This is a genomic window from Pseudomonas fluorescens (assembly GCF_000967965.1).
Lineage (GTDB): Bacteria > Pseudomonadota > Gammaproteobacteria > Pseudomonadales > Pseudomonadaceae > Aquipseudomonas > Aquipseudomonas grandcourensis.
Genome location: NZ_LACC01000009.1, coordinates 115,344 through 162,784, shown reverse-complemented (window position 1 = coordinate 162,784; position 47,441 = coordinate 115,344). Strand labels below are relative to the sequence as shown.

The 47,441-nt window shown below is 59.2% G+C and carries 44 protein-coding genes, 1 tRNA gene and 4 pseudogenes (1 of these 49 only partly in view); 29 read left to right on the top strand and 20 right to left on the bottom strand.

Annotation, left to right across the window (positions count from 1 at the left end; translation table 11 throughout):
• A pseudogene (locus VC35_RS06495) lies at window positions 1-228 on the bottom strand (urocanate hydratase); the annotation flags it as partial.
• 391 nt (window positions 229-619) lie between these two features.
• Window positions 620-1,372, bottom strand: coding sequence for a histidine utilization repressor (hutC, locus tag VC35_RS06490; RefSeq protein ID WP_046038586.1), 753 nt, complete (start codon window positions 1,370-1,372; stop codon window positions 620-622).
• 529 nt (window positions 1,373-1,901) lie between these two features.
• On the opposite strand from hutC, the gene VC35_RS06485 reads away from it, so the two are divergent.
• Window positions 1,902-2,261: a RidA family protein gene (locus VC35_RS06485; RefSeq protein WP_046038584.1), complete on the top strand. Its 360-nt coding sequence runs from the start codon at window positions 1,902-1,904 to the stop codon at window positions 2,259-2,261.
• Between the two features lie 53 nt (window positions 2,262-2,314).
• Entirely contained in the window at window positions 2,315-3,286 is a 972-nt protein-coding gene (locus tag VC35_RS06480; RefSeq protein ID WP_046038582.1) for a threo-3-hydroxy-L-aspartate ammonia-lyase, read from the top strand.
• A 175-nt stretch (window positions 3,287-3,461) separates the two neighbouring features.
• Here VC35_RS06480 and VC35_RS06475 read toward each other — a convergent pair whose 3' ends face one another.
• The 3 genes from VC35_RS06475 to VC35_RS06465 are packed head-to-tail and all read right to left on the bottom strand — an operon-like array spanning window position 3,462 to window position 5,353.
• Window positions 3,462-3,854, bottom strand: a complete 393-nt coding sequence (locus VC35_RS06475) for a DoxX family protein (RefSeq protein WP_046038580.1) — start codon at window positions 3,852-3,854, stop codon at window positions 3,462-3,464.
• A 9-nt stretch (window positions 3,855-3,863) separates the two neighbouring features.
• Window positions 3,864-4,349: a YybH family protein gene (locus tag VC35_RS06470; protein WP_046038578.1), complete on the bottom strand. Its 486-nt coding sequence runs from the start codon at window positions 4,347-4,349 to the stop codon at window positions 3,864-3,866.
• 17 nt (window positions 4,350-4,366) lie between these two features.
• Entirely contained in the window at window positions 4,367-5,353 is a 987-nt protein-coding gene (locus tag VC35_RS06465) for a zinc-binding alcohol dehydrogenase family protein (protein WP_046038577.1), read from the bottom strand.
• 136 nt (window positions 5,354-5,489) lie between these two features.
• On the opposite strand from VC35_RS06465, the gene VC35_RS06460 reads away from it, so the two are divergent.
• A complete protein-coding gene (locus VC35_RS06460) occupies window positions 5,490-6,377 on the top strand; it encodes a LysR family transcriptional regulator (protein ID WP_046038576.1) in 888 nt (295 codons plus the stop codon).
• A 22-nt stretch (window positions 6,378-6,399) separates the two neighbouring features.
• Here the strand turns inward: VC35_RS06460 and VC35_RS29475 are convergent.
• The 3 genes and pseudogenes from VC35_RS29475 to VC35_RS06450 form a co-directional block, all read right to left on the bottom strand.
• Window positions 6,400-6,522 (bottom strand): annotated as a pseudogene (locus VC35_RS29475) (IS30 family transposase); the annotation flags it as partial.
• A 131-nt stretch (window positions 6,523-6,653) separates the two neighbouring features.
• On the bottom strand, window positions 6,654-7,547 hold the full coding sequence (puuE, locus tag VC35_RS06455; protein ID WP_046038573.1) for an allantoinase PuuE: 894 nt from the start codon (window positions 7,545-7,547) through the stop codon (window positions 6,654-6,656).
• A complete protein-coding gene (locus tag VC35_RS06450) occupies window positions 7,547-8,419 on the bottom strand; it encodes a GNAT family N-acetyltransferase (protein ID WP_046038571.1) in 873 nt (290 codons plus the stop codon). Before VC35_RS06450 ends, puuE begins: the two co-directional genes overlap by 1 nt.
• A gap of 243 nt (window positions 8,420-8,662) precedes the next feature.
• Here VC35_RS06450 and VC35_RS28685 point away from each other — a divergent pair.
• Window positions 8,663-8,929, top strand: a pseudogene (locus VC35_RS28685) (transposase); the annotation flags it as partial.
• A 102-nt stretch (window positions 8,930-9,031) separates the two neighbouring features.
• Here the strand turns inward: VC35_RS28685 and VC35_RS06440 are convergent.
• From VC35_RS06440 to VC35_RS06430, 4 genes are all read right to left on the bottom strand, one after another.
• Window positions 9,032-10,771 (bottom strand): dipeptidase, encoded by a 1,740-nt coding sequence (locus tag VC35_RS06440; protein WP_046038568.1) that lies wholly within the window; start codon window positions 10,769-10,771, stop codon window positions 9,032-9,034.
• A 160-nt stretch (window positions 10,772-10,931) separates the two neighbouring features.
• Window positions 10,932-11,231, bottom strand: coding sequence for a hypothetical protein (locus tag VC35_RS29930; protein WP_080925276.1), 300 nt, complete (start codon window positions 11,229-11,231; stop codon window positions 10,932-10,934).
• A 167-nt stretch (window positions 11,232-11,398) separates the two neighbouring features.
• Window positions 11,399-12,613: a sodium/glutamate symporter gene (gltS, locus tag VC35_RS06435; RefSeq protein ID WP_046038567.1), complete on the bottom strand. Its 1,215-nt coding sequence runs from the start codon at window positions 12,611-12,613 to the stop codon at window positions 11,399-11,401.
• Between the two features lie 224 nt (window positions 12,614-12,837).
• A complete protein-coding gene (locus VC35_RS06430) occupies window positions 12,838-13,398 on the bottom strand; it encodes a lipid-binding SYLF domain-containing protein (protein ID WP_046038566.1) in 561 nt (186 codons plus the stop codon).
• Window positions 13,399-14,334: 936 nt separating this feature from the next.
• Between VC35_RS06430 and nirB the strand changes: the two genes are divergently transcribed.
• The 4 genes from nirB to VC35_RS06410 all read left to right on the top strand — a co-directional run bounded on the left by nirB (window position 14,335) and on the right by VC35_RS06410 (window position 18,491).
• The gene (gene nirB / locus VC35_RS06425) at window positions 14,335-16,896 is read left to right on the top strand and encodes a nitrite reductase large subunit NirB (RefSeq protein WP_046038596.1); all 2,562 of its coding nucleotides are present in this window, start codon (window positions 14,335-14,337) and stop codon (window positions 16,894-16,896) included.
• Window positions 16,896-17,282 (top strand): nitrite reductase small subunit NirD, encoded by a 387-nt coding sequence (nirD, locus tag VC35_RS06420; protein ID WP_046038565.1) that lies wholly within the window; start codon window positions 16,896-16,898, stop codon window positions 17,280-17,282. The genes nirB and nirD overlap by 1 nt, the downstream gene beginning before the upstream one ends.
• 101 nt (window positions 17,283-17,383) lie before the next feature.
• Complete coding sequence (locus VC35_RS06415; RefSeq protein ID WP_046038564.1) at window positions 17,384-17,824, top strand: CBS domain-containing protein; 441 nt, start codon at window positions 17,384-17,386, stop codon at window positions 17,822-17,824.
• 145 nt (window positions 17,825-17,969) lie between these two features.
• A complete protein-coding gene (locus VC35_RS06410) occupies window positions 17,970-18,491 on the top strand; it encodes a DUF3016 domain-containing protein (protein WP_046038563.1) in 522 nt (173 codons plus the stop codon).
• A 409-nt stretch (window positions 18,492-18,900) separates the two neighbouring features.
• Here VC35_RS06410 and VC35_RS06405 read toward each other — a convergent pair whose 3' ends face one another.
• Window positions 18,901-19,119, bottom strand: coding sequence for a cold-shock protein (locus VC35_RS06405; RefSeq protein WP_046038562.1), 219 nt, complete (start codon window positions 19,117-19,119; stop codon window positions 18,901-18,903).
• 205 nt (window positions 19,120-19,324) lie between these two features.
• Here VC35_RS06405 and VC35_RS06400 point away from each other — a divergent pair, with 205 nt between their 5' ends.
• Window positions 19,325-22,081 carry an autotransporter family protein gene (locus tag VC35_RS06400; protein WP_046038561.1) on the top strand — a complete coding sequence of 919 codons (2,757 nt, stop codon included), beginning with the start codon at window positions 19,325-19,327 and terminating at the stop codon, window positions 22,079-22,081.
• Between the two features lie 265 nt (window positions 22,082-22,346).
• Here the strand turns inward: VC35_RS06400 and VC35_RS06395 are convergent, their stop codons facing one another.
• Complete coding sequence (locus VC35_RS06395) at window positions 22,347-23,249, bottom strand: LysR substrate-binding domain-containing protein (RefSeq protein WP_046038560.1); 903 nt, start codon at window positions 23,247-23,249, stop codon at window positions 22,347-22,349.
• Window positions 23,250-23,359: 110 nt separating this feature from the next.
• Here VC35_RS06395 and VC35_RS06390 point away from each other — a divergent pair, with 110 nt between their 5' ends.
• The 6 genes from VC35_RS06390 (at window position 23,360) to VC35_RS06370 (ending at window position 28,400) form a co-directional block, all read left to right on the top strand.
• On the top strand, window positions 23,360-24,226 hold the full coding sequence (locus VC35_RS06390) for a pirin family protein (RefSeq protein ID WP_046038559.1): 867 nt from the start codon (window positions 23,360-23,362) through the stop codon (window positions 24,224-24,226).
• Between the two features lie 76 nt (window positions 24,227-24,302).
• Complete coding sequence (locus VC35_RS06385) at window positions 24,303-24,983, top strand: hydrolase (RefSeq protein WP_046038558.1); 681 nt, start codon at window positions 24,303-24,305, stop codon at window positions 24,981-24,983.
• A 76-nt stretch (window positions 24,984-25,059) separates the two neighbouring features.
• Window positions 25,060-25,686: an isochorismate family cysteine hydrolase YcaC gene (gene ycaC, locus VC35_RS06380; RefSeq protein ID WP_046038557.1), complete on the top strand. Its 627-nt coding sequence runs from the start codon at window positions 25,060-25,062 to the stop codon at window positions 25,684-25,686.
• A 155-nt stretch (window positions 25,687-25,841) separates the two neighbouring features.
• Window positions 25,842-26,780, top strand: coding sequence for a pirin family protein (locus VC35_RS06375; RefSeq protein ID WP_046038556.1), 939 nt, complete (start codon window positions 25,842-25,844; stop codon window positions 26,778-26,780).
• 31 nt (window positions 26,781-26,811) lie between these two features.
• Window positions 26,812-26,973 (top strand): hypothetical protein, encoded by a 162-nt coding sequence (locus VC35_RS29470; protein ID WP_185754748.1) that lies wholly within the window; start codon window positions 26,812-26,814, stop codon window positions 26,971-26,973.
• A 5-nt stretch (window positions 26,974-26,978) separates the two neighbouring features.
• On the top strand, window positions 26,979-28,400 hold the full coding sequence (locus VC35_RS06370) for an OprD family outer membrane porin (protein WP_046038555.1): 1,422 nt from the start codon (window positions 26,979-26,981) through the stop codon (window positions 28,398-28,400).
• Window positions 28,401-28,546: 146 nt separating this feature from the next.
• On the opposite strand, the gene VC35_RS06365 is transcribed toward VC35_RS06370, so the two are convergent.
• Window positions 28,547-28,634: transfer RNA gene (locus tag VC35_RS06365), tRNA-Ser, on the bottom strand.
• A 123-nt stretch (window positions 28,635-28,757) separates the two neighbouring features.
• Between VC35_RS06365 and VC35_RS06360 the strand changes: the two genes are divergently transcribed.
• Window positions 28,758-29,429 (top strand): Bax inhibitor-1/YccA family protein, encoded by a 672-nt coding sequence (locus VC35_RS06360; protein WP_046038554.1) that lies wholly within the window; start codon window positions 28,758-28,760, stop codon window positions 29,427-29,429.
• A 59-nt stretch (window positions 29,430-29,488) separates the two neighbouring features.
• On the opposite strand, the gene VC35_RS06355 is transcribed toward VC35_RS06360, so the two are convergent.
• Window positions 29,489-29,818 carry a YceK/YidQ family lipoprotein gene (locus VC35_RS06355; protein WP_046038552.1) on the bottom strand — a complete coding sequence of 110 codons (330 nt, stop codon included), beginning with the start codon at window positions 29,816-29,818 and terminating at the stop codon, window positions 29,489-29,491.
• 56 nt (window positions 29,819-29,874) lie between these two features.
• Window positions 29,875-30,312 carry an Lrp/AsnC family transcriptional regulator gene (locus VC35_RS06350; protein ID WP_046038550.1) on the bottom strand — a complete coding sequence of 146 codons (438 nt, stop codon included), beginning with the start codon at window positions 30,310-30,312 and terminating at the stop codon, window positions 29,875-29,877.
• 136 nt (window positions 30,313-30,448) lie between these two features.
• Between VC35_RS06350 and VC35_RS06345 the strand changes: the two genes are divergently transcribed.
• Window positions 30,449-31,342 (top strand): DMT family transporter, encoded by an 894-nt coding sequence (locus VC35_RS06345; RefSeq protein WP_046038548.1) that lies wholly within the window; start codon window positions 30,449-30,451, stop codon window positions 31,340-31,342.
• A 15-nt stretch (window positions 31,343-31,357) separates the two neighbouring features.
• On the opposite strand, the gene VC35_RS06340 is transcribed toward VC35_RS06345, so the two are convergent.
• The gene (locus VC35_RS06340) at window positions 31,358-32,398 is read right to left on the bottom strand and encodes an FUSC family protein (RefSeq protein ID WP_046038547.1); all 1,041 of its coding nucleotides are present in this window, start codon (window positions 32,396-32,398) and stop codon (window positions 31,358-31,360) included.
• A 44-nt stretch (window positions 32,399-32,442) separates the two neighbouring features.
• Complete coding sequence (locus VC35_RS06335) at window positions 32,443-34,068, bottom strand: NADP-dependent glyceraldehyde-3-phosphate dehydrogenase (protein ID WP_046038546.1); 1,626 nt, start codon at window positions 34,066-34,068, stop codon at window positions 32,443-32,445.
• A gap of 265 nt (window positions 34,069-34,333) precedes the next feature.
• On the opposite strand from VC35_RS06335, the gene VC35_RS06330 reads away from it, so the two are divergent.
• The 3 genes from VC35_RS06330 (at window position 34,334) to VC35_RS06320 (ending at window position 37,420) form a co-directional block, all read left to right on the top strand.
• Entirely contained in the window at window positions 34,334-34,720 is a 387-nt protein-coding gene (locus VC35_RS06330) for a c-type cytochrome (protein ID WP_046038545.1), read from the top strand.
• 22 nt (window positions 34,721-34,742) lie between these two features.
• Window positions 34,743-36,137: a D-arabinono-1,4-lactone oxidase gene (locus VC35_RS06325; protein WP_046038544.1), complete on the top strand. Its 1,395-nt coding sequence runs from the start codon at window positions 34,743-34,745 to the stop codon at window positions 36,135-36,137.
• 74 nt (window positions 36,138-36,211) lie between these two features.
• A complete protein-coding gene (locus VC35_RS06320; protein WP_185754750.1) occupies window positions 36,212-37,420 on the top strand; it encodes a DSD1 family PLP-dependent enzyme in 1,209 nt (402 codons plus the stop codon).
• Between the two features lie 105 nt (window positions 37,421-37,525).
• On the opposite strand, the pseudogene VC35_RS06315 reads toward VC35_RS06320, so the two are convergent.
• A pseudogene (locus VC35_RS06315) lies at window positions 37,526-38,471 on the bottom strand (SphA family protein).
• Window positions 38,472-38,679: 208 nt separating this feature from the next.
• On the opposite strand from VC35_RS06315, the gene VC35_RS06310 reads away from it, so the two are divergent.
• From VC35_RS06310 to VC35_RS06270, 9 genes are all read left to right on the top strand, one after another.
• On the top strand, window positions 38,680-39,720 hold the full coding sequence (locus VC35_RS06310; RefSeq protein ID WP_046038542.1) for an AraC family transcriptional regulator: 1,041 nt from the start codon (window positions 38,680-38,682) through the stop codon (window positions 39,718-39,720).
• Between the two features lie 110 nt (window positions 39,721-39,830).
• Window positions 39,831-40,718, top strand: coding sequence for a Dyp-type peroxidase (locus tag VC35_RS06305; RefSeq protein WP_046038541.1), 888 nt, complete (start codon window positions 39,831-39,833; stop codon window positions 40,716-40,718).
• A 16-nt stretch (window positions 40,719-40,734) separates the two neighbouring features.
• On the top strand, window positions 40,735-41,703 hold the full coding sequence (locus VC35_RS06300) for a Gfo/Idh/MocA family protein (protein ID WP_046038540.1): 969 nt from the start codon (window positions 40,735-40,737) through the stop codon (window positions 41,701-41,703).
• Between the two features lie 221 nt (window positions 41,704-41,924).
• The gene (locus VC35_RS06295) at window positions 41,925-42,677 is read left to right on the top strand and encodes a GntR family transcriptional regulator (RefSeq protein WP_046038539.1); all 753 of its coding nucleotides are present in this window, start codon (window positions 41,925-41,927) and stop codon (window positions 42,675-42,677) included.
• A complete protein-coding gene (locus tag VC35_RS06290; protein WP_046038537.1) occupies window positions 42,674-44,404 on the top strand; it encodes a fumarate reductase/succinate dehydrogenase flavoprotein subunit in 1,731 nt (576 codons plus the stop codon). Before VC35_RS06295 ends, VC35_RS06290 begins: the two co-directional genes overlap by 4 nt.
• A gap of 26 nt (window positions 44,405-44,430) precedes the next feature.
• Window positions 44,431-44,676 carry a 4Fe-4S dicluster domain-containing protein gene (locus tag VC35_RS06285; RefSeq protein ID WP_008050632.1) on the top strand — a complete coding sequence of 82 codons (246 nt, stop codon included), beginning with the start codon at window positions 44,431-44,433 and terminating at the stop codon, window positions 44,674-44,676.
• A gap of 169 nt (window positions 44,677-44,845) precedes the next feature.
• Complete coding sequence (locus VC35_RS06280) at window positions 44,846-46,252, top strand: ABC transporter substrate-binding protein (RefSeq protein WP_185754747.1); 1,407 nt, start codon at window positions 44,846-44,848, stop codon at window positions 46,250-46,252.
• 136 nt (window positions 46,253-46,388) lie between these two features.
• Window positions 46,389-47,171, top strand: coding sequence for an ABC transporter permease (locus tag VC35_RS06275; protein WP_046038535.1), 783 nt, complete (start codon window positions 46,389-46,391; stop codon window positions 47,169-47,171).
• Window positions 47,171-47,441 carry the start of an ABC transporter ATP-binding protein gene (locus tag VC35_RS06270; protein ID WP_046038533.1) on the top strand. 578 nt of this gene lie beyond the right edge of the window, so the window shows 271 of its 849 coding nt (coding positions 1-271); it begins with the start codon at window positions 47,171-47,173; the stop codon falls past the right edge of the window. Before VC35_RS06275 ends, VC35_RS06270 begins: the two co-directional genes overlap by 1 nt.

Here is a 47,441-nt window from a genome sequence, read left to right as displayed (position 1 = left end):
CAGGTTGGTCAGGCTTTCGACGATCTTGTCGTAGCACTCCCAGTTACGTGCCGCACGACCGATGCCACCGTAAACCACCAGTTCCTTAGGGTTCTCGGCGACTTCCGGGTCGAGGTTGTTCATCAGCATGCGCAGCGGCGCTTCGGTCAGCCAGCTCTTGGCGGTCAGCTTGTTACCGCGGGCAGAGCGGATTTCGACATCACGCAGGCGAGTGGTCTTGGTGGTCATGGTTATCTCCTCATTCAGTGGTGAACGGGGTGGTAGTCACGCTTACGATGTCTGTATGCGCTTATACCAGCCTGTATGTACAAGTGAATGCAAGTGAAGGGCCAAATGCGCCTGATGAAAGCCGAATGAAAATTAGAAAGTAAATAAAATAGTTTTAAATCAAATAGTTAATATTTATACGAAATTTCTGAGCGGGGCGGGATGGACGAAAATGTTGTTGCAGCTTTTCGATAGGTAGTCACGGCAGCTGCGCGTTATGTAACACTTTTACGCGCTCGGCTTGAGGAGTGTCACCATTCTGCCAATTGGGTCGGCACGGGTAACAGCTTCAGAGGGATGGCTAGGGGGAGATGTCTATCGAGCGGCAGGCGGGGGCCGCTCGACCTGTGAGTCAGTTGCCGAACTTGCCTTCGAGGCGATAGCGCGAACCTGGGTAAACCAGGCGTGCGCAACCCACTTGACCCATTGCCGCCCATGTACGACGGCGAATCAGCAGGCACGGTTCATAGCGATTGATTTGCAGAAGCTTGCACTCGGCAGATTTGGCGTGAATCGACTCGACCACGTGCTCGCCTTCGGTCAGCGGGGCCAGTTGAATCAGATAGGCGTAAGGCGTGACCTTGGTAAAGTCCTGCTGCAGATAGGCGGGTGCGACCTCGGCATTGACGAAGCGCTCTTCGATCTGCACCGGCACATCATTTTCGTGATGCACGACAACCGAATGGAACAAGCGCTTGACCCCCTCGAGGGGAAAGGGCATCGAAGCTCGCGCCCGTTCAGGCATCTCTTCAAGCACGACCACTTCACAGCGATGCTCATGACCTCGGGCCGCAATCTCTTCCGCAATGTTGTGGATCTCGAAGAGCGCCGCATGGCCTTTTGGTTCGGCTACAAAAGTGCCTACACCCTGCATGCGCACCAGCGAACCCTCAATGGTCAGTTCTCGCAGCGCCCGGTTGATGGTCATGCGACTCACACCGAGCAAATTCAGCAGTTCACTTTCAGAGGGCAGTTTGGAATTGGGCAGCCACGCACCGGAGCGAATCTTCTGCATGATGATTTGCTTGACCCGTGCATAAAGCGGGGAGGGGCTTTCGAGCGAAAAGGGCTCGAGGGATGCATTATCCTCAATAGGTTTGGACACAATAATTCCCAATATAAAAATGAATTGCTCCGATAGGCCTGGAGCGAAGTTTACTCTGCAGCCAAGGATACGCCTATGCATGCAATGCATCGACGGGGTAAGGGGGCGCTGTTCTGAACAACCACTTGAGAGCGGCCTGCCGCCAATACTGGAAACCCGGAAGTCCAACCAGATTGAGGCGGGGTGATGGGCAATTAACTCAAGATGTACGCGGCTCCTGAGCAAGCGCTGTTAGCCCGGTCGTAACATGGGTTCAGTTGAACGTGAGGGGCCGCTTCTGGCCGAGAGCTGCCTGTCGCGAAGGGCAGCTACCCAAAGCAGTCATTCGTCGTCGACTGCCATCCCCAAGCTGACAATGGAAATCGAGGTCTCATAGGGTTATCGCCCGGACCAGCAGAGCCGAACTATGCGGGATACCAGCGGTCAGTCCGTGGCGCGCTCGCGTAGCCGTCCCCCCAGCCCGGCAAGCGATTTTTTTCAAGACATAACGTCCAGCTTCTGGACATATTGATAATTTGACAGTCGCTCTATCAGTCCTCCCGCGGGGCACTATGCTCACCTCTGCATCGTCGGCGGGTTTGTGATGAATTCGGGACAGTTGCCTGTCAATGCCCAAGGGCAGGCGTTGGCAGACAAGAGTTTCGAGGAACAGAACCGCCAGGTCCTGGCCAATCTTGAGCATTGTCTGACTCGGGCGGGTGTGGGCAAAGACAGCCTGGTGCAAATACGCGTCTATGTCACCGACATTGATCAATGGCCAGCTTTCAATCGTCTCTACGAGCAATGGTTAGGTGATCACCGGCCCGCCCGAGCCGTTGCAGGAGTGTCTCAATTGCATTTTGGCTCAGCCGTCGAGGTGGAAGCCATGGCACTTGCGGCGACTGCCTGAGCGTATTAATTGCGCACACTTCTGAAAATTTTCATATCAAAAGCGAGGGCCCTATGACCACGACGCAACTGACGCTCCCTACCTATCAAGACGTCCTTGACGCCGCCGAACGTATCCAGGGCCACGCTCATCGCACCCCGGTGCTGACCTCACGTACGTTGAACGGACAACTGGGTGCCGAGGTGTTCTTCAAGTGCGAGAACTATCAGCGCATGGGCGCTTTCAAGTTCCGCGGTGCTTTTAATGCATTGGCCCGTTTCGACGAGCGCCAGCGTAAAGCCGGCGTGGTGGCGTTTTCTTCCGGCAATCACGCCCAGGGCATCGCCTTGTCTGCACGTATCCTGGGTATTCCCGCGACCATCGTGATGCCCCATGACGCTCCGGCCTCGAAAATGGCAGCGACACGCGAATACGGAGCCAGTGTGGTGCTCTATGATCGTTACAGCGAGGACCGCGAAGCCATTGGTCGAAAACTGGCTGAGGAGCATGGTTACACCTTGATTCCATCCTATGACCACCCGGATGTCATCGCGGGACAAGGGACGGCGACCATGGAGTTATTGCAAGAGACCGGCCCGCTGGACGCACTGTTCGTTTGCCTCGGTGGCGGCGGACTGTTGGCGGGCGGTGCCTTGGCAACCCGTGCACTGTCGCCTGACTGCAAACTTTACGGTGTAGAGCCGCAGGCGGGGAATGACGGTCAACAGTCGTTTCGCAGGGGAGAAATTGTACATATCGACACACCAGATACCTTGGCCGACGGCGCCCAGACCCAGCATCTGGGGCACTATACATTTCCAATCATTTGCCGCGACGTTGATGACATCCTGACTGTCACAGACGTACAGCTGGTCGAGGGTATGCGTTTTTTTGCCGAGCGTATGAAGATGGTCGTGGAGCCTACCGGATGCCTGGGGTTGGCCGCAGTACGTGAGATGGGCAAGGTGCTGGAGGGTAAACGCGTCGGTGTGATCGTGAGCGGAGGTAATATTGACTTGGATCGGTATGCCCGGTTGCTGGCGTAATTTTTAGCGCTGACGCTAGTCGATCTCTTCGGGGCGGAGCCGAAGAGATCCTGTGCGATCTGTGGCTTCTTTTAGCGACCGCTGCGATTGCTGCCTTTCACGAAGGGCTGAAACCGACCCGTATCTGCCGGTGGTTTCCCACCGGCATTTTCTATTTCGCCTTATGACAGCTGAGTCAGACTGAAACCCTACGAGCGTCGAGACTAAACGCGCCGGGTCCCGCGACTGCCAACAGCACAAATCCACCAGCCATTGCGACGTTCTTGAGGAACATCACCATCTGGATTTGGTCGCTGAACTGGCTGTGGAAAATCGCGCCCGTCGCCAGACTGAAGATAGCCAGCGACGCAGCGGTAACGCGGGTTCTGAAGCCGCCAACGATTAACAGCCCGGCACTAATCTCGAACAGGATCGTGGGCCACAACAATGCGCCGGGCACATGCATGATCTCCATGTAGCCGCGTATGGCATTAGCTTCGCCGATCTTGGACAGGCCGGACAAGATGAAAATCAGCGCCATCAACGTTCTGGCCGCGGCCATCACATAAGACTCGATCTTGGTATTCATGTCGGACTCTCACGGCAACCTGGGTGGATTGGTGGTCGAGAAGATGTAGCGCGCAAAGCGCCATTGACCATCGGTTTCTCGATGCATCAGGAAGATTTCCTGGTTGCCTTCGGCGCTGGCCTGCCGGTCGCCGGACAGCAGCTTGGCCGTTCCGTTAGAGCGCGTACGCGCAAACGCCCAGTCGCGTGACAGCGGTCGGATCTCATCGATGGTAAAACGTATGTCGAGCTTGATCGTGTTGAAGACCTGGCGATACGCCGCACGCACTGCGTCACGGCCTACGGCCGGCGGGCTGTGCTGTGGCATGAACACGGCATCGTCTCCATACAAGGTCATGACACTGTCGACGTCGGATGCGTTCAGTGCGGCTTCATAATGGTTGATTTGCTGGGTGACGGCAGTCTTCACCGCATTCTCGGAGGCGGGCTTGGCGGCCTGAACCGTCATGGGTAGTAGAAACGCGCCGAGAACCAGTGCGATCAATGCGGTACGCATGGCAGTACTCCTTAATGTCAGAGCAAGACGACGAGCTTGCCAAGTGCGCGATCGCTTTCCATCAAGCGGTGCGCGTGGCGGACCTCGTCGAAGGCGAAGGTTCGGGTATGGATGGAAGGCATCCGCTTGGCTGCGAGTTCCTTTGCGAGCCACGGCAACGGCGTGTCCTGCAATGGCAAGGCCGGTGTTCCCAATAAGCCGCTCGGGAAGAAGTTCAGTCGCGTTCCGCCAGGCAGGTCCTGTATCAGGTGGAATTGCTCCACTACCGGCGGGCCGCCGAGCAGGCCGATGACGCTCACCGCACCGAACGGTCGCAACGTCTTGATCGTGTCGCGCAGTGTTGTGGCACCGACGACTTCAAGTGCGGCATCCACGCCTTGAGGAGCGACTTCGCGAATACGCTGCGCGATGTCACCGCTGTCGATGACGACCTCGTCGGCCCCTATTTCGTACAAGCGTTGGGTGTTCGCAGAGCTGCGCGTTGTGGCGATCACTATTAATCCGCGGGCCTTGGCATAGGTGATGGCGGCCTGGCCTACTGATGAAGTGCCTCCCCGTACCAGCAGAGTCTGGCCATGTTGAATGGCTAAACTCTTGTCAAGCGCCCCCCAAGCGGTGAGATACGCCTCCGGCAGAGTGGCAAGTTCTTCCCACGAGAGAGACGTGTCGTCCAGTGAGATCACGTTGTTGCGCAGTACCGTAACCTGCTCGGCATAGCTGCCATTGCGGCTGAACTGCATGCCGCCCATGGCCGTGGCCACGCGCTGGCCGGTGCGCAAGACACCGGCGGGGTCATGGATGACTTCGCCCACGGCCTCGATGCCGGGCACGCGTGGTGTGGTGATGTCACCCATTTTGCCTGCGCGCAGGTAAGTTTCTGCGCGGTTGAGGCCAAACGCACGGACGCGGATCTGCACTTCGTCCGGAGCTGGCTCGGGTGACGGGATATCTCGCAGTTGCAGGACTTCTGGGCCGCCCGGTTGTTCAATCACATAAGCTTTCATGGTCGTTTTCTCAGGTACGTGGCTGGTTGGTTGAAACGTTGTTTTCAAGCAAGTGAGTGCACTATCCACTACTCGTATATGGAAGATAATCCACGCTAGAGATAAGCTTTATCTCAAAAATGAGAGGAACGCTGTAATGGACTTCAACGCCGTCCGGATGTTTGTCAGCGTGGCGCAGACCGGTAGCCTCTCGGCCGCAGCTGAGCGCCTGGACATTCCGCTACCTACCTTGAGTCGACGCATTCGCGAGCTTGAACAGCAGTTGAAGGTGCAACTGCTCGAACGTTCTGTACGTGGCACCAAACTCACTGATTCGGGGACGCGATTGTACGAACATGCGAGCCGTGGCATTGAGGCTTTGATTGAAGGCGAACAGGCCGTGATCAGTGATCAGGCGCATTTAAAAGGGCGCTTGCGGCTGTCATTGCCGCCGTCGTTTGAACCGTGGTGGGAGGTACTGTCGGCTTTCCAGCGCCGCTATTCGCAGATCCAGATCAGCGTCTACACCACCGAGCGCCGCATCGATCTCATCGAAGATGGTGTCGATGTGGCGCTGCGCGTAGGCATGATCGCGCACGAGACTATGGTCGCCCGCCGCATGCTGACCTATCGTCACATTCTCGTGGCCAGTCCGGCATTGATTGAGCGACTAGGTGCACTTAGCAGCGTCGAGGCTTTGTACGGTTATCCATGTGCGGTCTGGAGCCAGGGTGCCAATGCGACATGGCAGTTGGGGGGAGTGGTATTCAAACCTGAGGCGATGCTGTCCACCAACGACTATGCGCACCTGCGCAGCCGGGCGTTGATCGGTGATGTGGTAACGGAGCTTCCGCCATTTTTGGCGGCGGGTGCCATCCGGGAAGGGAAGTTACTTGCGCTACTTCCCGAACATCCACTACCGGAACAGCAAATCAACTTGCTCTACCCATCACATCGTCACCCGTCTGCCATTGTGCGGGCGTACCTGGACTTCTCGCAGGAGTACATGGGATATCTCGCAGAGGTGTCGTCTACTTCCGAGTAAAGGGCCGCTTTTGGTTGTGGATTCAACCGGTCGATGCAACAGATTGGCTAAATCGTTCAGCGGGCGTTTCGTAGTTTAGTGTTTTCCGAGGGCGGCTATTTAGCTGCCTTGCCACTTCATTGAGCGTGGCTTGCGAGTGAACAGAGTGGCTATCACTTGCGCAGTGGGGTAGATGTTCGGGTTGTCGTTCACCTTAGCCGAGACGAGCGCGGAAAGGGGTAGTGATTGGAGGGTGATACGCCAGCGTGGCTCAGGCCGTTGCGAACCACTTGCCACTCACGCGGGGAATTGGGCTATCCAGTGCCTGGCAATCTCTTCGCGCCGGCAGATCCACACCGCGTCGTGGCCTTGCACGTAATCGAGAAAGCGCGCCAGCGCCATCGCACGACCGGGATGGCCACTGATCCGCCCATGCAGGCCGACGCTCATCATCTTCGGGTGTTGCGCGCCCTCCTGCCACAGCAGGTCGAAAGCATCCTTGAGCAACCGGAAGAAGTCTTCACCGCAGGCGAAACCATTGGGCAGCAGGTAGCGGGCGTCGTTGTTGACCAGTGTGTAAGGGATCACCAGGTGGGCGGGCGAGCCTGGGAGCCAATAGGGCAGATCATCGTTGTAGGCGTCCGAGCTATAGAGAAACCCGCCTTCCTCACGCAACAGGCGGCGGGTGTTCTGGCTGACCCTTCCTGTGTACCAACCCACGGGGCGTTTGCCGCAGATCCGCTCGATCACATCGAGGGTGAGGCGGATATGGCGCCGCTCCTGGTCTTCAGGCATGTCGCGATAATCCAGCCAACGGTAGCCATGCCCGGCAATCTCATGCCCGGCAGCGCAGAGCGCATGGCCAATCGCCGGGGTGAGTTCCAGTGCCCGGCCGACGGCGAAGGCGGTCAGCGGCATGCCGCGGGCGCTGAACAGCTCCAGAATGCGCCACACACCTGCGCGCGATCCATATTCGTACATGCCCTCGACGCTCAAGTCCGGTTCCCCCCCACGCGGCGGACGGCCAGGAAGTTCGTGAAGCCAGGCTTCCGACTGGGCATCGCCATTGAGGATGCATGACTCCGCGCCTTCTTCGATGTTGAGTACGAACTGGACCGCGACGCGTGCCTCACCGGGCCATCGCGGGTGGGGTGGGCAGCCACCATATCCGATGAGGTCGCGAGCGGCCATCAGCCCAACTCGAAGGTCGTGACGCCGAACACACGTTCGTGCGCGATTGCCGGAGGAGGGCCGAGGTACATGCGTGCGCAGCCGAAAACCTCGACCATGCCCTGTTGGTGCACGAGCGCCATCGCGGCGGGGTTATTCTGCGGGGCATCGAGAAACAGCGGGCCACCCTCGGCAAATTCCGCCAGGCGCGCGTAGATGGCATTGGCTGCCAGGGCGTCATCGGCGAACAAGGGGCCGATCTTGTAGCCTTCCCGGCAGCGCCTTACTACGCCATAGCCGCTTAGCCTGCCCTCGCGCCGGCAACCCACGGCGAGCGCGTCGGCCTGGGCTATCCACCCGCTCAGGAAGCTTGTGCGCGCGGCGGGGAAACAGGTGCGGTCGTAAGCGACAACCTGATCGAACGGGAAGGAGGCCAACGGGACTATGTCCTGGCCGTCTACCTGCGAGGTCGTCGGGCGGGCGGTGGGATTGGCACGAAAACGCATGTTGCGATGGGAGAAGACGAAACCACCTTTGGCGTAGTAGTCCTGCATTGCGAAGACGCCGTCCATGCCGATGCTCGCGCCTGGGCGCAGGCGGGCGAGGAGTCGCTCGCGGCGTGCGTGCCAGAGGGTATTGCCCTGACCTTGACCGCGATATTCAGGCCGGACGATGAAAAAACCCATGAAACCGAATTCGCCATTGTAGGAGGTGATGGCACCGCCACCGATCATTTCGCCGTCCTGGTACGCCGCGATGAAGGCGGCAGGGTCCGTAGCCCAGAACAGCTCGGCATCGTGAAGGCCGGGATTCCAACCTTCACGGGCAGCCCAGTCGACGAGCTCGTCCAGCTCGGGACGGGTCATGTTGCGTATGACCAGCTGATTCGACACCGCGAAGTTCTCCTCAGTCGCTAATCGAGCGTGTGGTCCATCCCACTCAGAACCCTTTCGGTATAGCTTCAACCTGAGTATTGATCCAGGTCGTCACGCCATTGTCGCGCATTGCGAGCTGAGTGGTCCCGCGGATCGACTGCCTGTCATCCGAGAGCAGAAGATCGCACGTGCCCAGAACAAGACGATGGGCACGTTGATGGTCAGGCTGCACGTCAGTGATATCGGCTGGGTGCAGGACCGCTGGGGATGGACCTACGAGTGGCAAAGTCAGGACAAAAAGACAGCCGCCGAAGCCTGAGCAAGCGAGGCGACCCCGAGGCTCGCCGACTTCTGCACAATGCCGCCATGTCGGCCAGTCGTACGTCTGTTTGGAAAGGGTTTTACGAAGAACAAAGGGCTCGGGGCTTCAGCACCACACAGGCCCTGGTCATCCTGGCTAGGAAGCTGGCTCGGATTGTATTCGCCCTGCTGAAAGGGCAGAGCGAATACCAACCAAAAGCCGGTTGAGGACTTTTCCTCAACCATAGAATCTCCTACAAGGGCCGGCATGTGATTTGGGAGTGGGAGTGAAAGCAAAGGACCCGCCAGGGCGGCGGGTCCGAAGGGGGATCACAGTTTCGGCAATTGCCCGATGCGGCCCATCATTTCGGTCACGATCTGCAAGTCCAGCAGGAACTGCTCGGTGGTCTTGAACTCGTTGTCGTTGTGGCCGGTGTATTTGACGTCCGGCATGGCCAGGCCGAATTGCACGCCGTTGGGCAGTTCATGCACGGAGGTGGCGCCGGCGGAGGTGCCGAACTTGTGTTCCATGCCGAGGTTTTCGCTGGCCACCGCGAGCAGGGCCTTGACCCATTCACCCTCGGGGTTGCGGTACATCGGTTCGGCAATCGACAGGTCGAAGGCTGGTGCGATGCGGGTCTTCTTGCTCCAGGCGTCCAGTTTTACGGCGATTTCGGATTTGAGCACCTCTGGCGACTTGCCCTTCGGCACGCGCAGGTTGACCGCAAGCTTGAAGGCTTTGTCGTCCATCCCGACATAGGTCAGGGAGGTGGTCAGCGGACCCATGAATTCATCGGCAAAACCGACCCCCAACTTGCCACCCAGGTAGTCCAGCCCCCAGTTGTCGGCGGCGTAGCGGGCGGCGTCCGTGATCTGGTTGTGCTTGAGCGCGACCTTGCCGTCGAGGCCATTGAGGAAGTCGAGCATCCTGGCCACCGGGTTGACGCCGGACTCGGGCTCGGAGGAGTGGGCGGACACACCGGTGACCGTCAGTTTGACGTCCTTGCCGTCGACCTTGGCGGCGACCTCGAAGTTGCCGCCGTTACGCTTGGCATATTCGGTGCCGGCCTTTTGCAGGCTGGCGGCCAGTTCGGCGGGCTTGTCGGTCACCAGGGTCGCGACCGATGTCGACGGAATCTGGTTGGTGGCCAGGCCGCCGGTCATCGAGGTGATTTCCGCGCCCTTGCCCTGCGCTGCGCGCTTGGCGAAGCTGGCCATGACCGTGCCGTAGCCTTTCTCGGCGATCACCACCGGGTAGCCGCCATCCAGTGCCAGGTTGTAGTTGGGGGTGGGGTTGCGTTCGAAGTAGTAGGGGATGGCGTCGCCCGTGGTCTCTTCGGTGGTGTCCACCAGCAGTTTGAAGTTGCGGGCCAGCGGCAGCTTCTCTTCCTTGATGATCTTCATGGCGTAGAGCGCCACCACGATGCCGTTCTTGTCATCCTCGGTGCCCCGGCCATACATGCGATCGCCGATCAGGGTGACCTTGAACGGATCGAGGCGGGTGCCGTCCTGCAGTACCCAGTTTTCCGGCGTCACCGGCACCACATCGGCATGGGCGTGGATGCCCACGACTTCATCGCCGCTGCCTTCCAGGGAGATCTCGTAGACGCGGTTGTCGATGTTGCGAAAGTTCAGGTTGAACGCCTGGGCCAGGCCCTTGATCTTCTCGGCAATCTTGATGAATTCGGGATTGTAGTGCTGGGCTACCCCGTCCACGTTCACGGTGGGAATGGCCACCAGCTCCTTCAAGGTTTCGGTGGCCGCGCTGCCGTATTTCACCCGGGCATAGAGGCCAAGCAAACGATGGATTTCGTTTTGCTGTTCAGCGCTAAGCGTCTTGTTGTCGAGGAACGCGCTGATGGCCGAGCCGAGGTCGTCGGTCTTGGCGATATCGCTCTTGGCCAGGCTTCCCAGGAACTGCCTGAAATCCTTGACCGACGCATCGCTGAAGGTCTTGAGGATGATCGCGTTCTGTTGCGGGGTGATGTTGGCGTGGGCAGCGGTGGTGAACGACGAAAGGCTGGCGAGCATGAGGGTGGTCGCAGCCAGATGCTTGAGGGAAAAATCCATTGCTGGGGGCATTCCTTTGCAGGCGGTTTGTAAGAAATATCTGATCGGTCGATCAGAAACATTTCAAAACTAACACCGCGAGCGTGTGAAACGGGAGCCCCTGAAGTGGGATCTGTCGCACAAAAATGCAAAAGCGGCGCAGAAATGAAAAACCGCTCTATCAATGCTTACATTCCGCCATCACCACGTGGCAGGTATTCGGCGTGCCGCCGGAACGGCCCGCATAACGGATGCAATTATCCATGGATTTCTGGCGAGCCATGTCCAAGGTGTCCGCCCAGGCGAGGCCACCTTCGCCGACAGTGGGGAGGGCTTTTGCGTAGCAGGTTGAACCAGTGTTTGGGGCTGAATATCGAGCCGTGGTGGCTTTGCCTGAACATCCCGCTGTCAGTGCCAGGTCGATGGCGAGCAGGGATAGCAGGATCCATGACGAGCATTGGCGCACAGTGTGTCCCGTCATCCCGGTTCCCCTGTAGCAAGAGGCGCATTTGAGATCGTACCTGGCCGGATCAGGGCCGGGGTACACTCTTACTCTGAGCCTATCCTTGCGGCATCGATCCTGCTGCTCCTTTCGTCCGCTTTCCTGAGTTCGGTGTGTCTGGCCGTCCAAGAGTCCAGTTGAGGTCGCTACAGACCACTGAACATGCTGATGATCACGGCATTGACCAGGTCAATGAAAAAGCCGCACACCAGCGGCACGATCAGGAAGGCCTGGTGCGCCGCACCGTACTTTTGCGTCACGGTCGACATGTTGACGATGGCCGTTGCCGTGGAACCGAGGGCAATCCCGCCGAATCCGGAAGCAATCACGCTGGCTTCGTAATTGCGGCCCATACAGCGGAAGACCACAAAATACGTATAGGCGACCGTCAGCAGGATTTGCAGGGTCATTGCGCACAGAATGAACATCAACGCGCCGTTGAGCTGCCATAGCTGAAGCCCCATCAGGGCCATGGTCAAGAACATGCCCAGGCAGATATCGGAGATCAGCGACAGGCCCAGGCTGGCACCGCTCCAGGTTTTCAGTCGCTGATCACCTACAAAGGCCAGAACGAGGTGGTGAATGACGATGCCCGCGAACAGGCAGCTGACAAACTTGGGCAGGGTGACGCCGGCATCGACCAGCACCAGATTGAGCCCGTAACCGGCCATCAGGGTCAGGTTGAGCCACATCCAGGCCCAGAGCACGTCGTAGTAGTCCAGCGCCTTGCTCGGTTGTTGCTCGAGAATGCCGACTTCCAGCTCCGCATCCCTGGACGGCGTCAGTTGATAACGGCGTATCAACTGGTTGGCGATAGGGCCGCCGATGACGCAAGCGGCAATCAGGCCGACGGTGTTGCTGGCGATGCCCAGTTCGTGGGCGTTGCTGATGCCCAGTTTTTCGACGAAGAGTGGTGCCCAGGCCAGGGTGGTGCCCACGCCACCCGTGAGGGAAATGGAACCGACCATCAAGCCCGCCTTGGGATCAAGCCCAAACGCCTGGGCCACACCCATGCCCAGCGAGTTCTGCAACAGGATGAACACGGCGGCGAGCAACAGCAGGATCAGCAGCGGGCGCCCCCCCTTGAGCAGTTGGCGCATGTCCGATTTCAAGCCAATGCCGGCAAAGAAATAGAGCAGCAGGGTGTCGCGAACTTGCAGGTCGAATTCGATCTGGATCTTCAGGCCGAAGTACAGCAAGGACGTCACCGCCGCACAGACGAAGCCGCCGACCACCGATTCCGGGATACAGTATTGACGCAGAAAGGTGTTGTGCTGGACGAGGGTCTTGCCGAGGAAAAGCAGGAGGATGGCGAGTGTAAAACTCACGAGGCCGTGAACCTGGAAGATCTGTGAAGTCATTTAAGGCCTACCTAAAAACTGGAAAATCATTATCAGGATTCGCTCGTTCAATGTTTAGACCTGTATCAATGAACGGTCGAAACAGCCTTGCTCGTCCAGATGGCTTCCCAATCATCAGGTGCGTCTGTGCGCCAGGAGTGAGGACAGCCTAGCCTAAACGGGTAAACTCATCCGGGTTGGCATAGGCCGCCATCACGCTCCCGATGGCCAGTCAGACGCAGACTTCAGCGCTTGATCAGCGAAATCTTCGTACCCTCGATACTGATCCCCGCCATTAATCCTTGCTGGTCGAAGATGAACGCGTAGGCGTCGTCTTTCAGTGTCGAGCTGGACAGGTTCTTCGCAACCCCTTCATCCACCACGACAACCGTTGGTCCCACACCGATTTCCCAGCCCTTGGTTTCAGCGACATATTTCACGGCTTTATCGGTCATCAGAAAAACCGCATAGCCGTACGACTGGGCGCCGGCCTGCAGCCCCCATGAACCGCTGACGGAGTTGTAGTAGTTCTCGACTTTCGAGCCTTTCATCAGTACGCCTTCGCCGTAGCTACCGCCGAACACGAGACCGGCCTTGATGATGTTCGGGAATACCAGTACGGCTTTGGCTTGGTGCGAGATGGTTTCGGAAAAAGGATGGGTCTTGTAGAGCATCTGCAACGCTTGTCGTGCGTCGGCATTCAGATCCTCGGCGGTGGCTGCTCCGGCATTGTTCAGGAAACCAGCCGATGCCAATGTTGCAATCGCGAAGAAGAACGAGAGGAAGAACCGCATTGATTGAGTCATTTGCGTACTCCGCTGAGGGAGCAGGGGGATGAGAGCAGCGGCAAGTACCTGCGTCATGCAGGAACCGAACCCACTGAGGTTATCCGGCGCGCCCTGAAATGTGTGAATTGCAGGCAGCGCTCCTGAATGAAGTCGGCTCTGGGCCACTGATCGTTTACGCTGACATCAGCTGTTATGACCACTGCGTAATGGCCAGGTTCGCTGTCAGTTCTGCTTCTGGCCGCCAGTTTCACCTTGCGAAGGGTTGAAATCGCTTCGTCACGCGCTCAATGCAGGCAGCAAAAGGCCCGCGCAATGGCGGGCCTTCTGTTTGGGGTCAAATCCTTTTGTGCTTTCAATCTGCGCTCCATCTTGTGAGCGTTTCGTGAAAAACATGTCGTAGCAATGAAAAAGTCCGGCGTCGGCCAGGCTCTTTGTAGATGGGCCAAATCCTTTTGGCTGATCCCATTGTGCGTGGTGGATGTGACGACGACATGACAGGGCTGACAGGAAAAGCTGATCACAGCCAGAAACAGGGTTTCGTTGCAGCGAGCTGTGGAATCGAGCTGTACATGCACTTTTATAAAGCGCTATGCGCAACAACGTGCACCACTCGGAAGCGCCGCAAAGCGCTTTCGCCTGCGGTAGCTCCAGCGTTGTGACAACCCCCCCTGGCTCAAAAGTCCGTGTTTCCAGATAGTTGAAGCCTCTCTGTGGCTGACTGGCACAAAGGCTGCAAGGCTGACATCAGGTCCACCTGGAGAGCATTCGTGTGGACAGCCCCCTCGGTCAACGACGATCGATTGGCCGAACAGGTCGTGGGCAGCATCGGTGGATCAGGCATAGATGCCTGGTTTCAACACCGCAAAAGAACAGGCAAAGACGCCTGGAACCGAAAGGTTTCAGGCGTTTTTTTTTGCTTTTAAAACCGTGATGGGCTCGGGCTGGGTGCTTTCTATGAATTCCAATGTTGCCACGTTGAACAAGATGCAAACGCTGATCGTGATCGGTAATGGCATGGTCGGACATCATTGTGTCGAACAGCTGATCGAGCGGGGAGCGCTTGACCAATACCGGCTGCACGTCTTCAGTGAAGAGCCGATGCGTGCCTATGACCGTGTGCATCTTTCCGAGTACTTCGCTGGTCGTGATGCCGAGTCGCTGGCGCTGTCCGATGCGTCGCTCTACCGGACGCCCGGCGTTACGCTGCATTTGGGTGTACCGGTATTGGAAATCGACCGCGTCCGTCGCCAGGTGGTCACCTCGCAAGGTTGCGTCCAGTATGACAAATTGGTCCTGGCCACCGGGTCTTATCCGTTTGTTCCGCCAATCGAAGGCGCCGAAGGTGAGTCGCGTCTGGTCTATCGCACCCTGGAAGACCTCGATGCCATTCGGGCTGCTGCGGCCAATGCCCGGCGTGGTGTGGTGGTCGGCGGTGGCTTGCTGGGTCTGGAAGCTGCGAACGCGTTGAAGAGCCTGGGCCTTGAAGCCCACGTGGTGGAATTCGCGCCGCGCTTGATGCCGGTACAGCTCGATGACCTCGGTGGCCAGGCGCTCAAGGCGCAGATCGAACGACTGGGCGTCGGTGTACATCTGTCCCGCGCCACGCAATCGATCAGCGCGGGTGAGCAGTACCGCTATCGCATGAATTTCGCCAATGACGAATTCCTCGAAACCGACCTGATCGTGTTTTCCGCCGGTATCCGCGCTCAAGACGCGCTGGCCCGTCAATGCGCGCTGGAGATCGGTCCGCGCGGTGGCGTGGTGATCGACGACACGTGCCTCAGTTGCGACCCGAACATCTACGCCATCGGTGAATGCGCTTCATGGAACGGCAGCCTGTTCGGCCTGGTCGCGCCGGGCTACCAGATGGCACGCAGCGTTGCGGCTCGTCTGTGCAACGAAGTCGCCGAGCCGTTCACCGGTGCCGACATGTCGACCAAGCTCAAGCTGTTGGGGGTGGACGTCGGCTCCATCGGCGACGCCCACGGCAACACCCCGGGCGCGCGCAGCTATCAATTCATCGACGAAACCAGCGCCAGCTATCGCCGCCTGGTGGTGGATGCAAGTGGCAAACACGTCCTCGGTGCGGTGCTGGTCGGTGACAACAGCTATTACGACACCCTGCTGCAATACATGCAGAACGGCATCGCCTTGCCAGCAGAACCCGCCAGCCTGATTCTGCCGTCCAGCGAAGGCGCGCCGACCCTGGGCCCGGGTGCGCTGCCCGAGTCGGCCACGGTGTGCTCCTGTCATAACGTCACCAAGGGCTCCATCTGTTCGGCCATCGACGGCGGCTGCACCGACCTGGGCCAACTCAAGTCGCAGACCAAGGCCTGCACCGGCTGCGGCGGTTGCGCCGGCCTGCTCAAGCAAGTCTTCGAGCATGAGTTGATTGCCCGTGGCGTCAGTGTCGACAAAAGCCTGTGCGAACACTTCGCCTACACCCGCCAGGAGCTTTATGCGCTGGTACGGGTAGAGGGCGTGATCACCTTCGACGAACTGTTGGCCAAACATGGCCGTGGCCACACCGGTTGCGACGTCTGCAAACCGGCGGTGGGTTCGATCCTCGCCTCGTGCTGGAACCAGCCGATCATGGACGCGTCGCTGGTGCCGTTGCAGGACACCAACGACACCTTCATGGCCAACATGCAGAAAAACGGTACCTATTCGGTGGTGCCACGCATCGCCGGGGGGGAGATCACGGCGGACAAGCTGATCGCGATTGGCGTGGTGGCGAAGAAATACGACCTCTACAGCAAAATCACCGGCGGGCAGCGCATCGACCTGTTCGGCGCTCAGTTGCATCAGTTGCCGGACATCTGGGCCGAGCTGATTGCAGCGGGTTTCGAAACCGGGCACGCCTACGGCAAATCGACCCGCACGGTGAAGTCCTGCGTCGGCAGCACCTGGTGCCGTTACGGCGTACAGGACAGCGTGAAAATGGCCCTGACCCTCGAGGATCGCTACAAGGGCCTGCGCTCGCCACACAAGCTCAAGTTCGCGGTTTCCGGTTGCACCCGTGAGTGCGCCGAGGCGCAGAGCAAGGACGTGGGCGTGATCGCCACCGAGAAAGGCTGGAACCTCTACGTGGCCGGTAACGGCGGCATGCGCCCGCGCCACGCCGAGTTGTTCGCCACCGACCTCGATGACGCCACCCTGATTCGCTACATCGACCGGTTCCTGATGTTCTACATCCGCACCGCCGACAAATTGCAGCGCACTTCGGTCTGGCGCGAGAGCCTGGAGGGCGGCCTGGATTACCTCAAGGACGTGATCATCAACGACAGCCTGGGGCTTGGCCTTGAGCTCGAATCGCAGATGCAATTGGTGGTCAACCGCTACGAATGCGAATGGGCCAACGCCCTGAAAGACCCGGAAAAACTCAAGCGCTTCCGCACCTTCGTCAACGATCAACGCCCGGACCCGGACATCCATTTTGTCCAGGAACGCGGTCAGCGCCGGCCGATCATGGCCTCTGAACTCCACCTTATCCCTGTCATCGAGGAGATTGCCTGATGAGCCAGTCCGATACCCAGCGCGCCTATTGCAGTTCCTCCCTGGTCAATCCCGATGCCTGGCAAGCGGTGTGCAGCCAGGAGGATCTGGTGAGTAACTCCGGCGTCGTCGCCTGGCTCGACGGTGCACAAGTGGCGCTGTTCTACCTGCCGGATGCCGAAGGCAAGACCCTCTATGCCGTCGATAATCATGACCCGCAATCCGGGGCGAATGTCATCGGTCGGGGGCTGATCGGCAGCATCAAGGGCGATCTGGTGATTGCCTCGCCACTCTACAAACAGCATTTCCGCCTTGAGGACGGCAGTTGCCTGGAGTATCCGCAGCAGCGCCTGCGGGTCTGGCCGGTGCGCCTGAACGCAGGCCGGGTGGAGGTCGCGGTGGCCTGACCCCATGGATTTCGCCGGGGGCTGAGCGCTTATTCAATCAATGAATCATGCCAGGCTCCGGCGGAGTCGATGATCAATGAAAAACAGTATCGGAGGCTCGTATGAAAACAGCCGCACAACTGCTGAAACTCAAGGCCGTGCAGAACCGGCGGGTGCATAGCATCGCGCCAGACCAGATGGTGCTTGAAGCGTTGAAGATGATGGCCGAAAAAAACGTCGGTGCCCTACCGGTCATAGAGGAGGGGCAGGTGGTCGGCGTTATCAGCGAACGCGACTATGCGCGCAAGATCGTTCTACAGGGGCGCTCTTCGGTCGGTACGCCGGTCCGGGCCATCATGAGCGCACCCGTCGTGACAGCAGACAGTCAGCAGAGTATTGAGCGTTGCATGGCGGTCATGACCGACAGTCATCTGCGCCATCTGCCGGTGGTGGAGGGCGACCAACTGATCGGCCTGTTGTCGATTGGTGATCTGGTCAAAGAAGCCATCGTCGAGCAGGCCGAGTTGATCCGGCAACTGGAACACTACATTCGCGGGCATTAAAGCGACCGGGGCAGGGTGGATCACCTCAGGTGTAAACTAGGGGGCGTTCTCAATTAGTTTTTCCGTCGCGGCGTGAAAACTAATTGAGAGCGCCCCTAGACACGGTGCAGCATGCGTTGAAAAGCGCTGCACTTGGAGGTGAACCATGCGCTCAATTGCCGTTTACACCTCGATCGCACTGCTGGCGCTATTTATGGTGCCACTTGCCACCGCAGCGACTTCGGTCGAAGTCGTCTTCAAGAACCCCGAAAAATTCAGCGATGCCAGCCTTGATCGTCCGGGCTATGAACGTGGTGCCGATCCTTATGTCATGAAAGAGTTGCGTAGCTACATCCAGAAGCTTGGCGAGCGGTACCTGCCACCCGGCCAGCAGTTGCAAATTGAAATACGCAACATCGACCTGGCCGGTCGCTATGAACCTTGGAGGCCTGATGCCTACGAGGTGCGCTTCATGCGCGACATCACTTGGCCGAGCATCGATCTACATTACGTGCTCAAACAAAACGGCCAGATCGTGAGCCAAGCCGACGCCAGGGTCATGGATCAGCTCTACCTCCAGCGTCCGGGGCGTGCCAACAGAAGTGACCGGCTCTACTCCGAGAAGGCCATGCTCTCGGACTGGTTCCACAGACAATTCGCCGGGCAACATCAGAGCGGGTTGGATTGAACCACCCTGTACTCTGCTGACGCTACTGCCGCTACTGCCGCTCGCGCTTCTACTGACGGCGTGCGCGGAGCGGTCGACAACCTTGCCGCTCGCCTCGTAGCCAAACGCGCTGACCAGAGCCCGGGGAGTGACCTGCGAGCAGGCGTACGACGGTCCTCTAAAGTAGGGATTGTATGAGGTCCGCTGGACGCCGTAGGAGGGAATGAAGCTTGTACCAATTTTTATACCGCTGACCGTGTAGTCAGGGGGTAAAGCGGGTAATCCAAAGTAAGGAAGTGCCTGGCTTTATTGATCCTGAGTACTTTGTCTTACCCAATAAGAGTCGTGGTGTAATTCTGCTCGGACGGAATTAGGCCAGTTGCTGTCTGTCGTGAAAGGCTGCAATCGACCCATACAGTTCGGTTGAAAACTAGTTCAATGGGTCTTGTAGCGGCCGAATGAGATCGGCCTGTAGTCCGTTCGGACCATGCACAATCTCGAACTCTACTCTTTGACCCTTAGATAGTGTCTCAGAGCCATCACCGCATATACTTCTAAAGTGTGCAAAAAGGTCTTGCCCACCTTCATCAGCGATGATGAGCCCTGTACCTACCGCATCATCGAACCATTTCACTACGCCTGTCGCCATGCCATAACCCTCCTGGTTGTCAAACTCTCCCATTCACAGGCGAGAGAAAACGACGAATAAAACATCCCCGATCCGAAGTGCGAGTTAGCTCATACACTCACCAAAAAACATCCAGTAACTTGTGGATTGAATATCCATGAGCTAAACATAATCCCGAAGTCAGGTTTACCACAATCAATAATAACGTTCAGAACTAAGGGGGCTTATGAGCCTTGCCGTGCGCGTAGGAAAAAACGGGCTGCTCCAAGTAGGAGCATTGTCAATATTAAGCTTGGCATTACAACAAGCACAGGCGGCGTGTAACTTGGTGAGCAGTGTCGGTGACACTGCCTACACCTGTGACAGCGGCACCAGTGCTCCGCTCACCGACACCGACGGCAACAACACATTGACCTTTCCGGCCAATGGAAACGGCACCGTCAACGGCAATGTCATCTTCGGCGACGGCGTTGACCGAGTAGTGATGGACTCCGGCCTCATCACCGGCAAGCTTGATCAACGTAATGGCGCGGACTCGTTGCAAATATCCGCCGGCCAGATCAATGGCGCGGTGATACAAGATGACGGTACCGATGATTTCATCATGACCGGCGGGCAGATCCAGTCCCTGGCCCAAGGGGGAGGGCGCGATACCTTTCTGATGACGGGTGGCAGAATCGTCGACGCATTTGTCGATGGCGATATCGCGAAGATGACCGCCGGTAGAATCGGTCGCGTCGACATGAAGCTGTACACCAACATTTTCGACATGTCTGGCGGTGCGATTGACGGCAACCTGGTCACAGGGTTCGACAAGGACACCATTATCGTGTCGGGCGGCACCATTGGCGGCAACATCAGCACCAGCGGTGGCGATGACAGCATCACCGTCTCGGGGGGGGTGATCAATGGTGAAATCCGTACCAGCGTCGGCAATGACCAGTTCAAGTGGACGAACGGCGGCCAGATCAAATCAGCGGTGCTCATGGGCGATGGTGACGACACCGTCCTGCTCGGCGACCTGAACGAAAGCCTGCTGAGCCTTACACCCTTCATCGACGGCGGTTTGGGCGACGACCAATTGACCTTAGACAAAACCACGTCGGCCACGCCTTCCCGGTACATCGGCTGGGAAAGCGTCAATCTCACCAACCATTCGCACTTCGACTTGGCCGGGGATTTTTTCCTCGGCGACAGCGCGACCGAAACCGGCGAATTCTCGATTGATGGCAGCAGCACCCTGGCCGTGACCCAAGGCAGCATACGCCCCTATACCGCGGGCCAATTGGCAACACTGAACAACGCGGGCGCCATCGACATGACCACTGGCAGCAACAGTGCAACCGACTTACTCACAGTCCACGGCAACTATGTCGGCAACGGTGGCCAATTACTGCTGCAAACGGTGCTCGGCGACGACAGTTCCGCCAGCGACAAACTGGTGGTCTCCCAGGGCACCATCAGCGGCAACACCCAATTGGGCGTTACCAATCTGGGCGGACTTGGCGGGCTGACCCGGCAAAACGGTATCGAAGTGGTACAGGCGCGAAATGGTGCCACTAGCAGCATCGACGCCTTTGCCCTGAAAGGTTCGCTATCTGCGGGGGCTTACGAGTACTACCTGTTCAAGGGCGGAGTCACGGCCGGCTCTGAGAACAACTGGTACCTGAGATCGTCGGTGGCGGCCGTGCCACCTCCCACAGTACCGCCCGTGGTGACGCCGCCTCCCACGGTACCGCCCGTAGTGACGCCACCACCCACAGTACCGCCCGTAGTGACGCCACCACCCACGGTACCGCCCGTAGTGACGCCACCACCCACAGTACCGCCCGTGGTGACGCCACCACCCACGGTACCGCCCGTGGTGGACCCGGATGAACCACCGGTCGAGCCACCGACCGCACGCCCTGTCGTCCCCACCGAGCTGGCCGAACCCGCCCCTACGCAGCTCACCGCCGTGACGTCGCCAACCCCCGCCGCCACCACACCGCCGATCCCTACGGCGGTCGCAGGCGCAGACCCGATTCCGCTGTATCGCGTGGAAGTGCCGGTGTATTCCGTGGTTGTTCCCGCCGCGCAACTGATGGCTTTGCAAGCACTGGGCACCTTCCATGAGCGCCAGGGTGAACAAAGCCTGTTGGCCGAAACCGGCAGTGTTCCCGCAGGCTGGGGCCGGGCCTATGGCAGCAACCTGCAGAAAAGCTGGACCGGCACCGTGTCGCCAAGCTTCGATGGCTCACTCCAGGGCTTCCAGATCGGCCATGACCTGTACGGCTCGCAGACCAGCGGTGGGCAGTTGCAGCGCGCCGGGCTGTTTGTCGGCCACACCCATCTGCAAGGGGATGTCGATGGTTTTGCCGAAGGCTTTCAGGACCGCCGCTCGGGTCGGGTGAAGCTCGATGGCGATCACTTCGGGGCATACTGGACCCTGATAGACCCCACCGGCTGGTACGTGGACACCGTGGCAATGTGGTCGCGCCTGGATGGCGACAACAGCTCCGAGCGCGGGGTAAAAATGGACACCAAGGGCGATGCGGTGACCCTGTCGGCTGAAGCGGGATATCCCATTCGCGTCTCGGAAAACTGGGTTGCAGAACCCCAGGTACAGATAATCAACCAGCAGATCGATCTGGATGATCAGAACGACGGAATTTCCGACGTGTCCTTCGACTCGCAGGATTACTGGACGGGCCGCCTCGGCACCCGACTCAAAGGGCGTTACCAGGCCGACAACATCCCGCTGGAACCGTATGTGAGGGCCAACCTCTGGCGTACATTTGGCGGTTACGACACCGTCACCTACGATGATGTGGACCGGATCAAGACCGAACACAAGTCTTCATCCGCTGACATCGATGCGGGGATTGCAGCCAAACTGACTTCAGATATCAGCGTCTATGGCAGCGTCGGATACAGCTTCAATCTGGACGGCAATGATCTGAGCGGTACGACGGGCACCGTGGGCCTGCGCATGAGTTGGTAGGTCGTGGAAACGTTTGTTGGTCCCTAAGTGAAGTTTGCACTAAGAGTGGTACTTGGTGAGTACCTTGCTCCTTCTTTGGGTTGCGTCGCTCTGGCGCGACTCAAGGGAAGGGGACTCGCTCTACCGCGTTGCGCGGTGTTTGTGGCGGGACAGTTATTGGCCGATTGCTGTCCGTCGCGGGAGAATCAGGTGTGATTCAAACTGGTAAGTCTCAATCGTGTGAGTAAAGCGTCTGTTTTTTTGTCATCGCATCTCTCGACAGGCGTCACGCGGGATGCCCCTCGAATGATTTCGCAAGGAAATCAATCAGTGCCCGCACAGAAGGGAGCAACCCTCGGCGGGAAGGAAACACTGCCGTGATTACGCCCTCAACAGGCTGCCATTTTTCGAGCAGCGTAAGTAAGCGGCCATCAGCCAACTCCCGACTGACCGTTGTCAGTGGCAACACCGCAATACCGACACCTTCGAGTACAGCACCTTTAAGTACGGCAATATCGTCACTGACCAGACGCGGGAAATGACTGACCTGGGCGGTTTCGCCATTGGGGCCGCTCAGTTGCCAGTGGTAATGCGATTGAGCCGCGCCCCAGGCAACACTAGGCAGAGCGCTCAAATCTGCTGGCAATTCAAGGTCAGCAAACTGCTTCGCGATGGTCGGACTGGCAACCAGTATCTGAGGGCTTTTCGCCAATACTTTCATCACCAACTCACTGTCTTCCAATGGTGGAAAGCACAGACTCAAGGCAAGGTCATACCCTTCGCTGATGACGTCGACCCGTCGGTTAAAGCTTTTCACATAAAGCTCGACTGACGGGCACTGCGCCATGAACCGGCCCAGTACTGGGGCGATCCAGAAATTCAGCAATGGGGTGGTACAACTCAAGCGGATCACACCGCGCGGTTCCGAGCGATTCTGCTCGATCACATCCTCTGCCGATTCCGCCTCGGCCATCATCGCCACGCAATGCCGGTAGTAGGCCTGGCCAATGTCAGTGACTTGAAACTGCCGTGTCGAGCGCTGGATCAGCCGTACTCCCAGCCGACTCTCCAGCTGATTGACCCGGCGACTCAAAGTTGACTTGGGCATGTCCAATGCGCGGCCAGCAGGGGCGAAACCGCCGTGTTCAACCACTTTGGCGTAGATGAAGAGTTCGTTCAGATCAATCACGGGAGGTCTCACTGTTCCATTTTCAGGACTGTGAAGTCTAATCCGCCGACTACCGACATCCAAGTTCGGCGACTAAGGTTAGTGCCTGGCTTCATCAGGGGCGATGATCCATGAAGAAGATTCTGGGTATCTACGGCAGTCCCAAGCGGCACTGGATGGGCGATGGCTTTGCTGTGCGGTCATTGTTTACGTACAGCATATTGGGGCGCCATATCAGCCCGTTTTTAAGGCTTGATTATGCAGAACCCACGGATTTTCAGGCCTCGAGCCATAGGCGAGGGACAGGCCAGCATCCGCAGCGCGGGTTCGAAACAGTGACGATTGTGTATCAGGGCGAGCTGGAGCATCAGGACTCCACCGGTGCTGGCGGCAAGATCGGCCCCGGAGATGCTCAGTGGATGACAGCGGCGGGCGGGATACTTCATGAGAAGTATCACTCAGCGGATTTCAGTATCACCGGTGGAACACTGGAGATGGTGCAACTGTGGGTGAATCTGCCCGCGAAAGACAAGATTTCTGTACCTCGATATCAGACGATTTTGAATCGCGACATCGTGCAAGTCAGCCTGCCTGACGATGCAGGTCAAGTGCGCGTGATTGCCGGTGAGTACGCCGGGCGCAAGGGCCCCGCACGGACATTCACGCCCATGGATGTATGGGACATACGTCTGAACGCAGGCAAAAGCATTTCCCTGCAATTAAGGGCTGGCTTCACTTGTGCAGTCGTCCTGCTCTCTGGGGGCATTGGGGTCAATGGCCGCGCAGATTTGCGGGATGCACAGGTGGTGCTGCTTGACCCTGCTGGCGTCAAGCTGCTGCTGGAGGCCAGTAGCGATTCGAAATTGGTCCTGCTCTGTGGAGAACCCATCGATGAACCCATCGTTGGCCAAGGTCCGTTTGTCATGAATACCCAAGCAGAAGTAGTCCAGGCCATCACAGATTTCAACAGCGGCCACTTTGGACAGATGACCCCGTGATCATTTTCGGAGTGTCATTGGTTGACATTGCGAAGTCTGTCGGCGGCTGAGCCGTCTTTTCTCATAGGAGAACGTCATGAGTACCCCGGCTAATTTCAACAACCAGAGACCTGTCATAGACCCATCCAATGTCGCCATGCTGCTGATCGACCACCAGAGTGGCTTGTTCCAGACAGTGGGCGATATGCCGATGCCCGAGCTACGCCTGCGCGCCGCGGCGTTGGCCAAAATGGCGACATTGGCCAAGATTCCGGTCATCACCACCGCCTCAGTTCCACAAGGCCCAAACGGCCCGTTGATCCCCGAAATTCATGAAAACGCCCCACACGCCCAATACGTGGCGCGCAAGGGTGAGATCAATGCTTGGGACAACCCGGAATTCGTCGCCGCCGTGAAGGCCACGGGCAAGAAGCAGCTCATCATCGCTGGCACCATCACCAGCGTTTGCATGGCCTTCCCGTCCATCAGCGCCGTCTATGACGGTTATCAGGTCTTTGCGGTGGTCGATGCCTCCGGCACCTACACCAAGATGGCCCAGGAAATTACGCTTGCTCGAGTGGTACAGGCAGGTGTTGTCCCGATGGATACCGGCGCTGTTGCATCTGAGCTACAAAAAAGCTGGAACCGCGACGATGCACAACAATGGGCGGAGGTTTACACCAAAATTTTCCCGGCCTATCAGTTGCTGATCGAAAGTTACATGAAGGCTCAAGCTGTAGCGAGCAACCATGAAGTATTGGACTCCCAACGCAAGTAACTGAATCCAACACGAGGGGAGTACTCCCTCATCAGTGGAGGCCATCGGGGCTTCCGTTGTTCACCTGGAGAATGAAATGTCCACTGCATACAAGCGTCTCGACAAAGATCAAGCGGCTGTGTTGCTGGTCGACCATCAGACCGGTTTGTTGTCGTTGGTACGCGACATCGATCCGGACAAGTTCAAGAACAACGTGCTGGCGCTGGCCGATCTGGCCAAGTACTTCAAACTGCCGACTATTCTCACGACCAGCTTTGAAACCGGCCCGAACGGCCCGCTGGTGCCGGAGTTGAAAGCGCTGTTCCCGGATGCGCCTTATATTGCGCGCCCAGGGCAAATCAACGCCTGGGACAATGAGGATTTCGTCAAGGCCATCAAGGCTACCGGCAAGAAGCAGCTGATCATCGCCGGGGTGGTGACCGAAGTTTGTGTGGCGTTCCCGGCGTTGTCGGCGATCGAGGCGGGTTTTGAGGTGTTTGTGGTGACTGACGCCTCGGGCACCTTCAATGCCCTTACCCGTGATTCTGCATGGAACCGCATGTCGTCTGCCGGCGCACAATTGATGACCTGGTTCGGCCTGGCCTGCGAGCTGCACCGCGACTGGCGCAACGACATCGAAGGGCTGGGAACGCTGTTCTCCAACCACATTCCGGACTATCGCAACCTGATCACCAGCTACACCAAACTGACTTCCGATAAGTAAGTTCGAGTCAGGAGCCACGTCAGCATCAGTGGCCACTTACAAGTGTGTTGAACAGGCCCTGATCTATTGGGGCCTGTTTCAGTCGATGCGGTTTGCTTGAGGCTTTTTATGTCTGGATCATCAAGCATAAAGCCTTGGCCGCGAGAGAGATAACAATGAGCAATCAAGAGCCCCAATGTCTGCTGTCCTCTTCCTTGGATTGTCCGATGGAGGAGGGCATTAAAGCCATTCAACGAATCACTGCGCGCTCTGCCGAAGTCGGTGGCGGGATCACCGTCAACCGATTGATGCCCTCGCGCCAGCGACGAATGATCGGCGCCTGGTGTTTTCTCGATCACGCCGGCCCTGCGGTGTTTGAAAAAAAAGCGGGCCTGCGCGTCGGCCCCCATCCGCATATCGGCTTGCAGACATTCACCTGGATGATCAAGGGCAAGGTGCTGCACCGCGACAGTCTGGGCAACGTCCAGATCATTCGTCCGGGTCAGGTCAACCTGATGACGGCCGGACGGGGTATCACCCACACAGAAGAGTCGCTTCCTGACGAGCACCATCTGCACGCCGCGCAGTTATGGATTGCCTTACCGGAAGGTGACGAGAACTGCGCTCCCACTTTCGATCACTATCCGGACTTGCCAGTCTGGGATGACGGTGGCGTAAAGTTCACCCTGCTGGCCGGGAGCTTCGACGGTCGCACCGCCCCCAGCCGCATTTTTTCGCCGCTTGTAGGAATGGACCTGGCGAGTCAGGGGGCAGCCTCTATTCGATTGGCCGTGGAGCCGCAATTCGAACACGGCATCCTACCGCTGGAAGGCACGTTCACCATCAACGGCCAGACCATTTTCCGCAATGAACTGGCCTATCTGGGACGCGGCCTCAGCGAGATTGAGTTGTCATCCACCCAGGGCTCGCGCGCCTTACTGCTGGGAGGTGAACCTTTTGCCGAGGAAATACAACTGTGGTGGAATTTCGTTGGCCACAGCAAGGAGGAAATCGCCGAGGCTCTTGAGGCCTGGAACAGCCGGGACCTGGAGCGCTTCGGTGACGTTGAGGGTTTTGACGGGGAGCGTCTGGTCGCTCCGCGGTTGCCGTGGTAACGCGCGTGATGCCACGGGAAAGAGCCTTTCAATGTCCCCCCTGATCTATTACATCCAGATCGTGTTCAACCCCGACAAGATGGTGCTCCTGTTTGCCTTGCACGCCGTTGCCGCAGGACTTAGAGGACGCCTGCGCGCAGGTACCATAGCCACGGTAGCGTTGCTTGAGAGCTCTCACCCTAAGAAGGAGTAGCGTCGATGACCAATCCCCTGAAACGCCTATTGGGTGTTTTTCTTTCGGTTGGCGTTTCATTGGCGATGAGTCATGCCGAAGCAGACAACTCGCTGGGCCAGCGGGACAACCTCAGCACCGGAATCAATGATCGGCAGAAAGCTGAAATGGCGGTGCCGGCCGGTTTTGTCAATGGCTCTTCGCTCAATGGACTGTTGCGCAACTATTACTTGAGCCGCGATAACCACGATACCCCGACGCGTCTTGACCAGCGTGAATGGGTACAAGGTGCTTACCTGTCCTTTCGCTCCGGGTACACCGATACGCCAATTGGCGTCGGCATTGATGTTCACGGGTTTTATGGACTCAAGCTTGATGGAGGAGGGGGCAGTGGTGGCGCTGGACTGCTTCCGCTGAACTCAAAAAAAGAGCCGGAATCGGATTTTTCAGCTGCAGGAGCAACGATTAAATTCAGGGGCTTTGGCAGCCTCGTTCAGGCCGGTGATCAGTATCTGGAGAACCCTGTCGTTGCAGGCGGCGTCAGCCGGGTATTTCCCCAGACCTTTCGTGGCGTCGCATTGAAGAACTACAGCGTACCGGACCTGACGCTTGATGCCGGCTGGGTCGACTCCACACGGCTGCGCAATCAAAGTGGCCAGAGCCACCTGATTACCAGTTATGGCTCGAGCAACAAGGCGGGCGTACCTGCCGACCGAGAAAGTCCGAACATGATCTGGACGGGCGTAGTTTATAGCGTTCCGGGTACCGTGACGCTGACGGTCTATGGCGGACAATTGAGTGACATCTGGAATCAATATTACGCGGGAGTAAGCTGGCCTCTGACGTTAACCCATTCGCTGACATTGACACCGTATCTGCATTATTTCAAAACCCGTGATCAGGGCCAGAGCCAGCTCGGGGGCATTGCCAACGATACCTACAGTGGTGGTCTGACGGTGTCCGGCGACGGGCAGAGCCTGACGTTGGGCCTGCAAAAAATCGATGGCAATACGCCGTTCGACTATGTGGCACAGGATGACAGGTCCTTCCTGTATCTGAGTAACTCTCAGCAGTTCGCCGACTTCAACGGCCCGGGGGAGAAGTCCTGGAAACTTCAGTATCAGACCAGCCTGAAGTATCTGAACGCACCTGATGTCCAACTCAGCACGTCCTATACCCGAGGTGAAGCCGATCTGACCCGGGTAGATCCTGCGAGCAAAGGGTACGGCTACATCTTCAATGCTGATGGAAAAGACGCCCACCATTGGGAGCGCGATGTAGCCCTGCGTTATGCCGTGCCGGCCGGCAAGGCCAAAGGGTTGAACCTGACGCTGCGTTGGGCTACTCACCGCACCGGTGACGGCTACACGGCACCGGGCAATACCCGTGGCAATTCGAACGCCGATGAATACCGGGTGATCGTGGACTACCCGTTCAGTATTTTTTAGCAGGTTGCAAGAATGCAGGGCTGAAAATTGGCTGAGTTCTGGAACGCCTCCAAAATAGTTATGGAACACATGCCCTGCGCCGAGATTCTTTCCAAACCCCGGAAACGACAAAGCCCTGAATAATCAGGGCTTTGTCGGTACAAATATGGCGGAGGCGATGGGATTCGAACTCATGGACCTGTTACAGTCGACGGTTTTCAAGACCGTTGCCTTAAACCACTCGGCCACACCTCCGTTTGCGTTGCGGGCGCCATAATACCTGAATGAAACACACTGTCAAACTCTCTGCATAGCTTGTTACAGAGCGTCTGTTATGATCTTTGCGACTGAACGTTTCAAACCAACAGGAGTGTCGCCATGCGCGAACAGGATTACGCAGTTAATAACAGCGTGCAGGCTGAGCAGCTAGAGGTTAGCCGCGTCCTGCGCAACACATACGGCTTGCTCGCCCTGACCCTGGCTTTCAGCGGTGTAATGGCCTACGTTGCCCAGCAGATGCGTGTTGGCTACCCGAACGTTTTCGTGGTGCTGATCGGCTTCTACGGTCTTTTCTTCCTCACCAACAAACTCCGTGATTCGGCCTGGGGCCTGGTGTCGGCATTTGCCCTGACCGGTTTCATGGGTTTCCTGCTGGGCCCGATCCTTAACCGTTACCTGGGCATGCAGGGCGGCGCTGAAGTGGTCAGCTCGGCGTTCGCGATGACGGCACTGGTGTTCGGCGGTCTGTCGGCGTATGTGCTGATTACCCGCAAGGACATGAGCTTCCTCGGCGGTTTCATCACGGCAGGCTTTTTCGTGCTGCTGGGTGCGACGCTGGCGGGCATGTTCTTCCAGATCAGCGGCCTGCAACTGGCGATCAGCGCAGGTTTCGTGCTGTTCTCCTCGGTCTGCATTCTGTTCCAGACCAGCGCCATCATCCATGGCGGCGAGCGTAACTACATCATGGCCACCATCAGCCTGTATGTATCGATCTACAACCTGTTCATCAGCTTGTTGCAGCTGTTCGGCATCATGGGCCGCGATGACTGATCGTTGGCATTGAGTAAAAAACCCGCCCAGGCGGGTTTTTTATTACCACAAATCCAGGATTACTCTGTAATGACGATGCTGCCATCGGCTTGCTGGCGGTAGATGGTGTAGGGCAGGAGCAGGGTATCGAGAGCGCCGGAGATGACCACGTCAATCAGCACAATGGCAGGGGCACTATCATGTACCTGCTCATCGCGGCCTTTTTCCAGGGGCGCATTCAGCGTGCAAAAGTCGTAGGTCACGCCGCTGTAGATTCGTGGTACCGCGCCGCAATAACTCTTGTGGTCCTTGAGGCTTTTTGCGGCCGCTTCGTCACTGCGTACAACCGTCTGAATCGTGCCGCACCCCGCAAGCGTCATTGCCACGAGCAGCATTGCCAGAGTTTTCATGCCGTCAATCCTTCGCCGGAAACCATCAATCTACTGCAGGCTGAAATAAATATCACTCACGCCATGGGCGGCAACCGGCGCTTGACCGGGGTTTTCTTGACGATCGCCGTATTGGTTTCAGCGTGGGTGTTGAGGCGGTCGAGCAGGGTGTCCAGTTGTTCCATCGAGCGCACATGCAGGCGCGCAATGAAACAGTCGTCGCCGGTCACCTTGTCGCACTCGGTGAACTCGGGAATGGCCATGATTTGCCGTTCCACTTCCTGCAATTGCCCCGGCAGCGGGCGAATACGCACGATGGCCTGGAGTTGATAGCCAAAGCATTTCGGGTCGATTTCAACGGTGTAGCCCTTGAGCACGCCTCGTTCCTCCAGGCGGCGCAAACGCTCGGCAACGCTGGGGGAGGACAGTCCGCTGATTTGCGCCAGGGCCTTGAGCGAGCGCCGCGAGTCTTCCATCAGCGCCGTGATCAGCAGCTGGTCGATGTCATCGGTCATGGCGAAACCCTCCGTTAGGCGTTTTTTCCAAATGGCCTTTATAAAAAAGGCAGATTCCGAGTTTAGCCTGCTTTTTGCTCTGGAGTAGCCCCTGGGTGCATTGGCATACTTTGGCCACAAACACAGGAGTCTGATGATGGACAAATCCCTACGCCGCGGTTCGTTCGAAATGACGGCCGCCATGCTGATCTCCGGCACCATCGGTTGGTTCGTGCTGGTGTCCGGGCAACCGGTGCTGGACGTGGTGTTCTGGCGCTGCCTGTTCGGTGCCGGCACCTTGCTGTTGATTTGCGCGGCCTTTGGCTTTCTGCGCCCCGGCATTCTGACCCGCACCACGTTCCTGCTCGCCGTGCTCAGCGGTGTGGCGATTGTCGGCAACTGGGTGCTGTTGTTCGCGTCCTATTCCCGGGCGTCAATTGCCATCGGCACCGCCGTCTATAACGTCCAGCCGTTCATGCTGGTCGGGCTGGCGGCGTTGTTCCTCAACGAAAAGATCACCGCGCAGAAACTGACCTGGCTGGGCGTTTCGTTTCTCGGGATGCTGGCGATTGTCAGCGCCCATGGCAGCCAGGGCGAGAGCGGCGGCGATTACCTGATGGGCATTGCCTTGGCCTTGGGCGCGGCGTTTCTCTACGCGATTGCCGCGTTGATCATCAAGCGTTTGACTGGGACCCCGCCGCATTTGATCGCACTGATCCAGGTCAGCACCGGCGTGTTGTTGCTCGCGCCATTCGCGAATCTTTCCGTACTGCCGCAGGCACCGAGTGCGTGGGCCAGCCTGGTGACGCTGGGCATGGTGCACACCGGCGTGATGTACGTGTTGCTGTACGGCGCGATTCAAAAACTGCCGACTGCGCTGACGGGCGCGCTGTCCTTCATCTACCCGATCGCGGCGATTTTCGTCGACTGGTTCGCTTTCGACCATCGCCTGGAGCCGCTGCAATGGATCGGCGTCGCGGCGATTCTGCTGGCCGCTGCCGGCATGCAACAAGGCTGGTCGCTGAAGTTTCGGCGCACGGTGACGCCGTAACCCGCGCCCCAGGCGTCAGATATTCCAGCGCGGCGCGCTCTTGGCCAGGCGCTGGCACATCTCGCCGACGTTGGCGGCCAGTTGTTGAGTCAGCAAGCGATAGCCGTCCAGCATGTTGTAGACCGGCGCATCGAGGCTGACAAGCGGCACATCCACGGGACGATTGAGCCGCTGGGCGGCGCCTGATTTCAACGCCCGGGCCATGCCGATCAATTGCACGCGAATCTGCCGATGCTCGGCTTTCAATGCTGTTTGCATCAGCGACATCGCCTCGGGGTCATTGGCATCCGGTCGGGTATTGCCGAGGATTTCCAGGGTGCTGACGCACATGCGCAGGTTGCGCTGGAGGGCATCGAGGTCGGTTATGGAAATCTTCACTTCCTTGGACACCGAGGGCATCAGTGAACGAAGTTGCACCATCGCCGCGTTCAGGCGGGTCATGAGCTTGATGTGTTCGTCGGCGGTGATGGCTTGGCCGTCAATGATGCGCCCGTAGATTTTCGCGCAATCACGCAGCGCATCGGCCAGGTTGTAGCGCCAGGAATAAACCGCGTACAGCGGCAGGGCGAAGGAAAACGCCAGGGCCAGGGCAATGCCGATCAGGATATCCACCCCGCGCCACAAGCCATCGGTGACCGGGTTGTCGCCGTGCCCGGCAACGATGAACACGGTAATCGCCGACAGCAGCGCCGTGTAACCACCCTTGCCGATGGCGTGATACGAGAAAACCCCGCAGACCACCGACATCGCGAAATAGGTCAGCCAGGGCATCCCGAGCCAGGCGTGTTGTGCCACCAGTACCAGGCCGACACCGGCGCCGATCAAGGTGCCGATGGCGCGCTCGGCGGCTTTCTTGCCGATGTTGCCGTGGTGCTGCAAGCCGCCGATCACCACCAGCATCGTTACCGACGCCCACTCACCGTGGGGCAGATTGATCCCGGTGGTCAGCAGGATCGTCGCCAGCAACCCGAGCGACACCCGCACCGCATGGATCACTCGGGCATGGCGGTAGCGCCGGTACGGGTCCAGCAGCGGACGCAGCAGTCGGCGCAGCAAGGGTGGCAGTCGATGGGCTATGGATGTACTCAGGCTGGCTCTCCTCAGAAGATGTAGTCGGTGGTCAGGAAGCTCGAACTGCGGCCGCTGATGATCTCGCTGATCAGGTCCTTGTTGGTCTCCTGGAACTTGGTGGCTACCAAGGTACGGATCGAAAACACCCGAAGTGCGTCATGGACCGACAAGGTGCCTTCGGCCGAGTTCTTGCGGCCATTGAAGGGATAGGTGTCCGGGCCGCGCTGGCACTGGGCATTGAGGTTGATGCGCCCGACCTGATTGGCGAAGGTGTCCACCAGCCGGCCGACCGCCACCGGGTTGGTGCCGAAGATGCTCAATTGCTGGCCGAAGTCCGACTCCAGTACGTAGTCGATCACGGTATCCAGATGCCGGTACGGCACGATGGGGATGACGGGGCCGAACTGTTCTTCCTGATAAACCCGCATCTGCGGCGTGACCGGGTACAGCACCGCCGGGTAGAAGAACGACGCACGAGCTTCGCCGCCGTTGGGGTTGACCACCTTGGCGCCTTTGCTCTCGGCGTCCGCCACCAGTGCATGCAGATAGTCGACCTTGCCCGATTCCGGCAGCGGCGTCAGGGCTACGCCACTTTCCCAGGGCATGCCGGGTTTGAGGTTGGCGAGCCTGGCATTGAATTTTTCGATGAAGGACTCGACCACGTCTTCGTGGACAAACAGGATCTTCAGCGCGGTGCAGCGCTGGCCATTGAACGACAGCGAGCCGGTCACCGCTTCACTGACCGCATTGTCCAGATCCACTTCCGGCAGGACGATGCCCGGGTTTTTCGCATCCAGGCCCAGCGCCGCGCGCAGGCGGTGGGGTCTCGGGTGGAGTTTTTTCAGGTTACTGGCGGCCTTGTTGGTGCCAATGAAGGCAAAGATGTCGATCTTGCCGCTGGCCATCAACGCACTGACCGTCTCGCGGCCGCTGCCGTAGATGACGTTGATCACCCCGGTCGGAAAGCTGTCGCGGAAGGCCTCCAGCAGCGGGCGAATCAGCAGCACGCCGAGCTTGGCTGGCTTGAACACCACGGTGTTGCCCATGATCAGCGCCGGGATCAGCGTGGTGAAGGTTTCGTTCAACGGATAGTTGTAAGGCCCCATGCACAGGGCCACGCCCATCGGTACGCGACGGATCTGGCCGAGGGTGTCCTGTTCCAGTTCGAAGCGGCTGGAACGGCGGTCGAGTTCCTTCAGCGCGTTGATGGTGTCGACGATGTAGTCACAGGTGCGGTCGAACTCTTTTTCCGAGTCCTTGAGGTTCTTGCCGATTTCCCACATCAGCAACTTGACCACGGCGTCGCGCTGCTCGCGCATGCGCCCGAGGAAGGTTTCGACGTGCTGGATGCGTTCGGCCACGCGCATGGTCGGCCACAGGCCCTGGCCGCGGTCGTAGGCACGGACTGCTGCGTCGAGGGCGGTCAACGCGGTGTCGGCATCCAGCAGCGGGGTGCTGCCGAGGATCACTTGCTCGTCGCCATTCGGGCCTGCCAGGTACACCGGGCTGCGGACCTGGGCCAGTGGCCCGTTCCAGGTTCTCAGTTCGCCATCGACCAGGTACTCGCGCTGCTCGGTCTGGCCGTCGAGGCGGTACTTTTCCGGGATGTCGGCGGGGCTTGGGAACAGGTTCTGAAGAATATTGGCTGTGGTCATGTCGCTACCCCTCTGGATTGGCTGATGCACTGATGAATCGTTTTAGCAGACCTCAGCAACGCTTGTCATGACTCATCTCAGCGTTTTTCCGCACAGCGTGATGTCCGGGGACTTATCGGAGCCTTCCGTCATGGCCTCAGAAGCGCCCCTTGTTGGCCCCCAATGCCCTCAACCCGCCCGCGCGGGGTGCCTTAATGTTGACTCTCCTTGATCACAACAAAAAGAGCTGCACCCGGCTGGCCGGGCAGCCATTGAGAGGACAGCCATGCGGGCAAGCCGATTAACTGAAAAGCCTAGCCTTTGTTTGGCCTTGGTGGGGTGTGTCTTTGCGGCGTTGCTTGCCGGGTGCGGCGAAAAGCCGAACAACCCGCCGACCCGCAGCGAAGCAGGCGCAGCGAGGCCCGCCGACGTCGAGCTGGCGCAGGTCTACGACAACAGCTGCAAGCTGTGCCACGCCAACCCGGCGGCCGGGGCGCCGCTGACCGGCGACATCAAGGCCTGGCAACCACGGGTATTGCAGGGTGCCGACACGCTGCTCGACCACGCGATCAACGGTTACAACGGCATGCCGCCGATGGGCATGTGCATGCAGTGTTCGCAAGAACAGTTCCTGGCGCTGATTGCCTTTATGTCCGGCCAGCAAATCCAATAACAAGAACGGCAGGGTGCGATTCATGACGATGGACCTGACACGGCGTCAGTTGTTGCAACGGGCGAGCGTCATTGGCGCCTTTACCGCGCTTGGCTCAACACCGGCACTGGCCGAGCTGCTGCGCGCGCCACGCCTGATTCCCTGGCGCAACTGGTCGGGAGGCCAGAGTTGCCTGCCGGCGGCGCGGCTGGCGCCCAAGAACCTGGATGAGTTGACGCACGTGGTGCGCCAGGCCCCCGGCAGGATTCGGCCGGTGGGCTCGGCGCACTCCTTCAGCGCGCTGGTGCCCACCGACGGCACCTTGCTGTCACTGAGCTATTTCACGGGGTTGCTCGATCACGATCCGCAAACGCTGCAGGCCGAGTTCGCCGCCGGTACGCCGATGTCACGCATGGGCACGCCGCTCAAGGACATAGGCCAGGCCCTGCAAAACATGGCTGACATCGATTACCAGACCTTGGCCGGCGCGATCTCGACCTCGACCCACGGTACCGGTAAGAACTTTCAATCCTATTCTGCCCATGTCTGCGGCATGCAGCTGGTGACCGCCAGCGGCGAGGTGCTGGACTGCGACGCCGACCGCCATCCCGAAGTGTTCAACGCAGCTCGGGTATCCCTGGGGGCGCTGGGCGTGGCCACCAGGGTGCGTCTGCAAAACCGCCCGGCGTATCGCTTGCGGGAGCGCCAATGGATCGCTAAAACCGAAGAGTTGCTGGAAGACCTGGACAAGAACACCCGGGAAAACCAGCACTGGGAAATGCTCGTGGTGACCCATTCCGACTACGCCTTGTCGATCGCCCTGAACGAAACCACCGACCCGGCGACACCGCCGGTCCCGGCGGATGAGGAGGGCGGCAACGAGTTCGTCACGCTGATCGAGAAGATCGACAAATACGCCAGCGACTTCCCGGACCTGCGCCGCACCATGCTCAATAACCTGCGCCACCTGGCCAGTTTCGATGACCGGGTGGGTGACTCGTTCGACATCTACGCCAACGTGCGCACGGTGCGTTTCAACGAAATGGAATATTCCGTGCCGGCGGAATACGGCCCGGCCTGTTTGCGCGAGATCCTCAAACTGATCCAGGACAAGGACCTGCGCACCTGGTTTCCGATCGAGTACCGTTACGTCAAGGCCGACGACATTCCCCTGAGCATGTTCGAAGGCCGCGACAGCTGTTCGATCTCGGTCCACCAGCATTACCAGATGGATCATCACAACTTCTTCGCCGCCATCGAGCCGATTTTCTGGAAGTACAACGGCCGGCCGCACTGGGGTAAGTTGCATACCCTGAACGCGAAAAGCCTGCAGCCGCTGTACCCACGCTGGCAGGATTTCATCCAGGTGCGGCAGGCACTCGACCCCAGCGGCAAATTTCTCAATGCGCATCTGTCTTCCATTCTGGGGGTGAGCTGATGGCCGTCAATCGCCGCAATTTCTTGCTTGGCAGCGCGGGTGTCGGCGCCTTGTTGCTGGGTGTCGGGGCGTGGCTGCGGCCGGGTGACCGAGGTGCGCCGTACAGCGATTACTTCCGTACGCTGAACCGCGAACTCAAGGATCACGGCCCGATGCGACCGGTGATGCTGATCGACCTTGATCGGCTGGATCACAACATCGATGTGGTGATGCAATCGGTCAAGCGCGGCGGCAAGCACCTGCGCCTGGTGGAAAAATCACTGCCGGCACCGGGGCTCCTGGCCTACATCGCCCAGCGCGCCGGCACCCAACGCCTGATGTCGTTTCACCAGCCGTTTCTCAACCATGACGCGGTGCAGTTTGCCGAGGCCGACATTCTGTTGGGCAAGCCGCTGCCGGTGCGTTCGGCCGAGTTGTTCTATCAATCGCACAAGGGGCCTTTCGACCCTTCGAAGCAATTGCAATGGCTGCTTGATACACCGGAGCGCCTGCAGCAATACCTCGCCCTGGCCCAAGGGCTGGGCACGCGAATGCGGGTGAACATCGAGCTGGATGTCGGGCTGCATCGCGGTGGCGTCAGCGACCTTGGCGTACTCGGGCAGATGCTGGCGTTGATCAGCCAGCACCCGCAGCACCTGGAATTCGCCGGATTCATGGGCTACGACCCGTTCGTGGGCATGGGCGTGCCGGGGATTCTGGGCTCGCCTGAAGATCTGTTCGCCAGGGTAATGGTGATTTACAACCGCTGCGTCGATTTCACCCGTCAGCAATACCCCGGTTTGTGGCGCGAAGGGCTGACCCTCAATACGGCCGGCAGCCCGAGCTATCGCATGCATGAGCACGAACAGCTCAGCAGTGAAGTATCGGTGGGGACGGGGCTGCTCAAGCCCACTCACTATGATTTGCCGTCACTGGCCGAGCATATGCCGGCCGCTTATATCGCCACGCCGGTGTTGAAAAGCACCGGGGCGGTGAATATTCCGGCGCTGGATGACAAGTCCAGGTTGTTTTCCTGGTGGGACACCAATCAGCGCGAGACGTATTTCATCTATGGCGGTAACTGGATGGCGGAGTTCGAATCGCCAGCGGGGTTGCAGAGCAATGGCGTGTATGGCCGCAGCTCGAATCAGGAAATGGTCAATGGTTCGGCGGCGGTGGGGTTGACGGTGGAGGACCAGGTGTTCTTGCGCCCGACCCAGACCGAGTCGGTGTTGTTGCAGTTCGGGGATTTGCTGGCGGTTCGGGGTGGGAAGATTGTGGATATCTGGCCGGTGTATTCCTGAGGAAGATTCTGAGTCTGTTAGACCGCTATCGCGAGCAGGCTCACTCCCACATTTGGAATGCATTCCAATGTAGGAGTGAGCCTGCTCGCGATAGCGTCAGCTCAGTCAAAACGCATAGGGAATGCTGACTTTGGCCCAAAGCATTTCCCCTTCAGGCCGGTTTTCCACGTCGAACTCCTTGGCCCAGCGAATCTCCGCGCTGGCGTATTTGAGAAAGGTCCAGTGCAGCGCCGGGCCAATCGCAAACACCTGCCCGCGCACACCGTCGTTCACGTCCTGGCCATTGAACTGCACGGTGTGGCCGAACTGTTTGTCGTCGGTGGTTTGCTTGAGGTAGTAGCCGTTCAACCCGAGCATCAGGTCGTCGGTGATCTTGAAACTGGCCGAATAGTCGAAGTGGAAAATCTGCCCCGACTTGTAGTCGGTGTCTTTGTTTTTCCCGTTGAAACTGTAGGTGGTCTTCATCGACACCTCGGTTCTGTCCGTCGGCAGCCAGGTGAAGGAGAACAAGGGTTTGTAGGTGTAGAAGTTGTTGCTGGTGTTGGCCAGGCGATCAACGCTGTATTCGCCGGTAGGCACGGTGACTTCAATGGCGGCGCCGAGGGTCAGGTTTGGGCCCATGTCCCAGAGAATGATCGGCGCGACCGTGGTGTCGCCCATGCCTTCGCGGGTGTCCTGCAAGCCGAACACCGAGACTTCCTGCTTGAGCCAGGGCTGCGCGATGTAGCCGGCCAGCCGGCCGCCGAACACTCGCACCGGGCTGATGTAATCCAGGCGCGGAATGACCGCCGTGGACTCGATCTCGACGTTCGGCACCTTGCCGCCGAGCGAACTGATGTTCAGCTTCGTGGCTTTGTAGTGGTTGTAGTAGACGTTGAAGGCAACCATGTTGTCCGGAAGGCTGTCGGGCGAAAGCGGCAACATGAAAAAAACCGTCGGTGCCGGGGCCGATGTTGTCTACACCAGCCTCGGTGGCCAGCGCCGGTTGCAGGGCGCAGACGCCGGCCAGGCCAATGACCAGTAGGGGAAATGTCGTGCGGGTCGGGATCATGGGTGTACTCATTATTATTGTTAGCGGGCTGTCCGGCATCCATACGAGGGCCGCAACATAGAAATAAGCTGTCTGCGCCCTGCAAGGCAGGGTATTGGCGGCCATTTAGGGGGACTTCTGCGGACAGCCTTTGCACCCTGTGCTAACTTCCTTCGACATAACCGGTTACAAAAATAAGAATGCAGCTCGACCCGGAATGTATAGCCCCATGCAAATGAAAGTGACCGATCCCACCTTTGAACTGGCGCTGGTGTCGCCGTTTCTCCTGCAGACCCTGGCCGAAGTCGCCGAGCAAAAAGGCATCCACCCACAGAGCCTGTGCCGAGGGCTGGGTTTTACCTTTGAAGACCTGCAGGACCCGGCGCAGCGTATTTCCTATCGCCAGGCCGTGGCCATGATTCAGCGCGCGCTCAAGGCCTTGCCCAATCAGGGGCTGGGCTTGTGGGTCGGCGCGCAGAATGTGCTCGGTACGCTGGGGTTGTTGGGGCATGTGTTGTCGCTGTGCAAGACCCTGCGCGATGCCTTTGAGCTGGGCATTCGCCATCAACACACCTCTGGCGGCATTGTCGTGTCGAGTGTCGAGGAGGTGGGGGATCGGGTGTTTATCGACGTTGAATGCCGCTTGCCGTTCGCCGACGTGCAGTTGTTCGCGGTCGAAGAGTTTTTCGCCAGCCTGCTGGTGTACGGCCGGGCGCTGGTCGGGGTGGATTTCAAGCCGATGGCGGTGGAGTTCATGCATGCCGCGCCGGACTATCTCGGCGAATACTCGCGCCTGCTGGGGCCGGACGTGCGTTTCGGTTGCCTGCAAAATCGCATGGTGATCGATGCGCATTGGCTGGGCGTTCAGTTGCCCAATCACCATTCCCTGGCCCTGCGTCAGGCGGTGAAATTGCTCGAACTGGAAGCCGCGCAGGTGCACCAGAAAATGGATCTGATCCAGGCGGTGGAACGGGCGATTGCCCGGGACCTGACCGAGGGCAGCCACATCGAGAAAATCGCCGGCGACCTGAACATGAGCAGCCGCACCTTGCGCCGCCGCCTCACCGAACACGCGCTGACCTTCGAAACGCTGCTGGAGCAAGTGCGCCAGGCCCGCACCATGAGCCTGCTGGCCAACCCGGACATGTCCATCGAACGCATCACCGAGGAAGTCGGCTACAGCGACGTGCGCAGCTTTCGCCGGGCGTTCAAGCGCTGGACTGGCATGAGCCCGAGTGCGTTCCGCAACGAAAGCCCCAGCACGGTCTGATCTTTTTGTGGTGAAGGGGGCAAGCCCCCTTGTCACAGGTTCCTGGCCTCTGACGGCACACAAACCCTCGTACTCCGGTTAAACTCTGTGCTCTTTTTCAAGGAGTTCATATGAGCCATTACCAGCCGGGCATTCTCGCCACCCCCGTTCCGCCTCAAGCCCGCCATATGTTCTTCGCCCTCGAATCCGTCGATGCATTGCCGGTCGCGCTCGATAACTTGATGCAACTGGTGGACGGGAAATCGGCTGTCGTCGGCTTCGGCGAATCCCTGGTCAAGGCGCTGGAGGGGCAGATCGAAGGCCTGCGCACTTTCCCGGCACTGACTGGGGTCGGCGTCGACAATCCGTCGACCCAGCACGCGCTCTGGTGCTGGCTGCACGGTGAAGACCGTGGTGAGTTGCTCAACCGCAGCAACGCCATCGAAGCGGCACTGGCCCCGGCGTTGCGTCTGGTGCAGATGAACGAAACCTTCCGCCATATGAACGGCCATGACCTGACCGGCTTCGAAGACGGCACCGAGAACCCCCACGACGCAGCCGCCGTGGCCGCCGCCCTGGTGGGTGAGGGCGCAGACGGTACGGTGGGTGGCAGCTTTGCCGCGATCCAGCAGTGGCAGCATGACTTGAAAGGTTTTCATGGGCTGTCGGCGGATGAAAAAGACAACATCATGGGCCGCCGCTTGAGCGATAACGAAGAGATCGACGACGCGCCGGTTTCCGCCCACGTCAAACGCACCGCCCAGGAAAGCTTCGCGCCCGAGGCCTTCGTGGTGCGCCGTTCGATGCCGTGGATCGAAGGTGACCGCGCCGGTCTGATGTTCCTGGCCTTCGGTTTTTCCCTCGACGCCTTCGAAGCCCAACTGCGCCGCATGAGTGGCCTGGAAGACGGCATCACCGACGGTCTGTACCGCATCAGCCGTCCGATCACCGGTGGCTACTACTGGTGCCCACCGCTCAAGGACGGTCGACTGGACCTGCGCGCATTGCGCGTCGGCTGAGCCGCAAGGAGTGCCTATGAACCTGGTGCGCTGGGGCATGATCGGCTGTGGCAGTGTCGCTGAACGCAAAAGCGGTCCGGCCTTCTACAAGGCGCCCGGGTCGGCGTTGGTGGCGGTGATGGGGCGGCGCCTGGAAGCGGTCACCGACTACGCCGCTCGTCACGGCATTGCGCGGGTCTACACCGATGCGCAGGCGCTGATCAACGATCCCGAGGTCGACGCGGTGTACATCGCCACACCGCCCGACAGCCATCACGCCTATGCCTTACAGGTGGCCGCCGGCGGCAAGCATTGCTGCGTGGAAAAACCGATGGCGCTGAATGCCGGGCAAAGCCGTGAAATGCAGCAGGTGTTTGCCGATGCCGGGCTGCACCTGTTCGTGTCTTATTACCGACGTTCGCTGCCACGCTTCCGGCAAGTGCGGCAATGGCTGGAAGAGGGGCGGATCGGCGAGGTCCGGCACTTGACCTGGACCCTCACCAAAGCCCCGTCGGCAGCGGATCAAAACGGCACCGATAACTGGCGCACCGATCCGGCGATTGCCGGTGGTGGCTACTTTGCGGATCTGGCCAGCCATGGCCTGGACCTGTTTCAGTACCTGTTCGGCGATATCGTCGAAGTCGCCGGGCTCACCGCGCGGCAGGCCGGTTTGTACACGGCCGAAGATGCCGTCAGCGCCACTTGGCGGTTTGCCAGCGGGGCACTGGGGATGGGCTGCTGGAACTTCGTTTCAGATCGTCGCGAAGACCGGGTCGAAGTGATTGGCAGTACCGGCCGGATCACCTTTTCAGTGTTCGATGAACACCCGGTCGAGCTGCACGCCGATGAACACCTCAGCCTGACCATCGAGCATCACGCCCACATTCAGTGGCACCACGTATTGGGCATGAATGCGCATATTCGTGGCGAGGCGCAGCACCCGGCCGTGGCCGAACAGGCGCTGAAGACCGATTGGGTGATGGACCAGATTCTCAAGCGGCACTGATCCCTCAGGTCACACACAATCCCCTGTAGGAGCGAGCCTGCTCGCGATAGCGGTTTCACATTCAACATTGAAATCGACTGACCCGCCGCCATCGCGAGCAGGCTCGCTCCTACAGTTTTGGGTTGCATCGCGCATCTAACCTTATGCGCATTCGGTATTTCTCAAGCCTGTCATAACTTCTCTAAGATCACGTCATAACTCGTTATAACAAGTGATCTGCCATGACCGATAACGTTCTATCCCTGAGCAGCGTCCCGTTGCACACCCAGCTGCGAGATTTGCTGCGCACCCGCATCCTCGACGGCGAATACCCCCAAAACAGCCAGATGCCTTCCGAAAGCGAGCTTGGCGCGTTGTTCAAGGTCAGCCGCATCACCGTGCGCCAGGCCTTGGGCGACCTGCAAAAGGAAGGGCTGATCTTCAAGATCCACGGCAAGGGCACCTTCGTCGCCAAGCCGAAAACCTTCCAGAACGTCAGCACCCTGCAAGGCCTGGCCGAGTCCATGGCCGGTCGCGGCTATGAGGTGATCAACCGCCTGCGCAGCTTCAAGTTCATTGCCGCCGAAAAGCTCGTCGCCGAGCGTTTGCAGGTGGCCGAAGGCGAGGTCGTGACGCAGATCAAACGGGTGCGCCTGATCAACCGCGAGCCGATTTCCCTGGAAATCACTTACCTGCCCAAGGCCGTTGGTGAGCGCCTGGAAAAAGCCGACCTGGTCACCCGCGACATTTTCCAGATACTGGAAAACGACTGTGGCCTGGCCCTGGGGCACGCCGACCTGGCCATCGATGCGGTACTGGCCGACAGCGACCTGACTCGGGCGCTGAACGTCGAACCCGGCTCGCCGATCATGCGCATCGAACGCTTGACCCACAATGTCGACGGTCAGCCTCTGGACTTCGAACACCTTTACTACCGTGGCGATGCCTTCCAGTACCGCCTGCGGATCGACCGGCAAAAAGGGGAGCAGGCATGACGCGCAGTACGTTGGAGCAGGAATACGACATCGTCGTGATCGGAGGCGGCACCGCCGGCCCCATGGCGGCGATCAAGGCCAAGGAACGCAACCGCGACCTGCGGGTGTTGTTGATCGACAAGGCCAACGTCAAGCGCAGTGGCGCGATCAGCATGGGCATGGACGGCCTGAACAACGCGATCATTCCCGGCCACTCGACGCCTGAGCAGTACACCAAGGAAATCACCATCGCCAACGACGGTATCGTCAATCAGGCCGCGGTGTACGCCTATGCCACCCACAGCTTCGAAACCATCGAGCAACTGGACCGTTGGGGTGTGAAATTCGAGAAGGACGAAACCGGCGACTACGCGGTGAAGAAGGTCCACCACATGGGCGCTTATGTGTTGCCGATGCCGGAAGGGCACGACATCAAAAAGGTTCTGTACCGCCAGCTCAAGCGGGCGCGGGTGAGCATCAGCAATCGCCTGGTCTGCACCCGATTGCTGACGGATGAGGAAGGCGCGGTCAACGGCGTGATGGGCTTCGACTGCCGCACGGCGGACTTCCATGTGATCAAGGCCAAGGCGGTGATCCTCGCCTGCGGTGCCGCCGGACGCCTGGGGTTACCGTCCTCCGGCTACCTGATGGGCACCTACGAAAACCCGACCAATGCCGGCGACGGCTACTCGATGGCCTACCACGCCGGGGCCGAGCTGGCGAACCTGGAATGCTTCCAGATCAACCCGCTGATCAAGGATTACAACGGCCCGGCCTGCGCCTACGTCACCGGCCCCTTGGGCGGCTACACCGCCAACAACAAGGGCGAACGCTTCATCGAGTGCGACTACTGGAGCGGGCAGATGATGTGGGAGTTCCATCAGGAGCTGGAAAGCGGCAATGGCCCGGTGTTCCTCAAACTCGATCACCTGGCCGAGGAAACCATCCAGAACATCGAAGAGATCCTGCACAGCAACGAGCGTCCGAGTCGCGGCCAGTTCCACGCCAATCGCGGCACCGACTACCGCACGCAGATGGTCGAAATGCACATCTCGGAAATCGGCTTTTGCAGCGGGCATTCGGCCTCGGGGGTGTGGGTCAACGAGAAAGCCGAGACCTCGGTCAAGGGCTTGTACTCAGCCGGGGACATGGCTGCCGTGCCGCACAACTACATGCTCGGCGCGTTCACCTATGGCTGGTTCGCTGGCAACAACGCAGCGGACTTTGTCGCCGGACGCGAGTTTTCAGCGCTGGATGCGCGGCAGATCGAAACCGAAAAACAGCGGGTTTACGCACCGCTGGATCGCGAACACGGCCTGCCACCGGCCCAGGTCGAGTACAAGCTGCGACGCTTCGTCAACGACTACCTGCAACCGCCGAAAGTAACCAAGAAGATGCAGATCGGCCTGCAACGCTTCAGCGACATCCAGCGCGATCTCGACCAGATCAAGGCCCACAACGCCCACGAACTGATGCGCGCCATGGAAGTCAGCATGATCCGCGACTGCGCCGAAATGGCCGCCCGCGCTTCACTGTTCCGCGCCGAAAGTCGCTGGGGGCTTTACCACCACCGCGTCGATCACCCGCAACGCAACGACCGCGACTGGTTCTGCCATTGCCATCTGAAGAAAGACGAAAACGGTTTGATGAGCAGTTTCAAGAAAGCCATCGAACCTTACATCATCCCGCTGGATGCCGACGAGATGCAGGCCTACGATCGGCTGCGGGTCGGTGCGGATGCCGCTTGAGCATCACCCAAGAGAGAGACCGTGAAATGGCCTATCAAGCCCAGGAAATCTTCTTCCGTTCCAACGCCCCCGTCACCGTCGACGAGGACAAATGCATCGCCCACAAAGGCTGCACCGTGTGCGTCGACGTCTGCCCGATGGACCTGCTGGCGATCAACCCGGCCACGCAAAAGGCCTACATGGCCTTCGACGAATGCTGGTACTGCATGCCCTGTGAAAAGGACTGCCCGACGGGCGCTGTGAAAGTCGAGATCCCGTACCTGCTGCGCTGAAACACAAATCAATGTAGGAGCGAGCCTGCTCGCGAAGAGGCCAGCCCAAACAACGCTAAAACGCCATCCGGCACCACCGGACGCCTGATTCAAGACACCCCTCGTTTCCCACCGCGCCCTGATCGTGGCGGAGACGAACATCCAATAAATGATTCGAGGGGAAACACTCATGATGTTGCGTGCAGCTTTGGCCGGTCTGGTACTGGCTTCATTCACCCTGTCGGCCTCGGCCGAAACCATCCGCATTGCCATCGGCACCCAGGACACCACCATCAACTGCGCCGCCGGCGGATTGTTGATTCGCGAGCTCGGGCTGCTGGACAAATACCTGCCCCACGATGGCCCCTACAAAGACGCCCAATACGAGGTGCAGTGGAAAAACTTCACCAGCGGCGCCCCCCTGACCAACGAGATGGTGGCCGGCAAGCTCGACTTCGGCGCCATGGCCGACTTCCCCGGCGCGTTCAACGGCGTGGCGTTCGAAACGGCGGGCAAGCACAGCCTGTTCATCAGCGTGCTGTCGGGCAGCATCAAGGGCAGCGGCAACGGCATCGTGGTGCCAAGCGCATCGGGCGTGCAGTCCCTGGCAGAACTCAAGGGCAAGACCATTTCCGTGCCGTTCGCTTCCACCGCCCATGGCATGCTGCTGCGCGCCGTCGCGGCCCAGGGCTGGGATCCGCTCAAGGACGTGAACATCATCGCCCAGCCGCCGGAAGTCGCCGGCTCCGCGTTGCAGGCCGGCAAGATCGATGCCCACGCTGACTTCGTACCCTTCGCCGAACTGTTCCCGAGCCGTGGTTTCGCCCGCAAGATTTATGACGGTGCCCAGGCCAACGCGCCGACCTTCCACGGTGCGCTGGTCGATCAGGTCTATGCGAAGAAGTACCCGGAAATCGTCGTCGCTTACCTGCGGGCGAGTATTGAAGCCAACCAGTTGCTGGCGGCTGAGCCGGAGAAATACAGCGAGTTGATCGCCAAGGTCACCGGGGTCGATGCCGAGGTCAATTACCTGTTCCATGGCCCCCTCGGCGTGCAGACCCGCGACCTGAGCTGGAAGCCTGAATACCGTCAGGCCGTGGGCACCGCCATCGATTCCCTCAAGTTGTTGAAGAAGGCCGATCGCGGTCTGGATCTCAACACCTTTATCGACGACCAATACATCCGCGCCGCCTTCAAGGCTTCGAACCTCGACTACAGCGCGCAACTGGCCAGTTACGGGCAGACGCCGCTCAAGGCCGTCGATGCCACCAGCGGCAAAGCCATCACCGACTTCAGCCATGTGGCGGAAATCTGGGTGCGCGGCGAGCCGAAAGTCCGTCAGTACGCCTCGGCGCAAGCGGCGTTTGCCGCGTTGGCCAGCCTCAAGCAGGAAGGCAAGAGCATCCGCGCGGTGTACGCCCAGGCCAGCGACAGCGGGATCAAGTTGCTGGCGGATCAGGCGTGGTTTGCCACCGATGGGAAAGGGCAGCTGAGTGCGTTCCTGCTCAAAGGCCAGGCCCAACAGTTCGCGACGGCGCAGGGCGGCAAGGTCCTCGACTTCACTGATGCCACTGCGCAGGCCGTGGCTGTTCGCTAACAGCCGAAACACCACAGCCCCCTGTAGGAGCGAGCCTGCTCGCGAAGGCGGCGGGTCAGTCGACATCAATGTTGAACGTGAAACCGCTATCGCGAGCAGGCTCACTCCTACAAGGTTTGAGTCGAGAGGAGGATTTGTGTACCGATCATATTCACGCTGGATTCCCAGAGCCGCATCCTTACTGCTCTGCCTCGTATTCTGGCAACTCGCCGCCAGCCACCACTGGAACCTCGGCCTGGTGACCTTCGCCAATGTCCCGACACCCGTGGCGGTCGTTGAAGCCGCCCTCGGCCTCGGCGACTCGGGCAAACTCGCGCAGCATCTGGGCAGCAGCCTCGGTCGGGTATTCGCCGGTTACCTCGCGGCACTGATCGTCGGCGTGGCCCTGGGCTTGGCCATCGGCCGCTCGAAATGGGCCGAAGATCTGTTGTTGCCGCCCCTGGAAGTGCTGCGCCCGATCCCGGCGGTGGCGTGGATTCCCCTGGCGATCCTGATGTTTCCCTCGTCGGAGCTGTCGATGGTGTTCATCACCTTCACCGGCGCGCTGTTCCCGATCCTGCTCAACACCGTGCACGGCGTCGAAGGCGTCGACCCACGGCTGATCGCCTCGGCGAAAAGCCTCGGGGCAGGGCGCCGGGCCATCCTGCTGGAGGTCGTTCTTCCGGGTGCCGCGCCCAGCATCATCACCGGCCTGGCCATCGGCATGGGCACCTCGTGGTTCTGCCTGGTGACGGCGGAAATGATCTCCGGCCAATTCGGCATCGGCTATTACACCTGGGAGTCCTACACCATCCAGAACTACGCCGACATCGTGGTCGGCATGTTGCTGATCGGCGTGCTCGGGATGGGCAGCAGTCTGTTGATCAAGCGTCTGGGCGGGCTGTTCACGCCTTGGCATCGACCACGAGGAAAAGCCTGATGAGCGTTTTTCAACATCTGGAAGGGCGTATCGATATTCGCGGGCTGTCGATCAGCCTGGGCGAGGGCGACACTGCTTTCGAAGCGGTGCAGGGCCTCGATTGCCAGATCGAGCCGGGGCAGTTCGTGTGCATTCTCGGGCCGTCCGGTTGCGGCAAATCGACCTTGCTCGGCGCCCTGGCCGGCCACCTGCAACCGCGTACCGGCACGCTGAATGTCGATGGCGCAGCGGTGTCGGGCCCATCGCCCCAGCGCGGCATGGTGTTCCAGC

Coding starts and splice junctions, on each gene's coding strand:
- VC35_RS06335 (WP_046038546.1), bottom strand. CDS start 34,068: ATGACCACAGCCAATATTCTTCAGAACCTGTTCCCAAGCCCCGCCGAC.
- VC35_RS06305 (WP_046038541.1), top strand. CDS start 39,831: ATGAGCCATTACCAGCCGGGCATTCTCGCCACCCCCGTTCCGCCTCAA.
- VC35_RS06440 (WP_046038568.1), bottom strand. CDS start 10,771: ATGGATTTTTCCCTCAAGCATCTGGCTGCGACCACCCTCATGCTCGCC.
- VC35_RS06285 (WP_008050632.1), top strand. CDS start 44,431: ATGGCCTATCAAGCCCAGGAAATCTTCTTCCGTTCCAACGCCCCCGTC.
- VC35_RS06355 (WP_046038552.1), bottom strand. CDS start 29,818: ATGAAAACTCTGGCAATGCTGCTCGTGGCAATGACGCTTGCGGGGTGC.
- VC35_RS06370 (WP_046038555.1), top strand. CDS start 26,979: ATGACCAATCCCCTGAAACGCCTATTGGGTGTTTTTCTTTCGGTTGGC.
- VC35_RS06470 (WP_046038578.1), bottom strand. CDS start 4,349: ATGCGTACCGCATTGATCGCACTGGTTCTCGGCGCGTTTCTACTACCC.
- VC35_RS06400 (WP_046038561.1), top strand. CDS start 19,325: ATGAGCCTTGCCGTGCGCGTAGGAAAAAACGGGCTGCTCCAAGTAGGA.
- gltS (WP_046038567.1), bottom strand. CDS start 12,613: ATGACTTCACAGATCTTCCAGGTTCACGGCCTCGTGAGTTTTACACTC.
- nirB (WP_046038596.1), top strand. CDS start 14,335: ATGAATTCCAATGTTGCCACGTTGAACAAGATGCAAACGCTGATCGTG.
- VC35_RS06415 (WP_046038564.1), top strand. CDS start 17,384: ATGAAAACAGCCGCACAACTGCTGAAACTCAAGGCCGTGCAGAACCGG.
- ycaC (WP_046038557.1), top strand. CDS start 25,060: ATGTCCACTGCATACAAGCGTCTCGACAAAGATCAAGCGGCTGTGTTG.
- VC35_RS06290 (WP_046038537.1), top strand. CDS start 42,674: ATGACGCGCAGTACGTTGGAGCAGGAATACGACATCGTCGTGATCGGA.
- VC35_RS06465 (WP_046038577.1), bottom strand. CDS start 5,353: ATGAAAGCTTATGTGATTGAACAACCGGGCGGCCCAGAAGTCCTGCAA.
- VC35_RS06475 (WP_046038580.1), bottom strand. CDS start 3,854: ATGAATACCAAGATCGAGTCTTATGTGATGGCCGCGGCCAGAACGTTG.
- VC35_RS06345 (WP_046038548.1), top strand. CDS start 30,449: ATGGACAAATCCCTACGCCGCGGTTCGTTCGAAATGACGGCCGCCATG.
- VC35_RS06350 (WP_046038550.1), bottom strand. CDS start 30,312: ATGACCGATGACATCGACCAGCTGCTGATCACGGCGCTGATGGAAGAC.
- VC35_RS06405 (WP_046038562.1), bottom strand. CDS start 19,119: ATGGCGACAGGCGTAGTGAAATGGTTCGATGATGCGGTAGGTACAGGG.
- VC35_RS06375 (WP_046038556.1), top strand. CDS start 25,842: ATGAGCAATCAAGAGCCCCAATGTCTGCTGTCCTCTTCCTTGGATTGT.
- VC35_RS06280 (WP_185754747.1), top strand. CDS start 44,846: ATGATGTTGCGTGCAGCTTTGGCCGGTCTGGTACTGGCTTCATTCACC.
- VC35_RS06295 (WP_046038539.1), top strand. CDS start 41,925: ATGACCGATAACGTTCTATCCCTGAGCAGCGTCCCGTTGCACACCCAG.
- VC35_RS06410 (WP_046038563.1), top strand. CDS start 17,970: ATGCGCTCAATTGCCGTTTACACCTCGATCGCACTGCTGGCGCTATTT.
- VC35_RS06330 (WP_046038545.1), top strand. CDS start 34,334: ATGCGGGCAAGCCGATTAACTGAAAAGCCTAGCCTTTGTTTGGCCTTG.
- puuE (WP_046038573.1), bottom strand. CDS start 7,547: ATGGCCGCTCGCGACCTCATCGGATATGGTGGCTGCCCACCCCACCCG.
- VC35_RS06430 (WP_046038566.1), bottom strand. CDS start 13,398: ATGACTCAATCAATGCGGTTCTTCCTCTCGTTCTTCTTCGCGATTGCA.
- VC35_RS29470 (WP_185754748.1), top strand. CDS start 26,812: ATGTCCCCCCTGATCTATTACATCCAGATCGTGTTCAACCCCGACAAG.
- nirD (WP_046038565.1), top strand. CDS start 16,896: ATGAGCCAGTCCGATACCCAGCGCGCCTATTGCAGTTCCTCCCTGGTC.
- VC35_RS06390 (WP_046038559.1), top strand. CDS start 23,360: ATGAAGAAGATTCTGGGTATCTACGGCAGTCCCAAGCGGCACTGGATG.
- VC35_RS06300 (WP_046038540.1), top strand. CDS start 40,735: ATGAACCTGGTGCGCTGGGGCATGATCGGCTGTGGCAGTGTCGCTGAA.
- VC35_RS06385 (WP_046038558.1), top strand. CDS start 24,303: ATGAGTACCCCGGCTAATTTCAACAACCAGAGACCTGTCATAGACCCA.
- VC35_RS29930 (WP_080925276.1), bottom strand. CDS start 11,231: ATGACGGGACACACTGTGCGCCAATGCTCGTCATGGATCCTGCTATCC.
- VC35_RS06325 (WP_046038544.1), top strand. CDS start 34,743: ATGACGATGGACCTGACACGGCGTCAGTTGTTGCAACGGGCGAGCGTC.
- VC35_RS06310 (WP_046038542.1), top strand. CDS start 38,680: ATGCAAATGAAAGTGACCGATCCCACCTTTGAACTGGCGCTGGTGTCG.
- VC35_RS06480 (WP_046038582.1), top strand. CDS start 2,315: ATGACCACGACGCAACTGACGCTCCCTACCTATCAAGACGTCCTTGAC.
- VC35_RS06460 (WP_046038576.1), top strand. CDS start 5,490: ATGGACTTCAACGCCGTCCGGATGTTTGTCAGCGTGGCGCAGACCGGT.
- VC35_RS06360 (WP_046038554.1), top strand. CDS start 28,758: ATGCGCGAACAGGATTACGCAGTTAATAACAGCGTGCAGGCTGAGCAG.